The 57671-nt window shown below is 45.0% G+C and carries 54 protein-coding genes; 19 read left to right on the top strand and 35 right to left on the bottom strand.

All coding sequences use genetic code 11. The features are described 5' to 3' along the window. Window positions 1-184 precede the first annotated feature (184 nt). The 15 genes from glmU to mioC all read right to left on the bottom strand — a co-directional run bounded on the left by glmU (window position 185) and on the right by mioC (window position 14373). Complete coding sequence (gene glmU, locus L2744_RS11815) at window positions 185-1567, bottom strand: bifunctional UDP-N-acetylglucosamine diphosphorylase/glucosamine-1-phosphate N-acetyltransferase GlmU (RefSeq protein WP_248992087.1); 1383 nt, start codon at window positions 1565-1567, stop codon at window positions 185-187. A 398-nt stretch (window positions 1568-1965) separates the two neighbouring features. Then, complete coding sequence (locus tag L2744_RS11810; RefSeq protein ID WP_248992086.1) at window positions 1966-2394, bottom strand: F0F1 ATP synthase subunit epsilon; 429 nt, start codon at window positions 2392-2394, stop codon at window positions 1966-1968. Between the two features lie 36 nt (window positions 2395-2430). Further along, window positions 2431-3822 (bottom strand): F0F1 ATP synthase subunit beta, encoded by a 1392-nt coding sequence (atpD, locus tag L2744_RS11805; RefSeq protein WP_248992085.1) that lies wholly within the window; start codon window positions 3820-3822, stop codon window positions 2431-2433. A gap of 35 nt (window positions 3823-3857) precedes the next feature. Continuing rightward, window positions 3858-4718: a F0F1 ATP synthase subunit gamma gene (gene atpG / locus L2744_RS11800; RefSeq protein ID WP_248992084.1), complete on the bottom strand. Its 861-nt coding sequence runs from the start codon at window positions 4716-4718 to the stop codon at window positions 3858-3860. A gap of 50 nt (window positions 4719-4768) precedes the next feature. Continuing rightward, on the bottom strand, window positions 4769-6310 hold the full coding sequence (gene atpA, locus L2744_RS11795; RefSeq protein WP_248992083.1) for a F0F1 ATP synthase subunit alpha: 1542 nt from the start codon (window positions 6308-6310) through the stop codon (window positions 4769-4771). A 14-nt stretch (window positions 6311-6324) separates the two neighbouring features. Beyond that, complete coding sequence (atpH, locus tag L2744_RS11790) at window positions 6325-6858, bottom strand: F0F1 ATP synthase subunit delta (RefSeq protein WP_248992082.1); 534 nt, start codon at window positions 6856-6858, stop codon at window positions 6325-6327. A 15-nt stretch (window positions 6859-6873) separates the two neighbouring features. Further along, window positions 6874-7344 (bottom strand): F0F1 ATP synthase subunit B, encoded by a 471-nt coding sequence (gene atpF, locus L2744_RS11785; protein ID WP_006083841.1) that lies wholly within the window; start codon window positions 7342-7344, stop codon window positions 6874-6876. A gap of 38 nt (window positions 7345-7382) precedes the next feature. Then, a complete protein-coding gene (atpE, locus tag L2744_RS11780; protein ID WP_006083840.1) occupies window positions 7383-7634 on the bottom strand; it encodes a F0F1 ATP synthase subunit C in 252 nt (83 codons plus the stop codon). A gap of 63 nt (window positions 7635-7697) precedes the next feature. Continuing rightward, entirely contained in the window at window positions 7698-8492 is a 795-nt protein-coding gene (gene atpB / locus L2744_RS11775) for a F0F1 ATP synthase subunit A (protein WP_248992081.1), read from the bottom strand. Window positions 8493-8504: 12 nt separating this feature from the next. Beyond that, window positions 8505-8888, bottom strand: coding sequence for an ATP synthase subunit I (locus L2744_RS11770; protein WP_248992080.1), 384 nt, complete (start codon window positions 8886-8888; stop codon window positions 8505-8507). Between the two features lie 225 nt (window positions 8889-9113). Then, the gene (locus tag L2744_RS11765) at window positions 9114-9992 is read right to left on the bottom strand and encodes a ParB/RepB/Spo0J family partition protein (protein ID WP_248992079.1); all 879 of its coding nucleotides are present in this window, start codon (window positions 9990-9992) and stop codon (window positions 9114-9116) included. A 15-nt stretch (window positions 9993-10007) separates the two neighbouring features. Next, window positions 10008-10790, bottom strand: coding sequence for a ParA family protein (locus L2744_RS11760; RefSeq protein ID WP_248992078.1), 783 nt, complete (start codon window positions 10788-10790; stop codon window positions 10008-10010). Window positions 10791-10864: 74 nt separating this feature from the next. After that, window positions 10865-11485 carry a 16S rRNA (guanine(527)-N(7))-methyltransferase RsmG gene (gene rsmG / locus L2744_RS11755; RefSeq protein ID WP_248992077.1) on the bottom strand — a complete coding sequence of 207 codons (621 nt, stop codon included), beginning with the start codon at window positions 11483-11485 and terminating at the stop codon, window positions 10865-10867. A 117-nt stretch (window positions 11486-11602) separates the two neighbouring features. Then, window positions 11603-13492, bottom strand: a complete 1890-nt coding sequence (mnmG, locus tag L2744_RS11750) for a tRNA uridine-5-carboxymethylaminomethyl(34) synthesis enzyme MnmG (RefSeq protein WP_248992076.1) — start codon at window positions 13490-13492, stop codon at window positions 11603-11605. A gap of 440 nt (window positions 13493-13932) precedes the next feature. Then, the gene (gene mioC, locus L2744_RS11745) at window positions 13933-14373 is read right to left on the bottom strand and encodes an FMN-binding protein MioC (RefSeq protein ID WP_248992075.1); all 441 of its coding nucleotides are present in this window, start codon (window positions 14371-14373) and stop codon (window positions 13933-13935) included. Window positions 14374-14552: 179 nt separating this feature from the next. Between mioC and L2744_RS11740 the strand changes: the two genes are divergently transcribed. Then, the gene (locus tag L2744_RS11740) at window positions 14553-16103 is read left to right on the top strand and encodes a POT family MFS transporter (RefSeq protein ID WP_248992074.1); all 1551 of its coding nucleotides are present in this window, start codon (window positions 14553-14555) and stop codon (window positions 16101-16103) included. 92 nt (window positions 16104-16195) lie between these two features. Here L2744_RS11740 and mnmE read toward each other — a convergent pair whose 3' ends face one another. The 5 genes from mnmE to rpmH all read right to left on the bottom strand — a co-directional run bounded on the left by mnmE (window position 16196) and on the right by rpmH (window position 20009). Then, window positions 16196-17557, bottom strand: a complete 1362-nt coding sequence (gene mnmE, locus L2744_RS11735; RefSeq protein WP_248992073.1) for a tRNA uridine-5-carboxymethylaminomethyl(34) synthesis GTPase MnmE — start codon at window positions 17555-17557, stop codon at window positions 16196-16198. 92 nt (window positions 17558-17649) lie between these two features. Then, window positions 17650-19275, bottom strand: a complete 1626-nt coding sequence (yidC, locus tag L2744_RS11730) for a membrane protein insertase YidC (RefSeq protein ID WP_248992072.1) — start codon at window positions 19273-19275, stop codon at window positions 17650-17652. A 3-nt stretch (window positions 19276-19278) separates the two neighbouring features. Beyond that, the gene (yidD, locus tag L2744_RS11725) at window positions 19279-19533 is read right to left on the bottom strand and encodes a membrane protein insertion efficiency factor YidD (protein WP_011070421.1); all 255 of its coding nucleotides are present in this window, start codon (window positions 19531-19533) and stop codon (window positions 19279-19281) included. After that, window positions 19500-19856, bottom strand: coding sequence for a ribonuclease P protein component (gene rnpA / locus L2744_RS11720; protein ID WP_011791314.1), 357 nt, complete (start codon window positions 19854-19856; stop codon window positions 19500-19502). Before rnpA ends, yidD begins: the two co-directional genes overlap by 34 nt. 15 nt (window positions 19857-19871) lie before the next feature. Continuing rightward, entirely contained in the window at window positions 19872-20009 is a 138-nt protein-coding gene (rpmH, locus tag L2744_RS11715; RefSeq protein ID WP_006083827.1) for a 50S ribosomal protein L34, read from the bottom strand. Window positions 20010-20452: 443 nt separating this feature from the next. On the opposite strand from rpmH, the gene dnaA reads away from it, so the two are divergent. From dnaA to gyrB, 4 genes are all read left to right on the top strand, one after another. Next, window positions 20453-21838 (top strand): chromosomal replication initiator protein DnaA, encoded by a 1386-nt coding sequence (gene dnaA, locus L2744_RS11710; protein ID WP_248992071.1) that lies wholly within the window; start codon window positions 20453-20455, stop codon window positions 21836-21838. A 19-nt stretch (window positions 21839-21857) separates the two neighbouring features. Beyond that, window positions 21858-22958 carry a DNA polymerase III subunit beta gene (gene dnaN, locus L2744_RS11705; RefSeq protein ID WP_248992070.1) on the top strand — a complete coding sequence of 367 codons (1101 nt, stop codon included), beginning with the start codon at window positions 21858-21860 and terminating at the stop codon, window positions 22956-22958. A 203-nt stretch (window positions 22959-23161) separates the two neighbouring features. Beyond that, on the top strand, window positions 23162-24244 hold the full coding sequence (gene recF / locus L2744_RS11700) for a DNA replication/repair protein RecF (RefSeq protein ID WP_248992069.1): 1083 nt from the start codon (window positions 23162-23164) through the stop codon (window positions 24242-24244). A gap of 16 nt (window positions 24245-24260) precedes the next feature. After that, window positions 24261-26678: a DNA topoisomerase (ATP-hydrolyzing) subunit B gene (gene gyrB / locus L2744_RS11695; protein WP_248992068.1), complete on the top strand. Its 2418-nt coding sequence runs from the start codon at window positions 24261-24263 to the stop codon at window positions 26676-26678. Between the two features lie 176 nt (window positions 26679-26854). Here the strand turns inward: gyrB and glyS are convergent, their stop codons facing one another. Both glyS and glyQ read right to left on the bottom strand, forming a co-directional pair. Then, window positions 26855-28924, bottom strand: coding sequence for a glycine--tRNA ligase subunit beta (gene glyS / locus L2744_RS11690; protein WP_248992067.1), 2070 nt, complete (start codon window positions 28922-28924; stop codon window positions 26855-26857). Between the two features lie 10 nt (window positions 28925-28934). Further along, entirely contained in the window at window positions 28935-29840 is a 906-nt protein-coding gene (gene glyQ / locus L2744_RS11685) for a glycine--tRNA ligase subunit alpha (protein ID WP_219235734.1), read from the bottom strand. A gap of 116 nt (window positions 29841-29956) precedes the next feature. Between glyQ and L2744_RS11680 the strand changes: the two genes are divergently transcribed. Continuing rightward, window positions 29957-30547, top strand: a complete 591-nt coding sequence (locus L2744_RS11680; RefSeq protein WP_248992066.1) for a DNA-3-methyladenine glycosylase I — start codon at window positions 29957-29959, stop codon at window positions 30545-30547. Window positions 30548-30718: 171 nt separating this feature from the next. On the opposite strand, the gene L2744_RS11675 is transcribed toward L2744_RS11680, so the two are convergent. From L2744_RS11675 to fadB, 5 genes are all read right to left on the bottom strand, one after another. After that, entirely contained in the window at window positions 30719-33907 is a 3189-nt protein-coding gene (locus L2744_RS11675) for an amidohydrolase family protein (protein WP_248992065.1), read from the bottom strand. 241 nt (window positions 33908-34148) lie between these two features. Further along, entirely contained in the window at window positions 34149-34595 is a 447-nt protein-coding gene (locus L2744_RS11670) for an MOSC domain-containing protein (RefSeq protein WP_248992064.1), read from the bottom strand. Window positions 34596-34640: 45 nt separating this feature from the next. Then, window positions 34641-34886, bottom strand: coding sequence for a sulfurtransferase TusA (tusA, locus tag L2744_RS11665; RefSeq protein ID WP_248992063.1), 246 nt, complete (start codon window positions 34884-34886; stop codon window positions 34641-34643). Between the two features lie 234 nt (window positions 34887-35120). Then, complete coding sequence (fadA, locus tag L2744_RS11660) at window positions 35121-36284, bottom strand: acetyl-CoA C-acyltransferase FadA (RefSeq protein ID WP_006083808.1); 1164 nt, start codon at window positions 36282-36284, stop codon at window positions 35121-35123. 2 nt (window positions 36285-36286) lie between these two features. Continuing rightward, complete coding sequence (fadB, locus tag L2744_RS11655) at window positions 36287-38455, bottom strand: fatty acid oxidation complex subunit alpha FadB (RefSeq protein WP_248992062.1); 2169 nt, start codon at window positions 38453-38455, stop codon at window positions 36287-36289. A gap of 282 nt (window positions 38456-38737) precedes the next feature. Here fadB and pepQ point away from each other — a divergent pair, with 282 nt between their 5' ends. From pepQ to hemG (L2744_RS11635), 4 genes are all read left to right on the top strand, one after another. After that, complete coding sequence (pepQ, locus tag L2744_RS11650) at window positions 38738-40060, top strand: Xaa-Pro dipeptidase (RefSeq protein WP_248992061.1); 1323 nt, start codon at window positions 38738-38740, stop codon at window positions 40058-40060. 27 nt (window positions 40061-40087) lie between these two features. Further along, entirely contained in the window at window positions 40088-40702 is a 615-nt protein-coding gene (locus L2744_RS11645) for a YigZ family protein (RefSeq protein WP_248992060.1), read from the top strand. A gap of 77 nt (window positions 40703-40779) precedes the next feature. After that, window positions 40780-42237, top strand: a complete 1458-nt coding sequence (locus tag L2744_RS11640) for a TrkH family potassium uptake protein (RefSeq protein ID WP_248992059.1) — start codon at window positions 40780-40782, stop codon at window positions 42235-42237. A 2-nt stretch (window positions 42238-42239) separates the two neighbouring features. Continuing rightward, a complete protein-coding gene (hemG, locus tag L2744_RS11635) occupies window positions 42240-42764 on the top strand; it encodes a menaquinone-dependent protoporphyrinogen IX dehydrogenase (protein ID WP_248992058.1) in 525 nt (174 codons plus the stop codon). Window positions 42765-42813: 49 nt separating this feature from the next. Here hemG (L2744_RS11635) and L2744_RS11630 read toward each other — a convergent pair whose 3' ends face one another. Continuing rightward, entirely contained in the window at window positions 42814-43122 is a 309-nt protein-coding gene (locus tag L2744_RS11630) for an ArsR/SmtB family transcription factor (RefSeq protein ID WP_248992057.1), read from the bottom strand. A gap of 202 nt (window positions 43123-43324) precedes the next feature. Between L2744_RS11630 and hemG (L2744_RS11625) the strand changes: the two genes are divergently transcribed. Next, complete coding sequence (hemG, locus tag L2744_RS11625) at window positions 43325-43879, top strand: menaquinone-dependent protoporphyrinogen IX dehydrogenase (protein WP_248992056.1); 555 nt, start codon at window positions 43325-43327, stop codon at window positions 43877-43879. A gap of 46 nt (window positions 43880-43925) precedes the next feature. Here the strand turns inward: hemG (L2744_RS11625) and L2744_RS11620 are convergent, their stop codons facing one another. The 5 genes from L2744_RS11620 to def are packed head-to-tail and all read right to left on the bottom strand — an operon-like array spanning window position 43926 to window position 49584. Then, window positions 43926-45368, bottom strand: coding sequence for a TrkH family potassium uptake protein (locus L2744_RS11620; RefSeq protein ID WP_248992055.1), 1443 nt, complete (start codon window positions 45366-45368; stop codon window positions 43926-43928). 20 nt (window positions 45369-45388) lie between these two features. Next, window positions 45389-46798 (bottom strand): Trk system potassium transporter TrkA, encoded by a 1410-nt coding sequence (gene trkA, locus L2744_RS11615; RefSeq protein ID WP_248992054.1) that lies wholly within the window; start codon window positions 46796-46798, stop codon window positions 45389-45391. Window positions 46799-46813: 15 nt separating this feature from the next. Then, window positions 46814-48103 carry a 16S rRNA (cytosine(967)-C(5))-methyltransferase RsmB gene (rsmB, locus tag L2744_RS11610; RefSeq protein WP_248992053.1) on the bottom strand — a complete coding sequence of 430 codons (1290 nt, stop codon included), beginning with the start codon at window positions 48101-48103 and terminating at the stop codon, window positions 46814-46816. Between the two features lie 2 nt (window positions 48104-48105). Then, window positions 48106-49062 (bottom strand): methionyl-tRNA formyltransferase, encoded by a 957-nt coding sequence (gene fmt, locus L2744_RS11605; RefSeq protein WP_248992052.1) that lies wholly within the window; start codon window positions 49060-49062, stop codon window positions 48106-48108. A 9-nt stretch (window positions 49063-49071) separates the two neighbouring features. Continuing rightward, the gene (gene def, locus L2744_RS11600) at window positions 49072-49584 is read right to left on the bottom strand and encodes a peptide deformylase (RefSeq protein ID WP_248992051.1); all 513 of its coding nucleotides are present in this window, start codon (window positions 49582-49584) and stop codon (window positions 49072-49074) included. A 125-nt stretch (window positions 49585-49709) separates the two neighbouring features. Between def and L2744_RS11595 the strand changes: the two genes are divergently transcribed. The 6 genes from L2744_RS11595 to hemF all read left to right on the top strand — a co-directional run bounded on the left by L2744_RS11595 (window position 49710) and on the right by hemF (window position 54741). After that, window positions 49710-50834, top strand: coding sequence for a LysM peptidoglycan-binding domain-containing protein (locus tag L2744_RS11595; protein WP_248992050.1), 1125 nt, complete (start codon window positions 49710-49712; stop codon window positions 50832-50834). Window positions 50835-50845: 11 nt separating this feature from the next. After that, the gene (gene dprA, locus L2744_RS11590) at window positions 50846-51934 is read left to right on the top strand and encodes a DNA-processing protein DprA (RefSeq protein ID WP_446539694.1); all 1089 of its coding nucleotides are present in this window, start codon (window positions 50846-50848) and stop codon (window positions 51932-51934) included. Window positions 51935-51936: 2 nt separating this feature from the next. Then, window positions 51937-52410, top strand: coding sequence for a DUF494 family protein (locus L2744_RS11585; protein WP_248992049.1), 474 nt, complete (start codon window positions 51937-51939; stop codon window positions 52408-52410). Window positions 52411-52529: 119 nt separating this feature from the next. Beyond that, window positions 52530-53093, top strand: a complete 564-nt coding sequence (locus L2744_RS11580; protein WP_248992048.1) for a DNA topoisomerase family protein — start codon at window positions 52530-52532, stop codon at window positions 53091-53093. Between the two features lie 147 nt (window positions 53094-53240). Then, on the top strand, window positions 53241-53807 hold the full coding sequence (gene tsaC / locus L2744_RS11575; RefSeq protein WP_248992047.1) for an L-threonylcarbamoyladenylate synthase type 1 TsaC: 567 nt from the start codon (window positions 53241-53243) through the stop codon (window positions 53805-53807). A 25-nt stretch (window positions 53808-53832) separates the two neighbouring features. Then, complete coding sequence (gene hemF, locus L2744_RS11570) at window positions 53833-54741, top strand: oxygen-dependent coproporphyrinogen oxidase (protein ID WP_248992096.1); 909 nt, start codon at window positions 53833-53835, stop codon at window positions 54739-54741. A gap of 34 nt (window positions 54742-54775) precedes the next feature. On the opposite strand, the gene L2744_RS11565 is transcribed toward hemF, so the two are convergent. Beyond that, window positions 54776-55213, bottom strand: a complete 438-nt coding sequence (locus L2744_RS11565; protein WP_248992046.1) for a group II truncated hemoglobin — start codon at window positions 55211-55213, stop codon at window positions 54776-54778. Window positions 55214-55365: 152 nt separating this feature from the next. Between L2744_RS11565 and aroE the strand changes: the two genes are divergently transcribed. Together aroE and L2744_RS11555 are read left to right on the top strand one after the other, a co-directional pair. Continuing rightward, a complete protein-coding gene (aroE, locus tag L2744_RS11560; protein ID WP_248992095.1) occupies window positions 55366-56214 on the top strand; it encodes a shikimate dehydrogenase in 849 nt (282 codons plus the stop codon). 5 nt (window positions 56215-56219) lie between these two features. Then, window positions 56220-56495: a DUF1488 family protein gene (locus tag L2744_RS11555; protein ID WP_248992045.1), complete on the top strand. Its 276-nt coding sequence runs from the start codon at window positions 56220-56222 to the stop codon at window positions 56493-56495. Window positions 56496-56629: 134 nt separating this feature from the next. Here the strand turns inward: L2744_RS11555 and L2744_RS11550 are convergent, their stop codons facing one another. Beyond that, window positions 56630-57178 (bottom strand): gamma carbonic anhydrase family protein, encoded by a 549-nt coding sequence (locus L2744_RS11550; protein WP_248992044.1) that lies wholly within the window; start codon window positions 57176-57178, stop codon window positions 56630-56632. Between the last annotated feature and the right edge of the window lie 493 nt (window positions 57179-57671).

Here is a 57671-nt window from a genome sequence, read left to right as displayed (position 1 = left end):
TAGTGTGATAGCGATCAAATCAACTTAAAAACTACAATTTGCACTTATCATAAAAACATGAATTAAAACTTAACCATTAACTATTAGATAATAATTACGTTTTTTAGAGCTAAATATTGAATATCAATAAAGACAAAAGCGGCACATGGCCGCTTTTATTTATAAAAAATAGCGCGTTTTAGAGTTACTTTTTTATTTTAACTGGGCGCTGCCAACCTATAACATGTTTTTGCTTTACTCGAGTGATCACTAATTCATCTTCACCCACATCATGGGTAATAGTTGAACCCGCACCTAAGGTCGCCCCTTTACCAATAGTCACAGGAGCCACAAGTTGAGTATCTGAGCCAACAAACACATTATCTTCGATAACAGTAAGATGTTTATTTGCGCCATCATAGTTACAGGTAATAGTGCCAGCGCCAATGTTCACGCCATCACCAATGATGGCATCGCCTAAATAAGCCAAGTGTCCAGCTTTAGAGCCTACACCAATGACCGCTTTTTTAACTTCGACAAAATTACCTATATGCGCATCCTGCTTAAGCTCTGCTCCCGGACGTAAACGGGCAAATGGGCCAGCGCTGGCAGCAACTCCTAACTTAGCCCCTTCAATAATAGAGTAAGGCTTGATTTCGGCATTATCGGCAATCTCACAATCGATTAAAATCGCGCCGGCACCGATAGTAACGTTATTGCCAAGCGTAACTTTGCCTTCGAATATTACGTTGACATCGATCATCACATCCATACCGACTGTGACTTCACCACGGATATCGATACGGCTTGGGTCGCGAAGATTCGCCCCAGCTAGCATCAGTTTTTCAGCCTCTCGGGCTTGGTAGGCACGCTCAAGCTGCGCCAGTTGCACGCGGTTATTGGCACCTTCCACTTCAATGGCCGATTGTGGCTGGGCAGTATCAATTGCCACACCGTCAGCATGTGCCATGGCGATAATATCCGTTAGATAATATTCACCTTGGGCATTGTTATTCGATAAACGACTCAGCCAAGCTTTAAGTTGCTTACCCGGAACAGCCATGATGCCAGTATTGATTTCGTTGATCAGCAACTGCTCTGCTGTGGCATCTTTCTGTTCAATAATACCGACCACTTTCCCCCGTTCTTGACCTTCACAAAGAGTACGGACGATACGACCATAACCCATAGGATTAGCTAAATTCACCGTTAAGATAGCAATGCCATTTTCAGGGCGGGCGGCGAGTAATGCTTCAAGAGTCGATGCTTGGATCAATGGCACATCGCCGTAAAGAATAAGTACTGTATCGCTGTCGTCGATATGTGGGCTCGCCTGTGCCACCGCATGACCTGTGCCTAATTGCTCGGCCTGTAGCACCCAATTAAGCTGCTGCTCACCTAAGCTGGCTTGGAGCTTGTCGGCACCATAACCGTAGACTAACTGAATCCTGTCACTACCCACTTTATGAGCGGTATCGATGACATGTTGCACCATGCTCTTATGGGCGATGGGATGTAATACCTTAGGAAGATCAGAGCGCATCCGTGTTCCCTTGCCAGCCGCTAAGATCACTACATTTAATGCCATTGCCATATCCTTGAACAATTACCCAAAAGGGTTAAAAAAAATTAAGGTCTTATACCAATCACATTTAAATATCTAATCAGTTCAGAGCCTCACAGGCATCCCAAAGGGCGGCCGATGTTAAATACATGGCAACACGCTTTATACTGCGTTTAAGGCTTTCGACAGAGCACCACTATGCCTTCAAGCCTTCGCCTTGTCTAAAGCACGTTGAATTCCCGCTGAATGAACAGATATTTAATACGATTGGTATTAGTGGCGCAATTTTAACGGAAAGCACATAGAAAAGCGAAGCGGATAGCGATACCAATAAATCAAAGACATGCAATAACACACGTTTATCCCCATTTTAGACACAAAAAAGGCGACCCTATGGTCGCCTTTTTTCACAAACAATAACCTTATCTGGCAATGTTTTTCTTGATGGTTTCAACAACACGTAATTGAGCCATAGCCTTAGCTAACTCAACCATAGCCGCGTCATAATTGAAGTCAGCACCAGCATTTGCCATATGGGCTTCTGCACGACGCTTAGCTTCTAATGCCGCTTGCTCATCAATATCTTTGGCACGCATAACCACATCAGCCAATACGGAGACAGAAGAAGGTTGCACTTCCAGAATACCACCTGAAAGGTAAAACACTTCTTCACTGCCGTCTTGGTTAACGATGCGCGCCATGCCAGGTTTGATATAACTTAGCAAAGGAGCATGGCCATGCATTATGCCCAACTCACCTTCAGAACCAGTCACTTGCAGCGAAGCTACACGACCAGAGAAGATTTTGCTCTCTGCGCTTACTATATCAAGATGTACTGTCATGGCTGCCATCCGGTTCTCCTTAAAAAACTAAGTATTACTACCTAGTTATTTCTTTTTGTTCGCTTTCTCGATGACTTCATCGATAGAGCCAACCATGTAGAACGCTTGTTCTGGCAGGTGATCAAACTCACCGTTCAAAATACCCTTAAAGCCACGGATAGTGTCTTTCAGAGAAACGTACTTACCAGGAGATCCAGTAAAGACTTCTGCTACGAAGAAAGGCTGAGATAAGAAACGCTCAATCTTACGAGCACGGAATACGACTGTCTTGTCTTCATCAGACAATTCATCCATACCCAGAATCGCAATAATGTCTTTCAGCTCTTTGTAACGTTGCAGTACAGTTTGCACGCCGTTAGCAACGTCATAATGCTCTTGGCCAACAACCAATGGATCTAATTGACGTGAAGTCGAATCCAATGGGTCAACCGCTGGGTAAATACCCAGAGAAGCAATTTGACGTGACAGTACAACAGTCGCATCTAAGTGAGCGAAGGTTGTTGCTGGTGACGGATCGGTCAAGTCATCCGCAGGTACGTATACCGCTTGTACAGAGGTAATAGAACCAGTCTTAGTTGAAGTGATACGTTCTTGCAGAACGCCCATTTCTTCAGCCAATGTTGGTTGGTAACCTACCGCAGAAGGCATACGACCTAACAGTGCAGATACTTCAGTACCGGCTAAGGTATAACGGTAGATGTTGTCAATGAACAACAGTACGTCACGGCCTTCGTCACGGAATTTCTCTGCCATAGTCAGACCAGACAGTGCAACGCGCAAACGGTTTCCTGGAGGCTCGTTCATCTGACCATAAACCATGGCCACTTTATCGAGAACGCCAGAATCTTTCATCTCGTAGTAGAAGTCGTTACCCTCACGAGTACGTTCACCTACACCAGCGAATACAGAAAGACCCGAGTGGGCTTTGGCGATGTTGTTAATCAGTTCCATCATGTTAACTGTCTTACCAACACCCGCACCACCGAACAGACCTACTTTACCACCCTTAGCGAATGGACAAACAAGGTCGATAACCTTAATGCCAGTCTCTAACAGTTCAGTAGAGCTAGATTGTTCTTCGTATGAAGGAGCTGTACGGTGAATTTCATAACGCTCTTCTTCACCGATTGGACCCGCTTCATCAATAGGCTCACCTAATACGTTCATGATACGGCCAAGAGTGGCGGTACCAACTGGAACAGTAATTGGTGAACCTGAGTTTACTACTTCAAGACCACGACGCAGACCGTCAGAAGAACCCATAGCGATAGTACGAACTACACCACCACCTAGCTGCTGCTGAACTTCCAGCACCAAACCATAACAAGGGCCTTCACCTACGATTTTCAGAGCGTCATATACTTGAGGTACGGCATCTTGTGGAAACTCTACGTCCACAACCGCGCCAATCACTTGGACAACAGTACCTGTGCTCATGATTAATCCTCTAAAACTTGTATTCGTTACCTAACCTAAACCGCAGAGGCACCAGAAACAATTTCCGTCAGTTCCTGCGTAATCGCAGCCTGACGAGCCTTGTTATAGACCAGTTGCAAGTCGTTGATCAGCTCACCAGCGTTGTCGGTTGCCGACTTCATCGCCACCATACGGGCAGCTTGTTCAGAGGCAATGTTTTCAACAACACCTTGGTAAACCTGAGATTCTACATAACGAACCAATAAGGTCTCCAAAAGTGCTTTTGGATCTGGCTCGTAGATATAATCCCAACGACGAGCTGTTTCATCATCTTCTGATTTAGGCAAAGGTAGCAGCTGCTCGATCACAGGAGTCTGCGTCATAGTATTCACAAATTTGTTAAATACCACGTACAGACGATCCAGCTTGCCTTCGTTGTAAGCTTCAAGCATGACACTAACTGTCCCGATCAAGTCAGCGAGCTTTGGAGCATCGCCTAAACCTGAAGCGTGAGCAGATACTTGTCCACCGAAGTTTTTGAAAAACTGCACACTACGTGCGCCGATAGGGCAAAATTCAAATTCTGCACCTTGGGCTTTCCAGCTTTTCACGTCTGCGATAACCTTTTTGAAAAGGTTAACGTTCAGACCACCACAAAGGCCACGGTCGGTTGCTACAACAATGTAACCAACCCGCTTAGCCTCTCTCACCTCCAAATAGGGGTGTTTATACTCGAGAGAACCTTGCGCTACGTGACCGATCACCTTACGCATGCTTTCCGCATATGGACGGCTCGCAGCCATGCGTTCCTGCGCTCTGCGCATTTTGCTGGCTGCCACCATTTCCATGGCGGACGTGATCTTCTGAGTGTTTTTAACACTCGCGATCTTGGTTTTAATATCTTTAGCGCCGGCCATCTCTACTCTCCAATCTGGACCTGAGGTGTCTTAAGACACCTCTATCATTGTTACCAGGTTTGGGTTGCTACGAACTTGTCGAGGCCAGCCTTTAATTCAGCTTCGATATCAGCGCTATAATCGCCAGTTTCGTTGATAAGCTTCATTAAAGGAGCATGCTCGCTGTTCATGAACGAGAGCAGAGCGGCTTCGAAATTACCGACCTTATTTAGCTCAACACTCTTCAGGTAACCTTTTTCAGCTGAGAAAATAGACACAGCTTGAGCGGCTACGCTCATCGGAGCATATTGCTTTTGCTTCATCAGTTCGGTAACACGCACACCATGCTCAAGCTGAGCACGTGTTGCATCGTCAAGATCAGATGCAAATTGCGAGAACGCAGCAAGCTCACGATACTGTGCTAGTGCGGTACGAATACCACCAGACAGTTTCTTGATGATCTTAGTCTGAGCCGCACCACCAACACGAGAAACAGAAATACCTGGGTTAACTGCTGGACGTAAGCCAGAGTTAAACAGATCAGTCTCAAGGAAGATCTGACCATCAGTAATAGAAATTACGTTGGTCGGTACGAATGCAGATACGTCACCCGCTTGTGTTTCAATAATAGGCAGCGCGGTTAAAGAACCCGTTTTACCCGTTACTGCACCTTTAGTGAAATTTTCTACATAAATCGCGTTAACGCGTGATGCACGCTCTAACAAACGTGAATGTAGATAGAATACGTCACCAGGGTAAGCTTCACGGCCTGGTGGACGCTTGAGCAGCAACGAAATTTGACGATAAGCAACTGCTTGCTTAGACAAATCATCGTATACGATCAAAGAATCTTCACCGCGGTCACGGAAGTATTCACCCATAGAACAACCAGAATATGGCGCTAAGTATTGCAGAGCAGCAGCTTCAGAAGCCGTTGCAACTACAACGATAGTGTTAGCTAAAGCACCATGTTCTTCTAGCTTGCGTACCACGTTAGCGATAGTAGAAGCCTTTTGGCCAATCGCAACGTACACACATTTAATGCCAGAGTTTTTCTGGTTGATGATTGCGTCGATCGCCAGTGCTGTTTTACCAGTTTGACGGTCGCCAATGATCAATTCACGTTGACCACGACCGATTGGGATCATGGCATCAACGGCTTTGTAACCCGTTTGTACTGGTTGATCAACTGACTGACGTTCAATAACACCTGGTGCGATAACTTCAATTGGCGAGAAACCATCGTTATCGATAGGTCCTTTACCGTCAATTGGCTCACCTAGAGTGTTAACTACGCGACCTAAAAGGCCACGGCCAACTGGAACTTCCAGAATACGGCCAGTCGTTTTCACTTTCACGCCTTCTGCTAAATCAGCATAAGGACCCATTACTACGGCACCGACAGAATCACGTTCAAGGTTCAACGCGATTGCAAAACGGTTACCAGGCAGTTCGATCATCTCACCTTGCATCACATCGGCTAGGCCGTGGATGCGGATGATGCCGTCACTTACCGCAACGATAGTACCTTCGTTACGAGATTCGCTAACGACTTCGAACTGCTCGATCCGCTGCTTAATCAGATCGCTGATTTCAGTGGAATTCAGTTGCATGCTCAAACTCCCAATTACGACTGCAGCTTATCAGACAGACGCGATAATTTACCGCGTACCGAGCCATCTATGACTAGGTCTCCTGTCTTAATGATTACACCGGCGATGAGCGCGGCGTCAGTGCTACAATTCAGCTTAACTTTGCGTGCGAGACGTTTCTCTAAAGAAATACTAATCTGCTGTTTTTGTTCAGAGCTCAGCTCAGTTGCAGAAACCACATTGGCTTCCACTTCTTTTGCCCACTCATTACGGTATTCAGTAAATAACTGAGATACAGCAGGTAGCACCTTTAAGCGACCGTTTTCAGCCATTACCTTTATCAGGTTCTGACCTTGCACATTGACTTGCTCACCGCACACACTAATAAAGAGTGCTGCGAGCTTAGTGCTGGCTAAAGAGCCAGCTAACAGTGGTTGCATTGTTTCGTTTTCACTCACCAATGCGGCAAACGTGAGCATTTCTGCCCAGGTATCCACTGCATCTTGTTCAATAGCAAAGTCAAAAGCTGCCTTTGCGTAAGGGCGAGCGATGGTGGTTAATTCAGCCATAACTCAACTCCCTTATCAAATTTCAGCGACTAGTTTATTAACTATGTCACTGTGGGCGGCTGGATCAATAGAACGCTCAAGGATCTTCTCAGCACCCATGATGGCAAGAGTAGCAACCTGCTTGCGCAGATCCTCTTTGACGCGATTACGTTCAGCTTCAATTTCTGCTTTACCCTGAGCGATGATTTTAGCACGCTCAGCGTCTGCTTCGGTTTTGGCTTCTTCAACTATTTGAGCTTTACGCTTGTTAGCTTGCTCAATAATTTCATTAGCCGTTACCTTGGCTTCTTTTAGTTGGTCAGTCGCTTTCGCTTGTGCCAACTCCAGGTCTTTTACCGCACGATCAGCATCAGCTAGACCGTCAGCAATCCTTTTTTGGCGCTCTTCGATGGCATTCATCAAAGGGGGCCATACAAACTTCATGCAAAACCACACGAAGATGATAAAGGCGACCGTCTGACCGATTAGGGTAGCGTTGAAATTCACAACAGCCTCCTATTTAGAGTTAAGACAGAAGCGTTTTTTTACAGCATTGCACCCAGTGGGTTGGTAAACAGCATAAATAATGCAATACCAACACCGATCATCGTTACGGCGTCGAGTAGACCCGCTACGATGAACATTTTAACTTGCAGCATAGGAGCCATTTCAGGTTGACGCGCAGCGCCTTCCAAGAATTTGCCACCTAATAAGCCGAAACCGATTGCAGTACCAAGAGCACCCATACCAATCAGCAGAGCAACAGCGATAGCTGTCATGCCTAAAATCGTTTCCATCTGTATCTCCAGTATCTAAATCTAATTAGTTGATGATTTAGTTTAAAATTTCTTCAGCAATCCTTAATGATCTTCATGCGCCATGCTTAAATAAACAATGGTCAACATCATGAAGATAAACGCCTGCAGCGTGATAACCAAAATGTGGAATATTAACCAACCTAACTGCAAAGTCACACCTAGGGTAGATAATAACAAGTTGGTACCATACATCAGCGCAATAAGGATGAAGATCAACTCACCTGCGTACAAGTTACCAAAGAGTCGCAATGCCAATGAAATTGGCTTAGCAATTAAGGTAACAGACTCTAATAGGAGGTTGACGGGTATCATTGCCTTATGGTTAAAGGGCTGTAACGTCAGTTCTTTAACGAATCCAGACACACCTTTGACCTTAATGCTGTAGTAAATAATCAGCACGAACACACCAATAGCTAAGCTAAAGGTAATGTTAACGTCAGTCGTCGGAACCACTTTCATGTATTCAATACCCACTAATTTAGCTGCTTCAGGCAACCAATCAACTGGCAACATATCCATGAAGTTCATCATGAATATCCACACAAAAATAGTCAGAGCTAAAGGTGCAATCACAGGATTACGTCCATGAAAAGTTTCTTTTACGCTGCTATCCACAAATTCAACGATCATCTCGACAAAGCATTGAAGCTTACCGGGAACCCCTGAAGTTGCTTTCTTACCAACGCTACGGAAAATCCACAGGAACAGAACGCCAAGACCAACCGAAAAGAACAACGAATCAATGTGCCATGTCCAAAAGCCTTCACCAACACTTAAGTTGGTAAGGTGATGCTGGATATAGCCCTGCGGTGTTAACGCTTCACCAGTTGCAGCCATGATTCATCCCACTTAACTTTGCTTGAAGTATAAAGGAGCTGTCCAATGCACTATTAACGTCAGTACATAACAAACAAAAAGTGGCATAAATGCGACTTTAAGATTGATAAATACTAGCGAAAACATTGCGATGGTTAACAGCAACTTTACCGCTTCCCCCCAGTAAAAAGTCTTAATAACTTTTGCAGCTGAACTTGCTCCCGTGTGGGAGAAAGCGAGGGTTGCGAATACAAAATTAGGGAGCACAGCGATTGAACCACCTGCTAACGCAGAATAGCCAAACTGAGCTCCCCACACGGCGAAAAAGAGAATTGAAGCACCCCCAGCGACCGCCGCCTGCATCATCACCAATTTATAGGCTGACCACCGGCCACGGCGCGCTAAAACCTTACTCAATTCATCCTCTCCGCATTCATACTTTTTGTTTCGATGACCGGATAACAAATATCCGTATCTTTGTCGATGCACAAAAAGCTTGCGAAAGTATACCTTTTCACGCCTTCATTGCAACTTTGAGATCAGTAAAAACAACACTTTTAACGCGATATAGCATCAAAACAGTCAAAATGTAAAATTAACATCTGTCACAAATTTACATTAAAAACTGTTAATCTATAGACATTAATGAATTTTGCTAAGAATTCCGTCTAATTCAGCCAGATTCTGATAGTTAATTACAATTTTACCAGTTCCCTTACTGCTATGAGCAATAGAAACCTTGGCACCTAATCTTTCAATTAACTGCTGCTCTAAACGACAAACATCTTGATCTTTAGTCGTAGTTTCGGCTGGTTTAGACGGATTTAAGGTTTGGTTAATCAATCGTTCCGTTTCACGGACGGTTAACTCCTTAGCAGCCACTAATCTCGCTAGATTTGTTTGTTCTTCACCCTCGATTGCTAACAAAGCGCGAGCATGACCCATATCAATATCGCCATACTCAAGTAAACGCTTAACTGGCTCATTTAGCCCATTTAATCGTAACAAGTTAGATACACTCACTCTTGATTTTCCCACAACATCAGCAACCTGTTGGTGAGTTAGTTCAAATTCTTGCATTAAACGTTGCAATGCTATGGCTTCTTCCATTGCATTAAGATCTTCACGTTGAATATTTTCAATCAAAGCGATAGCAATTGCTGCTTCATCAGGTACTTGCTTAACAATACAAGGGATTCTATCAATACCGGCGAGTTGTGATGCCCGCCAACGGCGTTCACCCGCAATGATCTCATACTGGGTATCATTTACTTGACGTACAACAATAGGCTGAATAATGCCTTGGTTACGTATGGAATGAGCTAATTCTTCTAATGCCTCAGGGGACATATCCTTACGTGGCTGGTACTTCCCTGGTAGCAATAGATCAAGGTGAAGATAAATAAGCTCTTCTTTTTTATCAACAACAGCCATTTCATCTGTATGTTTTTTACTGGCAGCATGACTGTTACTCAGCAGGGCATCTAACCCTTTGCCTAACCCTCTTTTCTTTAACGTCATGGTTATCCTTTACGCTTACTTAGCCTGAGTTTTCTGTTCTGATCGGCGGATCATCTCGCCCGCGAGCGCAAGATATGCTTTAGCACCCGCGCTGGATTTGTCGTAATACATTGCAGGAGCACCAAAACTTGGCGCCTCGGCCAGCCGCACATTACGGGGGATCACTGTGCGATATACTTTATCGCCAAAATGTTGTTTTAACTGATCGGACACATCATTGGATAATCGATTACGGGGATCGTACATAGTCCGTAAAATCCCTTCTATACCAAGACCCGGATTAACAAAAGCCGCTAACTTGGTTATGGTATCGATAAGTGCAGTTAATCCTTCTAGTGCAAAATATTCACACTGCATTGGCACTAGCACTGAATCTGCGGCTGACATCGCATTGACCGTCAACATATTCAATGAAGGAGGGCAATCGATAAAGATATAATCGTACTGATCTTTTATCGGTGCCAAAGCATTACGTAAACGGATCTCACGGGCAAAAAATTCCATCAATTTGATTTCTGCCGCAGTGACATCGCCATTACTGGCAATAAGATCATATTTACCCACGGTATTTTTTACCACGAGCTCATCAAACGGCTTATCTTCAACCAATAGTTCGTAGGCTGTATTTTCAACCTCGTACTTATCGACACCACTTCCCATAGTGGCATTACCTTGAGGATCGAGATCGATCAATAACACTTTACGTTTAGTGGCTGCTAACGAAGCGGCTAAGTTAACGCAAGTTGTTGTTTTTCCTACGCCACCTTTCTGGTTAGCCACGGCAATTACTTTACCCACAATATCACCCTGTATGTAAATTCTGGTTTATTGCCTACTTAAAAATCCACACAATTGGAGGAGCTTTAAGCCTGTTATTCTTTGATTATCTTTAATAAATGACGCTGCTCATCGAGTTTAGGTACTTTAAGTTCGATGACTTCTTTAACAACAAATCCAGCAGGAATTTGTTGTAACTCTTCATCGTTCAATTGACCCTTTAACGCATAAAACTGCCCATGATCGGCAGGTAAGTGATGACACCAGCTCAACATATCTTGAATCGATGCAAAAGCGCGACTAAGAACACCATCGAATTTTTGCTCAGGTTGATAGGCTTCCACTCGACTTTCAACTGAACTGATATTGCGGATCCCTAGTTCAAAGGCAACTTGTTTTTGAAAACGAATGCGTTTACCTAAACTATCGAGCAACACAAAGGTTTTATTAGGATTCATAATCGCTAAAGGAATACCGGGTAAACCGGGGCCTGTTCCTACATCGATAAAGTGTTCACCCTGCAAATGCTTTGATACCACTAAGCTATCCATGATATGACGGATAAGCATAGCCTCAGGATCTCTGACAGATGTCAGATTGTAGGCTTTATTCCACTTGTTGAGCATTCCAACAAAATCAATTAGTTGTTTTTTCTGTTCCGCAGTAGCGGGCAGATTAATATCGGCTAAATAAGCCTCTAACTGGGCTGATAACACTGAGCAACCTCAACAAATATACGATTATAAACTCGAAGGCTATTATGAAGCCCGATAACGACGAAGGGAAGCCTGAATGCTTCCCTTCTGCGACCAAGCAGTCTATTAAGCTAGCTTTTACGCACTCTTACGTAATAAGCCACGCTTTTTAAGATGCACTAGCAAAATTGAAATTGCCGCTGGGGTAACACCAGAGATCCTTGATGCTTGACCTATAGTTTCAGGCTTATGGTTATTCAATTTAGCGATCACTTCATTTGATAAACCTGGAACCTCTTTGTAATCAAGATGTAATGGTAAGCCAGTGTTTTCATTACGTACGGCTTTGTTGATCTCTTCTTGCTGACGCTGGATATAACCCGAGTATTTAACTTGAATTTGTACTTGCTCAGCGGCTTGTGGATCTTCAAGTCCGGGACCAAAACCTTCGATCTGCATCAACTTGCTGTAATCCATCTCTGGACGACGTAGCAACTCTTCAAATGACGCTTCGCGGGAGATAGGTGTATTTAAATGTGGATTTAACGCATGGATCAAAGGTGAATTTGGATGCACCCATTGAGCTCGTAAGCGTTGTAACTCAAGTTCAATCGATTCTAACTTCTCACTAAATGCCGCCCAGCGAGTGTCGTCCACTAAACCTAATTCACGACCTTTGGTGGTTAAGCGAATATCAGCGTTATCTTCACGGAGTAACAAACGGTATTCCGCACGACTGGTAAACATGCGGTAGGGTTCTTTTGTGCCTAGGGTTGAAAGATCGTCAACCAATACACCCAAGTAGGCTTCATCACGGCGTGGACACCAAGCTTCTTTGCCTTGAACCTGCAGTGAAGCGTTCATCCCTGCGAGCAAACCTTGAGCACCTGCTTCTTCATATCCTGTAGTGCCATTGATTTGCCCGGCGAAAAATAAACCATTGATCGTTTTGGTTTCTAATGAATTTTTAAGATCTCTTGGATCAAAATAATCATATTCGATCGCATAACCTGGACGGACAATTTCCGCATTTTCCATGCCTTTGATTGAGCGAACTAGATTTAACTGCACATCAAAGGGGAGGCTGGTCGAAATTCCGTTAGGGTAGATTTCTGTCGTATTTAGCCCTTCTGGTTCGATAAAGATCTGATGCGAAGATTTATCTGAAAAACGATGGATCTTGTCTTCAATTGAAGGGCAATACCGTGGACCTATGCCTTCAATCACACCTGAATACATAGGACTTCTGTCCAAACCACCACGAATAATGTCATGGGTTTTTTCATTGGTATGGGTGATCCAGCAAGAAATCTGTTTAGGGTGATGGCTTACATCACCCATAAATGACATAACAGGTAATGGAGAATCACCTTTTTGCTCAGCCATTTGTGAAAAATCTATTGTATTAGCGTCAATACGTGGTGGTGTGCCTGTTTTTAAACGACCTACACTAATAGGTAATTCACGTAAACGATTTGCTAATGCAATCGCTGGTGGATCGCCAGCACGACCGCCACTGTAGTTTTCTAAACCTATGTGGATCTTACCGCTTAAAAATGTACCTGTTGTGAGTACGATTGCTGGAGATTCAAAGGCTAAACCCATTTGAGTAACGACACCGACAACACGATCGTTTTCTACGATCAAGTCATCTACAGCTTGTTGAAATATCCGTAAATTAGCTTGATTTTGCAGTATATTTTGGATTTTTTGACGATATAAAGCACGGTCAGCTTGAGCTCGTGTCGCTCTAACGGCAGGGCCTTTGCTTGAGTTTAAGGTACGAAATTGGATCCCCGCATAGTCGGTTGCGATCGCCATTGCACCGCCTAAAGCATCAATTTCTTTTACTAAATGACCTTTACCGATACCACCAATTGCTGGGTTACATGACATTTGTCCTAACGTATCAATATTATGCGTTAGCAATAATGTCTTGGAACCCATTCTTGCTGCTGCCAATGCGGCTTCAGTTCCGGCATGACCACCGCCAACAACAATAACATCAAACCGTTCATGAAAATGCATGACACTACCTTTAATAACTTAAGAGACTAAACACGAGCCGAGTATTTTAGCATTTGCTTTGAGCTAGGTGAATGATCATTTTACCTTTGAAGATCGAATGGATCCGGACTAATAGATCTTAAGATCTTTATATAGATCTTCTTATTATGTTTACTATTAGGATCGCGATTTTCTGTGCATAAACCTAATTATTGATATAAATCATAGTATAACGAGATCGCGATCCTGTGATCTGTCAGCGATCTAACCTCATATAAGTTGGGGATAGATCCGCTACTTATCCACAAGGTGGATCTTTAAGCGGATCGGAGTGTGAATAGTACAGAGGTTGATCAGATCTAAATAATAGCTTATCCACATATTTATACCTGAAAATATTTATTTGTGGATAAATAGGATCTAAGCTGTGGGTTGATCGCTATATTATCAAACTTATGCTCTTAAATTATATCTTGCCATTGGGTTAACCACGCGAGGGCTGGGTCTTCTGGGACTGGATCTTGCTGTACATCGATCTGGATCTTATCCACAATAGCTTTTCCACCGCAGCTTTCTATGGCATGGATCAGCTTTTCTGGGCCTTGGCAGAAGGTGTCATAACTTGAGTCACCAATAGCGCATAAGCCGAATTGTACGTGGCTCAGATCTGGGTTTTTGAGCATTATTTCTGTGCACAATGGTTGGATATTATCGGGTAGATCACCTGCTCCATGGGTAGAACAAACGATAATCCAAAGATGTTGTGTGTCTAATTCGCTCAATTTTGGGGCGAGATAAAGGCTCACTTCATGCCCCAATACTTCCAATTGAGACATCATTTCATCGGCAATATATTCACTACCACCTAATGTTGTGCCTACTAATATTGCTATTTTTGTCATTGTTACAGCTCTCTTGATCATTAAATATCTGTTATTTGATATTGTACTTGTTTAGGATTTTCAGGTTATTTTATAAATTTGGTACAGTTAACATACTGTCTGTTAGTATTCTTGGCTGCATATTCTCGCTTTAACACCATGACCTGAAAGTTTTTATAACAATTATAATAGGATAATCGATGACAACTCCTGTTCATGCGCCCCAGTGGCCACGTCAAATCCCTTACATTATTGCCAGTGAAGCTTGCGAGCGTTTTAGCTTTTACGGTATGCGAAATATTCTAACACCATTCTTGATGACCGCGCTTTTGCTGTCTATCCCAGAAGATCTTCGTGGGGCAGCGGCTAAAGATGTGTTCCATTCATTTGTTATCGGGGTTTATTTTTTCCCATTACTGGGTGGTTGGATTGCGGATCGTTTTTTTGGTAAGTACAACACTATCCTGTGGTTAAGCTTACTTTATTGTGTTGGTCATGCTTTTTTAGCCTTCTTTGAACACAGTATTCAAGGGTTTTATACGGGCTTGTTTTTGATCGCATTAGGTTCGGGTGGTATTAAGCCCTTAGTTTCCTCCTTTATGGGCGATCAGTTTGATCAAACCAATAAATCATTAGCGCAAAAAGCGTTTGATATGTTTTATTTTACGATTAATTTTGGTTCCTTCTTTGCGTCATTATCTATGCCGCTGTTACTGAAAAACTATGGCGCTGCAGTCGCATTTGGGATCCCTGGTATATTAATGTTTATTGCAACCGTGTTTTTTTGGTTAGGTCGCAAACGCTATGTGCATATGCCACCTGAACCCAAAAATCCCCATGGTTTCTTACCTGTTATTCGTACTGCATTACTCACTAAAGTGACAGGCCAAGCAAATGTGGGGCTAGTGTTAGCGTTAATAGGGGGTATTTCTGCTGCTTATGCCTTAGTGAATATTCCAACGCTTGGGATAGTTGCTGGTTTATGTAGTGCGCTTGTACTGCTGATGGGATTTACAGGTGTTGGTGCTTCGTTGCAACTTGAGCGTGCGAGAGGGATACATCCAGATATTGCGGTTGATGGTGTGCGTTCAGTATTGCGTATTTTAGTGCTATTTGCTTTAGTTACGCCGTTTTGGTCTTTGTTCGATCAAAAGGCCTCAACTTGGATTCTGCAGGCCAATGATATGTCTAAACCTGAATGGTTTGAACCTGCGATGATGCAGGCACTTAATCCATTATTAGTCATGTTACTGATCCCATTTAATAATTTTGTGTTATACCCAGCAATTGAGCGCATGGGGATAAAGTTAACTGCACTGCGCAAAATGGGGGCGGGTATTGCTATCACAGGCTTGAGCTGGATAGTGGTGGGTAGTATTCAATTAGTCATGGATGGTGGTTCAGTGCTATCGATTTTTTGGCAAATTTTACCTTATGCCCTGCTGACATTTGGTGAGGTATTAGTTTCTGCAACCGGATTAGAATTTGCCTATAGCCAAGCACCTAAAGCCATGAAGGGGACTATTATGAGTTTTTGGACCTTATCAGTAACTGTAGGTAACTTATGGGTGTTATTGGCAAACGTCAGCGTAAAAAGCCCTGCTGTGACCGAGCAAATAGCACAGACTGGGATCAGTATTACTGCTTTTCAGATGTTTTTCTTCGCAGGGTTTGCCATCTTGGCCGCACTGATATTCGCACTCTATGCAAGATCCTATCAAATGCAGGATCATTATCGGCAGGTAGAATAAAACGATAGTTGATAAATATTATGTCCGGTTTTAAATAAAAAAGTAGCCCATTTTAAATGGGCTACTTCTTATATAAAAGCATGTAAAATTTGTTATTTTCCGATACAGAACGAGCTAAATATTTTGCCTAAAAGGTCATCAGAGGTGAATTTACCCGTAATTTCGGATAATGCTAATTGCGCCATTCTCAGCTCTTCCGCTAACAGTTCTCCGGCGAGATAGATTTCTAACTGTTCTTTACCTAATTGCAAATGATTTGCTGCTAGATCTAGGGCTTCTAAGTGACGGCGGCGGGCGATAAAGCCACCTTCTAAGTTACTTTGGTAGCCCATAAGTGATTTTAAGTGCTGTTTTAACTCTTCAACACCCAAGCCTGTTTTAGCCGAGATCCGGTAGACACTAAAGCCCTGTTCATCGGTCATCGCTAAGTTTTCACCCGTAAGATCGGCTTTATTGCGGATAACGGTTACACCTAAATTTGCAGGTAAGCGATCGATAAAATCCGGCCAAATTTCGTGTGGATCAACGGCATCTGTTGTGGTGCCATCTACCATGAAGAGTACGCGATCAGCGGTATTTATCTCGTTCCAAGCGCGTTCTATCCCAATTTGTTCGACTGTATCTGTAGTATCACGCAGGCCTGCGGTATCGATAATGTGCAGTGGCATACCATCTAAGTGGATATGTTCGCGTAATACATCCCGTGTAGTACCAGCAATTTCGGTAACGATAGCCGACTCTTTACCGGCTAATGCGTTTAATAAACTGGATTTTCCGGCGTTAGGGCGGCCAGCAATAACGACTTTCATCCCTTCGCGGATGATAGAACCTTGTTTCGCACTGGCTTGTACTAGCCCAAGTTTGTCGATGATCTTATAGAGTGCATTGGCAATCTTACCATCACTTAAAAAGTCGACTTCTTCATCGGGGAAATCAATCGCGGCTTCGACATATAAACGTAGGTTAGTGACTTGATCCACCAGCTCGTAAACTTCCTTTGAAAATTCACCTTGTAGTGATTGCAAGGCGCTTTTTGCAGCTTGTTCACTGGTGGCATCAATAAGGTCGGCAATGGCTTCGGCTTGCGTTAAATCTAATTTGTCGTTCATAAAGGCTTGTTCGCTGAACTCACCGGGTTTTGCAATCCGAATACCTTCAACTTCCAATACGCGTTTGATCAGCATATCGAGTACGATTTGCCCACCATGACCTTGAAGTTCCAGCACATCTTCGCCAGTGAAGGAATTTGGGCCTTTAAAAAACAGTGCTATGCCTTGGTCTATTACTTTGCCAGAGGCACTTTTAAAGTCGCAATAATCCGCATAGCGGATTTTAGGTAAATGACCTAAAACAGCCATGGCAACATCTGTTGCCTTGTCACCTGAAATACGAATGATACCAACGCCGCCACGTCCTGGCGCAGTCGCTTGTGCCACAATAGTGTCATTTGTCACGGTAATATCCACCAAACTTTATAAAGGAAAAGGCGGCTAATTAAGCCGCCTTTAGTGTTATTTCACACTTTAATGCATTGCTAAACTAAGGCTTATTTTAAGCCTTTTTTCTCAAGACCTGCATAAATAATCTTCTGCTGGATAATGGCAACTATGTTACCTACTAACCAGTACAGTACTAGACCCGATGGGAACCACAGGAAGAATACGGTAAAGATCACTGGCATCCACTGCATCATTTTCACTTGCATTGGATCCATCGTGGGTGCGATAGGTTGCATTTTCTGCATGATGAACATAGATACACCCATTAGCAACGGCAGAATGTAGTAAGGATCTTGTACCGATAAATCGTGGATCCATAACATAAATGGCGCATGACGTAGTTCGAAGCTTTCTAACAACACCCAGTACAAGGCGATGAAGATTGGCATCTGCAATACGATAGGCAAACAGCCACCCATAGGGTTAACTTTTTCTTTCTTATACAGTTCCATCATGGCTTGACCCATCTTTTGACGGTCATCACCAAAACGTTCTTTCAAGTCAGCAAGTTTAGGTTGCAGATTGCGCATCTTAGCCATTGAGGTGTACTGCGCTTTGGTTAGCGGGAACAGTAAACCACGAACGGTTAGAGTGATTAGGATAATTGCCATCCCCCAGTTACCGACGAATGACTGATAGAACATCAATAGCCAGTGGATTGGCACTGCTAACCACCATAGGAAACCATAATCAACCACAAGGTTTAAGGTTTCTGAAATGGCGGATAATGCCGCTTGATCCTTAGGACCAACATAGAATTGAGAGCTAATTTCTTGAGTGGTACCAGGAGCAATATCATATACCGCACCGCGGAAACCAATATTAGCTAAGCCACCTGCGCTAACACTTGAAAAAATGGTATTACTGTCAGTTGCGGGTGGAACCCAAGCTGAAACAAAGTAATGTTGAAGCATAGCCGCCCAACCACCTAGTGTAGGTTGGTTCAGGTTGCTCTTGCTCATATCTTCGAAGCTGTACTTTTCGTAACGAACATCTTGAGTTGAGAATGCACTACCACGGTAGGTTGGCATCATCATGCTGCTTTCAGATGGTTTAATTGTCTGCTTAATCTGACCATACATCTGAACTTGTAGTGATGCTTCAGAAGTGTTGATTATTTTGTAATCTACATCCACATTGAACTTACCACGATGGAAAACAAACACTTTAGTGTAAGTTACGCCATTATCGGCCACGTAGGTTAATGGCACTTCTAAGGTGTCTTGGCCTTCAGCTAATGTGAATTCAGTTGCAGAAGCCGTGAATGCTGCACGACCTTTTGCACTGCTATCTATACCATCACGGCCAATCAGACCACTTTGGGCGATGTAAGTGTAATCCTTTGTCTGCTCAAGCAATACGAAGGGTTGCTCTTTATTCAGTTCCATTTTGTGTGAAACTAGCGCAGCAAAAACGATGTCACCACCCACAGGGTTAATTTGCACGTCCAACTGGTCAGTTTTTACAGTGATAATATTGTTAGTTGCAGCCACTGCTGCTGGAACACCTGTATCAGCTTCTGGAACATCGGCACTTTGAGTGCTAGCCACATTCGCCACTAAGGACGATTCTGTTGCAACGGGTTTAGGAGCTTTGTCTGCTTGCCACTGTTGCCACAGCAAAAAGCTGACAAACAGTAGTCCTATGAGCAATATATTGCGTTGAGATTCCATAGCCTATTTATTACACCTGTCATTTTTAGGGGGGACGGGATCGCTACCGCCGGGATGTAAAGGGTGACATTTTAATATGCGTTTCAATGCAAACCAACAACCTTTCGCTGTTCCGTGCACTTTTATTGCTTCTATGGCGTAATGAGAGCAAGTGGGATTGAAACGACATCGAGGCCCCAGTATCGGGCTGATGAATATTTGATAGCCACGGATTAACGTGGTCGCTAGCCATTGTAGCGGCGACTGAGTTTGCGCCATAGCTTTTCTATCAATTTGTTGATCTCTGCGTTTTCCATTTCCATCACGCCATTTCTGACAAGCACGACAATATCAAGATGAGGAATATCGTGCTGATTTAAACGAAAACTATCTCTGATGATACGCTTAATGCGATTACGTTGATTAGCACGCTTTACGTAGCGTTTAGCCACAGTAAGGCCCAAACGCGGATGTTGTTCCGAGTTAGGAATAGCGAGCAAGGTAATTTCAGCAGAAGATGCTTTGATGGGATTGGAGAATACAGATTTAAATTGCGCGGGAGTTAGCAAACGTAACTCCCGCGTAAAGGTATAGCTAGTCAACTAGTTATCCACTTATTAAGCAGATAAACGAGCGCGACCTTTCGCACGACGACGTGCAAGCACCTTACGGCCGCCTACAGTAGCCATACGAGCGCGGAAGCCGTGAGAACGCTTGCGCTTCAGGTTGCTAGGTTGAAAAGTACGTTTACTCATGATGGCAATCCGTCTTTGTTATTAGTGAACATTCCTTATCTCTGGTATAGAGGTAAGGGCAAAAAAGAGGCCGAATTGTAATCACTTTACTTGGTCCCGTCAACAACGAAAGTCGGTAAGTGGGTTATTTCTGCCAGCGTATCCTTAGATCCATCCCCACGATACACCATAAGATGTGGATAACTCTGTGTATGGACACTACATATAGTAGTGTAGGGGATCTTCAACGAGATCAAAGGGGCGCCATTATAGATCAATGTGGATCGCTTAATAAAGCAGGATTTGCGTGAAATGTTGAATAAAAGGATCGTTTTTGATCTTAGGTGATCGGGGATATCCACATAGAATGATCTTGCTGGGGATAAATATTTTTTAAGGATAGCGATCCTTGAGATCTCGCTATAGAATACACCTCTTTTTGATGATCTTTTGGGGATAACTAAGTGGCGGTTTCACTTTGGCAACAATGTATCGGACGACTGCAAGATGAGCTTCCTGCTCAGCAGTTCAGTATGTGGATCAGACCGTTACAAGCTGAAATGGATGGTGATACTTTGGTGCTTTATGCGCCCAACCGCTTCGTGCTCGATTGGGTCAGAGAAAAGTACATTAATATCATTAATCAGTTTTTTACTGAGCAAATGGGTAGCGATGCGCCTAAATTACGCTTCGATATTGGTAGTCGTCCATCTGCTAAAAAGTTTGAACCCGCCCCTGTAGCGACTGTGCGTGCACCTAATCCTCAAACTAAAGCGACTGTCGGTACATATTTTAATACCCAAGCTGAGCCTATTGCTAATGCTAATCATCGCAGCAATATCAATCCGACTTACCAGTTTGATAACTTTGTTGAAGGTAAATCAAACCAATTAGGTAAGGCGGCTGCATTACAAGTGGCTGAAAATCCAGGTGGTGCCTATAACCCACTATTTTTATATGGCGGAACAGGTTTGGGTAAGACTCACTTGTTGCATGCTGTAGGTAACGGGATCATCAAAAATAATCCCAATGCTAAAGTGGTTTACATGCATTCCGAGCGTTTTGTCCAAGATATGGTTAAAGCGCTGCAAAACAATGCGATCGAAGAATTCAAACGTTACTACCGTAGCGTCGATGCCTTGTTTATCGATGACATTCAATTTTTTGCCAATAAAGACAGATCTCAAGAAGAATTCTTCCATACCTTCAATGCCTTGCTTGAGGGAAATCACCAAATTATTTTGACTTCAGATCGCTATCCAAAAGAGATAGACGGTGTTGAAGACAGATTGAAATCGCGTTTTGGTTGGGGTTTAACCGTGGCGATTGAGCCACCCGAGTTAGAAACCCGTGTGGCGATTTTGATGCGTAAAGCGCAGGAAAGCGGCATAAACCTGCCAGATGAAGTGGCCTTCTTTATTGCTAAACGTTTACGTTCTAACGTACGTGAGTTAGAAGGGGCGTTAAACCGTGTTATTGCTAACGCCAACTTTACCGGTCGGCCAATTACCATTGATTTTGTTCGCGAAGCCTTACGTGACCTCTTGGCACTTCAAGAAAAATTAGTCACTATAGACAACATTCAGAAAACCGTAGCTGAATATTATAAAATCAAGATGGCTGATATGTTGTCCAAGCGTCGTTCGCGAAGCGTTGCACGCCCAAGACAAGTGGCCATGGCGTTATCTAAAGAATTAACTAACCAGAGCTTGCCGGAAATTGGTGATGCCTTTGGTGGTCGAGATCACACCACAGTGTTGCACGCCTGTCGTAAGATTGCTCAGCTACGGGAAGAGAGTCACGACATTAAAGAAGATTATGCTAACTTGATTAGAACCTTATCTTCTTAAAATCAAGGAATTGGACACTATGAAATTTTCAATTGATAGGGATGCCCTATTAAAGCCGCTTCAATTAGTCTGTGGTGCGGTAGAAAGACGCCATAATTTGCCGATCTTGGCGAACCTCCTTGTAGAAGTTAGTGGTCATTCACTCAAGTTGACTGGTACAGATTTAGAAGTCGAACTGGTGGGTCAGGCAACGGTTCATGGTGATATCGAAGAAGGCCGCACTACGGTTCCGGCTAAGAAGTTATTGGATATTGTTAAATCGTTACCCGAGCAAAGTGAACTTAAAGTAGAACAACAAGATAATAAGTGGTTGCTGCGTTCTGGCCGTAGCCGTTTTTCACTAGCGACCTTGCCCGCCGAAGAATATCCTAATGTTGAAGCCTTCCAAGCGGAAATTGAATTTAGCCTAAAGCAGGGCGTACTTAAGTCGATAATCGACTCGACGCAGTTTTCTATGGCTAACCAAGATGTGCGTTATTACCTCAATGGGTTACTCTTTGAAACCGAAGGTAATATGCTGCGTGCGATTGCAACCGACGGCCATCGTTTAGCCTTGAGTCACCGTGTTATCGATGCTCAATTACCTGAAAAACAAGTCATTGTTCCACGTAAGGGTGTTATGGAAATGGCGCGTTTATTGGAGTCTGACGATTTAGATATTGCGATTGCGATCGGTGATAATGCGATTCGTGCAACCACCGCTAACACCGTCTTTACCAGTAAATTAGTCGATGGACGCTTCCCCGATTACCGCCGTGTATTGCCAAAGGGCGGTGATAAAATCGTGATTGCTAGCCGTAATCATTTGAAACAGGCGCTGACTCGGGCGTCTATTTTATCCAATGAAAAATTCCGTGGCGTGCGTATTCAGCTCGAGAATGGTCTGCTAAAGATCACCGCTAACAATCCTGAACAGGAAGAAGCGGAAGAGATAATCGATGTCGATTATAACAATCAACCACTTGAAATTGGTTTTAACGTCAGTTATTTGCTGGACGTACTTAACAACCTTAAGTCTGATGATGTGCGTATCACGCTCATTGATGGTAACTCCAGCGCCCTAATCGAAAACCATTTGGAAGAAGATTCCATGTATGTGGTTATGCCGATGCGTTTATAGTTCACGCCACATACTTGTCCATGTTCACCCGTTCATCTTTATTATCTACGCCGCTTTTTAGCGGCGTAGATGTCCCCAAAGTGCTCCTGTTTCGCTTTCCTTCATTGACTTGGGAGCTTTACGGCTTAATACGGGTAAGTTGCGGTATGATGGGTATTATGAATTTTTGGCCTGCGCCGATTGCTCGGCTTGATGAGTAATGCATGAGTTTAACCCGTCTTAATATTGAAGCTTTTCGCAATATTCAACTGGCACAATTGAGTCCCAGCCCTGGCATTAATCTCATTTATGGCCAGAATGGCAGCGGTAAAACCAGTATTCTCGAAGCGATTTATTTCCTAGGAATGGGGCGCTCGTTTCGCAGTCATCTATCCCAGCGGGTGATCAATAACGAAGAAGATAAACTGACCCTGTTTGCTACTTTGAAGTTACCCCGCGGCGACAGTAAAATCGGTTTACGGCGATTTCGCAGTGGTGAGACTGAAGTTAAAATAGACGGCGAAAAGGTGAAACGTTTATCGACATTAGCTGAGACCTTGCCTATTCAAGTGATCACGCCTGAAAGCTTTTCTTTACTATTTGAAGGTCCTAAATCCCGTCGACAATTTATCGATTGGGGTGCATTTCATGCCGATCCTCAGTTTTATGCCGCTTGGGTGAATGTTCGTCGGGTTCTTAAGCAAAGAAATCAATTACTTAGGAATGGCTCATCCTACGGTCATATTCAATTTTGGGACCAAGAGTTCGTGCGTTACGCCGAGCAGGTCACCGAAATACGAAACCATTATGTAGACTCGTTAAATGAGCTACTTAAGGGTATAATCGGGGAGTTTTTACCGAGCGTAGATGTGAAGGTTTCATTTACCCGCGGCTGGGATAGTAAGACGGATTTTGCAGAACTACTCGAAAACCAATATTCCAGAGATTTGGCCACAGGTCATACCGTCAGCGGTCCCCATAAGGCTGACCTTAGACTTCGTGTAGGCAATTTGCCGGCGCAGGATGCCCTGTCCCGTGGTCAATTGAAATTATTAGTCTGTGCACTGCGTATTGCACAGGGAAAGTTGCTCAAACAACAAATAGATAAACACAGTATTTATCTTGTGGATGATCTTCCGTCCGAGTTGGATGCACAGCATAGGCAGCTATTGCTTAAGCAGTTAACGGATACCGGAGCACAAGTGTTTGTGACCGCCATAGATCCTGCTGCAATAGTCGATTCGTTACACACTCCCCCCAGTAGGATGTTTCATGTGGAACAGGGACGTGTAACGGTAGTTGAATAACCATTGAGAGAATAATATGTCAGAGAATAGTTACGATTCTTCGAGTATTAAGGTCCTTAAGGGCCTTGATGCAGTACGTAAGAGACCTGGGATGTATATTGGTGACACCGACGACGGTACGGGTCTACATCATATGGTGTTCGAAGTAGTCGATAACTCTATCGATGAAGCGTTAGCCGGTCACTGTAGCGATATTACTATTACTATCCATGTGGATGGTTCGGTTTCCGTTAAGGATGACGGCCGTGGTATTCCGGTCTCTATCCATGAGGAAGAAGGCGTATCGGCGGCAGAAGTTATCATGACGGTATTGCATGCCGGCGGTAAGTTCGACGATAACTCCTATAAAGTGTCTGGCGGCCTCCATGGCGTGGGTGTATCGGTTGTAAACGCTTTATCTAAAAAGCTGCAGATGACCATTCGCCGTGCTGGCAAAGTGTATGAGCAGTTTTATACCCATGGTGTGCCAGATGCGCCAATTAAAGAGATTGGTGATGCGACTAAAACCGGTACCGAAATCCGTTTTTGGCCCAGTGAAGATACCTTTAGCGATGTCGAGTTTCACTTCGAAATTCTGGCAAAGCGCGTGCGCGAACTGTCATTCCTTAACTCAGGCGTGGGTATTCGTCTGATTGATGAACGCGATAACAAGAATGAATTCTTCAAATACGAAGGCGGCATTAGCGCATTCGTCGATTATTTGAACCGCAATAAAACGCCAGTCAATAAAGATGTATTCCACTTTATGCAAGAGCGTGAAGATGGCATTACCGTTGAAGTGGCTATGCAGTGGAACGATGGTTATCAGGAAAATATTTTCTGTTTTACCAACAACATTCCCCAGCGTGATGGTGGTACTCATTTAGTTGGTTTCCGTAGTGCGTTAACTCGTAACCTGAATAGTTACATGGAAAACGAAGGCTATAACAAGAAAGGCAAAACCAGTGCCACCGGCGACGATGCCCGTGAAGGTTTGACTGCGGTTATCTCTGTTAAAGTGCCGGATCCTAAGTTCAGCTCACAGACCAAAGACAAACTGGTTTCTAGTGAAGTGAAAACCGCGGTTGAACAAACCATGGGTGAGAAGCTGAACGATTATCTACTGGAAAATCCCGCCGATGCTAAGTTAATTGTCGGTAAGATTGTTGATGCGGCCCGTGCCCGTGAAGCGGCGCGTAAAGCCCGTGAAATGACTCGCCGTAAAGGCGCGCTCGATTTAGGTGGTTTGCCAGGTAAGCTGGCCGATTGCCAAGAGAAAGATCCTGGTCTTTCAGAAATTTACATAGTGGAAGGGGACTCTGCTGGCGGTAGCGCCAAGCAGGGACGTAACCGTAAGAACCAAGCGATTCTGCCACTGAAAGGTAAAATTCTAAACGTTGAGAAAGCACGCTTTGATAAGATGTTGTCTTCTCAAGAAGTAGCGACGCTGATCACGGCGCTTGGCTGTGGTATTGGTCGCGACGAATATAATCCAGATAAGACACGTTATCACAACATCATCATCATGACGGATGCTGACGTCGACGGCTCGCACATTCGTACCTTGCTGTTGACCTTCTTCTTCCGTCAAATGCCTGAATTGATTGAACGTGGTTACGTGTATATTGCTCAACCGCCTTTATTTAAAGTGAAAAAGGGCAAGCAAGAACAGTATTTGAAAGATGAGCCAGCTTTGACTCAATACCTAACGACTCAAGCATTGGATGGCACTGTTGTGTACCCAACGCAAGGTGCGATTGGTATGTCAGGTGAGCCGTTAGAGCGTTTAGTGACTCAGTATCGTGAAGTGGAAGCCATTGTTGCCCGTTTAGAGCAGCGCTATCCAACGCACATTACTAACCGTATGCTTTACCACCCAATGATCACCAACGAGATGTTGGCCGATGAAGGCAAGATGAAAGAGTGGATCGATGCCTTTATCCATGAGCTGGTGGAAATGGAAAACAGCGGCGTACTGTATTCTGCTGAGCCGATTCTCGATCCTGAGCGTAAAGTGTATCTGCCTAAGATCACCATTCGTAAACACGGTATCGATACTAACTATCTGTTTACTTATGATTTCTTCCAATCAAGCGACTATCAACGTATCGGCAAGTTAGGTGCGGCGTTAGATGGCATGATTGAAGAAGGCGGCTATGTACAACGTGGTGATCGGGTTAAAGAAGTCGGCAGCTTCCTCGAAGCGCTAGATTGGACGATTTCTGAAGCCAAACGCGGCTTATATATTCAACGTTATAAAGGATTGGGTGAGATGAACCCTGAGCAATTGTGGGAAACTACAATGGATCCTGAATCACGCCGTATGTTGCAAGTCACGATTGATGATGCCGTGGGTGCCGATCAGTTGTTCACTTGTTTGATGGGTGATCAAGTTGAACCTCGTCGTGAGTTTATCGAGGCCAACGCCTTAAACGTGGCTAACTTAGACGTCTAGTCCACTTTCGCGAATGATATACATAAAAGGGAAAGCTTAGGCTTTCCCTTTTTGTTTGTATATTTAACTCTCTGTTTTATTAGATTTTAATTCAGCATTTTTAATGAGGGTAATAAAAAACGCGCTATTCAGCGCGTTTCATTATTCAAAGCAAGGTTTTTAAGGCGATGACCTTGTTACTGCAGTAGTGATATATCTGCTACGTGCAGGAACTGCTCGCGTAGATTATTCAGTAAAGCTAACCGATTGTTTTTCAATGCTTCATCATCTGCCATTACCATCACATCTTCGAAGAACTGATCGACGCTTTCACGCAGGCCAGCTAACAGCGTTAAGGCTTGTTGGTAATCGGCATTGGCAAACAAAGGTGCCAACTGTGGTTGTAGCTCGTTCAACTTGGCCGCTAATGCTTGCTCTGCGGCTTCGGTCAACAAACTAGCATCGATAGTGGTTGGTAAAGCGCCTTCAACCTTAGCCAGAATGTTGGATACCCGTTTGTTCGCTGCTGCAAGTGCGCCAGAAGCTTCTAGGCTTCTAAAGTGTGAAACCGCATTGATACGGCTATCAAAATCAGCTGGGCGTGTTGGGCGACGTGCTAGCACGGCTAAGATCACATCAACACCAATACCTTTATCTTGATACCAAGCGCGGAAGCGAGCCATTAAGAACTCTAACACTTCGTCGCTTGCATTGGCGTTGCTTAAGTTGGTGCTATGTAGTGCTTGTGCTTTAGCAATAAGATCAACTAAATCAAGCGGTAGTTTGTTTTCCACTATGATACGTAGCACGCCAATTGCTGCGCGGCGTAGGGCAAAGGGATCGGCAGCGCCTTTTGGTGCTTGGCCAATACCAAAGATACCGACTAAGGTGTCGAGCTTGTCTGCTAATGCGACAGCGCAAGATACGCCAGCACTTGGCACTGTATCGCCAGAGAACTTAGGCTTGTATTGCTCTTCCATCGCAACCGCAACGGCTTCGGTTTCACCATCGAGGCGGGCGTAGTGCATGCCCATAGTGCCCTGAGTGTCGGTAAACTCCATCACCATATTGGTCATCAAATCGGTTTTAGATAACAGACCTGCACGGGCTGCATCGACCGCATTCGCGCCAGTTTGCTCGGCAATAAAGGCGGCTAGGGCAGAAATACGATTCACTTTGTCTTTTAAGGTACCGAGCTGCTGTTGGAACAATACTGTTTCTAAGCTAGGTAAACGCGATTCCAGCGTGTGTTTTTTATCGGTATTAAAAAAGAACTCGGCGTCGGCAAGACGTGGGCGAACGACTTTCTCGTTACCAGAGATAATTTGCGCGGGATCTTTAGATTCGATATTGGCCACAAAGATAAAGTTTGGCAGTAACTTGCCTGCATCATCAAAGACTGGGAAGTATTTTTGGTCGCCTTTCATGGTATAGACCAAAGCTTCAGACGGTACACTTAAGAATTTTTCTTCGAAGCTGGCGGTCAATACCACAGGCCATTCAACCAAAGAGGCGACTTCTTCAAGCAGACTATCTTCGATATCGGCTGTGCCACCAATCTTAGCTGCGGCTTTTTCGGCATCGGCTTTGATTAACGCTTTACGGCTTTCGTAATCGGCGATGACTTTGCCTTTTTCTTTTAGGTCGGCAAGGTAGTGATCAGCATGGGCTAATTCAAACTGCTTGAGGCCCATAAAGCGGTGACCACGAACAGTGCGTGCCGATTTGATACCCAGCAATTCACCTTCAATCAACTCACTACCTAACAAGATAGTGGCAGTATGAACGGGGCGAATAAATTGGGTTTTATTATTACCCCAACGCATTGGCTTAGGAATGGGCAATTTATCGAGTGCACGTTGAGCCATAGCAGCGATCAAACTTTTTGTTTCGACGCCTTCAACTTTGGCGTTATGGACTAACCATTCGCCTTTATCTGTAACTAAACGTTCGGCTTGTTCAACAGTAATACCATTACCACGTGCCCAACCTTCGGCGGCTTTAGTCGGTTTGCCTTCAGCATCGAAGGCTGAACTTACAGCTGGGCCGCGTTTTTCAACGACTTTGTCGGCTTGCGCAAGGGCCAGTTCAGTGACGTTAATTGCTAGACGACGTGGCGCTACGTACCAAACTGCTGAGTTGAACGCTAAATCGGCTTTGGTGAGTTCTTCAGTAAAGTTAGCTAAAAAGGATTCAGCCAGTTTACGCAGTGACTTAGGTGGTAATTCTTCCGTGCCTAACTCTATGAGTAAGTTTTCAAAATTCATGTTTTTACCTCTACTTACACATTGGGAAGCCAAGCGCTTCGCGTGCCTGATAATAAGATTCCGCGACCGCTTTCGCCATAGTACGAACGCGTAAGATGTAGCGTTGGCGCTCGGTCACTGAAATGGCATGGCGGGCATCGAGCAGGTTGAAGGCGTGCGAGGCTTTCATCACTTGCTCGTAGGCGGGCAGAGGTAAAGGTTTTTCCAGTGACAATAAATGCTGACACATTTTTTCGCACTGATCGAACAGGGTGAACATAAAATCCACATCGGCGTGTTCGAAGTTATAGGTCGATTGCTCGACTTCGTTTTGATGGAACACATCGCCATAGGTGATGCGGCCCAGTGGACCATCGGTCCATACGAGATCATAAACGCTATCAACGCCTTGGATATACATGGCCAGACGCTCTAGGCCATAGGTGATTTCACCTGTGACTGGGCTGCATTCGATGCCGCCGACCTGTTGGAAGTAAGTAAACTGAGTTACTTCCATACCGTTAAGCCAGACTTCCCAGCCTAAGCCCCAAGCACCTAATGTTGGTGATTCCCAGTTATCTTCCACAAAGCGGATATCGTGGATTTGAGTATCAATACCCAGTGCTTGCAGTGAGCCTAAATACAGCTCCTGAATATTGTCAGGCGAAGGTTTTAACACGACTTGGAACTGGTAGTAGTGCTGCAGACGGTTAGGGTTTTCACCGTAACGACCGTCCGTAGGGCGGCGCGATGGCTGCACGTAGGCACTGCTCATAGGTTCTGGCCCTAAAGAACGTAGGAAAGTTTGTGGGTGGAATGTACCCGCACCGACTTCCATATCTAGAGGTTGAACAATTGCACAGCCTTGCTGTGCCCAATATTCCTGCAGGGTGAGAATGAAACCCTGAAATGTTTTTACGTCGTGTTTTGTCGTCATGTCTACTTGTCTACTGCCGTCAGCCTGAATAGAAAATGGTTTCGATTATACCTTGTAGATATCTGCTTATGTAGGTTATTTTTTACCGTATTAACTAAAACTCACTAGGAAGTGATATGGAAATTGTTCGTTGTGGCTGGGTAAGTGATGATCCCTTGTATCGTGAGTACCACGACAAAGTGTGGGGGCGGCCAGTTTATGATCCAAAGGAGCTATTTGCTAAGTTGTGTTTAGATGGTCAGCAGGCCGGATTATCTTGGATTACGATCCTGAAGAAGCAACAAAACTATGAACAGGCCTTTGCTAATTTTGAACCTGAGATAATTGCGACTTTCGATGAGGCGAAAGTAGAGGAGCTCATGCTGGATCCCGGTATAGTGCGCAATCGCTTGAAGGTGAACTCTATCATCAAGAATGCCAAAGGGTATTTAGCCTATACTGCCGATGGGAAGGATTTCTCTGCATTTTTATGGAGTTTTGTGGGCGGTAAACCCATAGTTAATCAGATTACGGCAATGTCGCAGGTTCCGGCACAAACGCCAGAATCTGAAGCCATGTCAAAAGCGTTGAAGAAACTCGGATTCAATTTTGTGGGTCCAACCATTTGTTATGCCTTTATGCAGGCGGTGGGTATGGTGAACGATCACCTTGTCGAGTGTATTGCTTATCAGGCCTGTGTCGATTCTTGTGCTGAGCATAGCCACTAGAATCATTAATCGTTGAGTTGACTGATATTAAAGAAAACTCTTATAGAGTATCCAAATACAAAAAAGCATGTTCCACGTGGAACATGCTTTTTGAGCTTCGTTGGAACTCATCTTGTTAAACTTAAACGGTTTCAACAGGAAAGCTATTTTCCCTAGACTTGAAAGTAGCCCTTAGAGTTTCTCAAAGAAAAACGGCTTACGCTGTGCTTTATCCCCATTAAGTTCATTCATAGTCTCTGCATTAAATAGCTTACCATTCACCATAGTATGAGTGACTCTATCTGTGACGCGAATGTCGGCTAATGGATCACCATCAATAACGATCAAGTCTGCGAGCTTACCTTCTTTGATAGAACCGAGTTGCTGCTCCATGCCAAAGGTCGTCGCTGGATTAATGGTGGCCGTTTTCAACACTTCCATATTGCTCATGCCGCCTTGGGCAAACATCCACATTTCCCAATGTGCCGCTAAACCTTCACGCTGACCGTGGGCGCCAATATTTGGGTGAACCCCTAACTTATTGAGCTCGTTAGCAACCTTAGCGACATTGAAATGATTGTAGTGGCTATCTGGGGCATGGGGGCGTCGCATCGATCTTGCTTGTAAAATATCGGCTGGCACATACATGGATAGGCGTGGATGGGCCCACACATCGGTTTTATCGTACCAGTAGTTTTCGCCTGAAATACCACCATAAGCGACCACTAAGGTTGGGGTGTAACCGACTTTAGTCTGGCTCCAGAACTGTTTGATATCGTTATAAATAGAACCAACGGGGAGCGAGTGCTCAATCGTAGTATGGCCATCGGCGACCATGCTTAAATTATGTTGCAGCAAACTGCCACCTTCTGGGACAACCATCATCTCAAGTTCACGTGCGGCAGCGATGACTTGCTGCCTCTGATTACGACGAGGTTGGTTGTAGCTTTTTACGCTAAACGCACCAACTTTTTTCAGGCGTTCAAGATGGAATTTGGCATCATCGAGCGAGTCGATATGTGACGTGTAACCCGGTGCATTCGCGCCATAGAGTATGGTGCCGGTGGAGAATATACGTGGACCGACAATATTGCCCGCTTTTTGTTGCTCGGACGCGGCAAAGATTTCTGTGGTGTCATTCGATGGATCGTGAATCGTAGTCACGCCTAAAGATAATCCAGAGTAGAGCGCCCAGTTCTGTTGTGGCACGATTTCATCATCCGCTTGCGGTCCATGTGCATGGGCATCGAATAGTCCTGGCATAATGGATTTGCCTTTGATGTCGATGATCTGCGCATTCTTAGGAATCGCAACATTGGCATCGCCTACGGCGACAATATGATTGTCTTTGACTATGACCACACCATTATCAATCACTTGGTCATTTTCCATGGTAATCACTTTACCACCGACAAACGCGATTGTTCCACGTGGAACATCGGCCTTTTCGGTAAAGCGTAAATCGATAATGCTTGGTTGTGTCTTTTCATCTTTGTCGCGATATTGAGTGTCAACCTTGGCTTGGTACAGCTCGGGGCCAAGAGTCCAATAGAGTTGGTCGCTTTTACTGTTCCAACTGATACTTTCGCCCGCACGGGCACTCAATTGGCTTACGGGTAGATTGCTGGCATTGGGGCCTATCTCAACTGTTTCCCCATGTTTAGCAAAAGGTGTTACCCAAACCTTAAAGCGTTCAGCAAAGGCGAGTTGCTCACCATCGGGTGAAACCCTAAATTCAGTTGCATGTTTGCTGCTGTAATGAACCCGTTTATCGAAGCCGTCTAAGTTGATGGATGATAACTGCGGCGTTTCATCTTCGCTGCTATTCATAAAAAAGACGCGATCGGCATTGGCACCGAATTGAGCTTGATAGCCATCGGCACTGATCTTGCTATTTTGTTTACCTTTAATATCGACTTTATATAGCCCGGGTTCCTGCGACCAAGTTCTTGGGGTGAGGTTACCGCCTTGAGTTTTACGATACACCACGAGTTCACCATTGGGTGAAAAGGTGGGTTCGACATATTTTCCTGGCTCAGATGTTAGCTGCTTAGGTTTGCCACCTTTGGCGCTAATCACTTGTACTGCGCCTTGGTCTTGGTCATTCCAAGTGGTGAAAACAATATTCTTACCATCGCGCGACCATTGGGGATAAAGCTCCGCGATATTGTTATCGAACTCAGTTAAGCGTGACATTCTGCCATCGGGTAAGGATTTTAACCAAATTTTACCCAGTGCTTCGAATACGACTTTGTTGCCATCCGGTGAGACTTGCGCCATACGTAGCATTTTTACATCGAAAACGTCTTTATCGATATCTTGCTTAAAGCGCACTGAGGGCTGTACGGCTAACTCGGTTTTTACACTAAAAGGAATGTCGGTGAGCATTTTATTGGCAACATTCAGGCGGTTAATCTTTCCTTTGGCCCAGAAGAAAATATCCTTGTTATCTTGAGTCCATGCCATTGTTGGGTAGACGCCATGAATGGCCCAAGTCTCTTGCATATCACGGTCAAGTTCGCCAAACAGCTTAGTTGTTTCTCCCGACTTAAGGTCGAGTAGATAGAGTGATGACTGAAAATCATCGCGCTTAATATAGGCGAGCTTAGTGCCGTCTGGGCTCGGCGTTGGCCGAATCGCACCACCAGTGCCTTCGATTAAAACTTCAATCTCACCAGTTTGAGTATCGTAGCGTTTGATTTTATAGATACCGTTGACCGAATCCTTTGAGTAATGGAAGGTTTTACCCGGCGTGTCATCCTGACTAAAGTAGATATAGCGACCATCGGGAGAATACGCGGGTTCACCTAAATCTTTCTCATCATTCGGGCGTTCGGTCAATTTGACGCCTTCACCACCCGCTACGTGATATAGCCACACTTCACCCGCGCCTAAGCTGCGGCTGGCAGTAAAGTGCTTACGGGCAACCAGATACTGGGAGTCTGGGCTCCAAGCTGGACTGTTTAGCAGCCTGAAGGTTTCTTGGGTAACTGTTCTTGGGTTTTTACCATCGGCATCCATAATCCAAATGTTATCACCACCATCGCCATCGGACGTAAAAGCAATGTGCTTGCCATCTGGGCTATAGACGGGCTGCATCTGCCAAGCTATGCCTTGGGCTAATGGCTTAGCTTCACCGCCTGTTACTGGAATTTGGTAGATGTCACCGAGTAAGTCGAAGACGATATGGTTACCATCTGGACTGACACTCAAGTTCATCCAAGTGCCTTCATTAACGTCAACTTTGACTTGTTCTAAGGGAGCATTGGTTGGCGCATTAACATTCCAAATGGGTTTATCGGTTTCAGCGGCATTGACTGTGAGTGTATGCATGCCCAGCATTAGACCAATATAAAGCGGGGTAAGTTTAGAGTTCAGCATGTTACATCCTGTTATCGTTCTTTTGGGTAGGCTTAAGTTGTAAAAATGAAAGGAACTTTGTTATTACATTTGGGTAGTTATCTCACGATTTAGTAACAAGCAAAACCTAAATACTGTTTCAATTAGTGACCGAAGATAATTAAAGCTTATAGAAGGTAGGATTAGCTAGATGGGTAAGCCAAGTTAGAGGCTTGGCAGTAACCTTGATGATTTTTGGGCAGAAGATTTAGATTGATGGAATTTATTCAGCCACTAATAACGTGACAGTATCACCTTGATGGATCATCGCCCCGTTGAGTACACGACAAGTTACACCACCGCGCCAGTCAGGTGTAAGCGCCGCTTCTAAACCTGCATAGGCGGTTTCCATTTTCTTGCAGGGATCGGTTTCACCTGTTATCTCAAGCAGTAAATCGCCAACTTTTAGGTGTTTACCCACATCGGTTTGGCTAAATATGATGCCATCAACGAATAGATTTGCTCTGCGGGTCGTCCAAGGTAAGTCAACATTGATGCTTTGACATGCCACCAGCCATTGCTGCTTTGATAGCACTGTGACTTGGCGTTTACCTAGGTGACCAAACACATCTTTTTCGACACCACTGAGTTGGGTGACATTGGCGTACAGAACTTCATTCATTAAGCCACTCTTTACGGTTTTATAGGCAATCCCTAGCAGCTTTGGCATGGCATCATATCCTCTGTTTACTGTTTTAGTGATTGGTTATACGACCTAGAGTCCTTTTTTGATCAAATATTGATAGGGTGTTTTCTGTGTTTCACTGGCTATAAGTGTATGGTCCATAAACTCGCAAAAGCTGGGAATATCTCGAGTTGTTGCTGGATCATCTGCAATAACCAATAGTGTTTCACCTTCGGCCATTTGTCTTACTGTCTTACGCACCATCATTACAGGTTCTGGGCAGCGTAAACCTAGAGCATCGAGTTTATGCTGTGCGGTTGAGAAAGCGTCGTTCATATTACCTCTACAGAACGGTCAAACAGAATTGACTAATATTACTCTAGCGACTGCGATAAACCAAATTAGCAAATTGAATTTGTGATAGGTATTAAGGTGTTCGTATTCCTATGTCATTTGATTGATGTTTCACGTGGAACATATAATTAACGATAATATAGGTTCGAGCCATCGATATAAAAATGCCGGAAATGAGTTCCGGCATCCTAACATCCCATTATTCAAACTGAGGGATTAAACGCGTTCGAATACGGTCGCGATACCTTGGCCTAAACCAATACACATGGTTGCTAAACCTAAGGTCGCGTCTTTGTCTTCCATTAGGTTGATAAGCGTCGTAGATATACGCGCACCTGAGCAACCCAGAGGATGACCTAGTGCAATCGCGCCGCCGTTGAGGTTGATTTTGTCGTCAACCACATCCGCTAGCCCTAAATCTTTCACACAAGGTAAAGACTGAGCCGCAAACGCTTCGTTAAGTTCAATCACATCTAAATCGGCAACGGTAATACCTGCGCGAGCCAGCGCTTTTTGAGTCGCAGGCACTGGGCCGTAACCCATGATCGCCGCATCACAACCCGCAACAGCCATAGAGCGAATGCGTGCACGGATAGGCAAACCAAGTGCGCGCGCTTTAGATTCTTCCATGATCAACATGGCTGAAGCGCCATCAGACAGTGCAGAAGAAGTACCAGCAGTCACAGTGCCGTTTACTGGATCAAATACTGGACGCAGTGCAGCTAGAGATTCCATGGTGGTTTCTGGGCGAATGACTTCGTCTTGCAGTACTTTAATTAAGGCACCGTTAGCATCGTGACCTTCAATGCCATAGATTTCCTTGGCAAAGCGGCCTTCAACTGTCGCAGCATAAGCACGTTGATGTGAACGTACCGCAAAAGCATCTTGCTGCTCACGGGTAATACCGTGAAGTTTACCCAGCATTTCAGCCGTTAACCCCATCATGCCAGAGGCTTTTGCCACGTTATTCGCAAGACCTGGGTGGAAGTCGACACCATGGCTCATAGGCACATGGCCCATGTGTTCTACGCCACCGATAATAAAGGTATCGCCCATGCCGGTCATAATGGCACGCGCCGCTTGATGGATGGCATCCATTGACGAACCACATAGGCGGTTAACAGTTACAGCGCCAGCTGTCTTTGGAATGCCGGCTAATAGCGAAGCATTACGGGCGATGTTGAAGCCTTGCTCTAGGGTTTGTTGTACACAACCCCAAATCACGTCTTCAATTAGGTTTGGGTCGAGTTGCGGATTACGCAGCAACAGACCTTTCATCAATTCGGCAGACAGAGTTTCTGCACGCACATTACGAAATACGCCAGCCTTAGAGCGGCCCATCGGAGTACGAATACAGTCTACGATAACAGCTTGTTTCATGATTAAATTCCTTTCCCGCTAATTAGGCTTGAGTAGCTACCGTTATTGGCTGCTAATGTGCGCATAGCATCTGTGACTTGATACAGGCCGCCCAAGTGAGCGTATTTATCTGCTAAGGCCACAAAGTTTGCGACACCCATGGTATCCAAGTAACGGAACACGCCGCCTCTGAATGGCGGGAAACCTAAGCCATAAACTAGGCCCATATCCGCTTCGGCAGGCGATGCGACAATACCTTCTTCTAAACAGCGCACTGTTTCGATGATCATAGGGATCATAGTACGGGCAATAATGTCATCGGCTTCAAAGGTTTTTAAGTCGCCAAAGGCATCTTTCAATAGGCCGTAGCTCGTAGGATCGACATCTTTCTTCGGTTTGCCACGGCTATCGACTGAATAGACATAGAAACCTTTGCCATTTTTCTGGCCAAGGCGCTTGTTCTCAAACATCACATCAATTGCGTCGGTGCCAGATTTACCCATGCGATCAGGGAAACCTTCAGCCATAACGGCTTGGGCATGGTGACCTGTGTCTAAACCCACTACGTCGAGCAGGTAAGCAGGACCCATTGGCCAACCGAATTGTTTTTCCATCACTTTATCTATAGCGGCAAAGTCGCCACCTTCGGCAAGTAAACCGTTAAAGCCGGCAAAGTAAGGGAAGAGTACGCGGTTAACGAAGAAACCCGGGCAATCGTTAACAACGATTGGCGTTTTGCCCATCTTGCTGGCGTAAGCCACAACAGAGGCGATGGTTTCTTCCGAGCTGTGCTCACCACGGATCACTTCGACCAATGGCATTTTGTGCACTGGGTTGAAGAAGTGCATACCGCAGAAACGCTCAGGTTTCTTCATGCTCTTAGCGAGCAGGTTGATTGAAATAGTTGAAGTGTTTGACGCGATAATTGCATCATCACTCACGTATTGCTCAACTTCGGCTAATACTTGTGCTTTGATTTTTGGATGTTCAACAACGGCTTCAACGACGACATCACTGTGTTTGAGCGCAGCATAATCTAATGAAGGCGTGATGTTGTTCAGCACCTTCGCCATTTTCTCTGGCGTTGAACGGCCACGGGCAACTTGCGCCGACAGCAGTTTAGCGGCTTCATTGAGGCCTAAATCTAATGCTGGTTGGGCAATGTCTTTCATGACAATCGGCGTGCCTTTACTTGCACTTTGGTAGGCTATGCCACCGCCCATAATGCCTGCGCCTAATACGGCAGCGTTTTTCACTTCTTTGGCTAACTTACCCGCTTTCTTCGCTTTGCCTTTAACGAATTGATCATTAAGGAAGATACCGATAAGCGCTTTAGCAACGTCAGTTTTAGCCAGTTTGATAAAGGCTTGATGCTCGATTTGCAGTGCTTCGGCGCGGCCTTTAGTTGATGCTTGCTCAACTACGCTTACTGCGGCCATTGGTGCTGGGTAGTGTTTACCCGCAACCGCAAATACCATGCCTTTAGCTGTGGTAAATGACATCATGGCTTCAAGTTTTGGCAGTGTGAGCGCAGACAGCTTGCGGTTACGACGCGCTTGCCAATCGAGCTTTTCAGCAACGGCATCTTTGAGCATTTGAATCGCAGCAGCTTCTAACGCTTCTGGCGCAACCACGGCATCAACAGCACCGACTTTCAGTGCATCTTCAGCGCGTTGGTCTTTACCTGTGGTGATCCACTCGAGTGCGTTATCTGCACCAATCACACGAGGCAGACGAACTGTGCCGCCAAAGCCTGGGATGATGCCAAGTTTAGTTTCAGGTAAACCGATTTTGGCCGTGGTATCTGCGATACGAAAATCCGTTGCCAGAATGGTTTCACAGCCGCCACCTAAGGCAAAGCCTTTGATTGCTGATGCGGTTGGGAAAGGTAAGTCTTCGAGTTTGTTGAAGACAGCGTTGGCTTGTTCAACCCAAGAGAGCAGAATGGCATCATCCTGTGCGAACAGGCCTAAAAATTCGGTAATGTCGGCACCCACAATAAAGGTATCTTTATTTGAGGTCAGCACTAACGCTTTGATATTAGAATTTTGCTTGATGCTATCTAATGCGGCATCGAGCGAGGCTAGGGTTTCTCGGTCGAATTTGTTTACCGAGCCGGGTGCGTTAAAGCACAGCTTGGCAATATTATCCTCGAGTAACTCAACCTGAATTGTAGGACTTTGGTAGATCATTGCTTGCTTCCTTTTTGCTTAAAAGTGATACCCACCATTATGTGTTGGTGCTAGTACGACTCTCTATCTCACAGCAGCTTCGGCCATCATTTGACCAGTTGTGTGCCAGTGTGCTTCGAAATTTGATAAATTACAACACCCAATTTAAACGACTGTTTAATTTCTTGTCGGCTAGAGTGATTTTTCACCTTTGTGATACACTGCACAGAGTGTAGACATTCGGATTCCTTTAAGGATTTTTCTTTGGAAATTCGCACTTTTATTCATTGCAGGAGATGACAAATGGATCAGTTGGCTCATCACTATCGTGCCCATATTGCCGAGTTAAATCGTCGAGTCGCAGATATTTTGTCTCGAGAAGCCTTGTCTGGTTTAGTGATCCATTCGGGTCAGCCGCATCGGATGTTTTTAGATGATATTAATTATCCCTTTAAAGCAAACCCGCACTTCAAGGCATGGTTGCCAGTGTTGGATAATCCGAATTGTTGGTTAGTCGTCAATGGCCGTGATAAGCCGCAGCTGATTTTTTATCGCCCTGTGGATTTTTGGCACAAAGTATCCGATGTGCCGGATATGTTCTGGACCGAGCATTTCGATATTAAATTGTTAACTAAGGCCGATAAGGTCGCTGAGTTGTTACCTAAGGACACTGTTAATTGGGCTTATTTGGGCGAACACTTAGATGTCGCCGAGGTGTTAGGTTTTACCAGCCGTAACCCTGACGCAGTAATGAGTTATCTGCATTACCATAGAAGTACCAAGACAGAATATGAACTGACCTGTATGCGCCGCGCTAACCAAATTGCGGTGCAGGGGCATTTGGCGGCCAAAAATGCCTTTTACAATGGTGCCAGTGAGTTTGAGATCCAGCAGCATTATTTATCTGCCGTGGGCCAGAGTGAAAATGAAGTACCCTATGGCAATATCATTGCTCTCAACCAAAATGCGGCGATTTTGCATTACACTGCGCTCGAGCATCAAAGTCCTGCGAAACGTTTGTCATTCTTGATCGATGCGGGCGCGAGTTACTTTGGTTATGCCTCCGATATCACCAGAACCTATGCTTTCGAGAAGAATCGTTTCGATGAGCTGATCGCTGCGATGAATCAGGCGCAGTTTGAGCTTATCGATATGATGCGTCCGGGCGTGCGTTATCCCGATTTACACTTGGCCACCCATGCTAAAGTCGCCCAGATGCTGTTGGATTTTGATTTAGCCACGGGTGATGCCCAAGGTTTAGTCGATCAAGGCATTACCAGCGCCTTCTTCCCCCATGGCTTAGGTCATATGTTAGGCCTGCAAGTACATGATGTTGGTGGTTTCTCCCATGATGAACGGGGTACCCATATCGCGGCACCCGAGGCACATCCATTCCTGCGTTGTACGCGGATTTTAGCGCCAAACCAAGTGTTGACCATGGAGCCGGGGTTATACATCATTGATACTTTGCTTAATGAGCTTAAACAAGATGGCCGTGGTCAGCAGATCAACTGGCAGACCGTTGATGAGTTAAGGCCTTTTGGTGGTATTCGCATAGAAGATAACGTCATCGTGCATCAAGACCGCAACGAGAATATGACCCGAGAGCTTGGCTTGGCCGATTGATGTTTGAAAATAGATTAGGGCAGCTTAGTGCTCGAAAGTTATAACGTTCCCTGCGATGACGTCGTGATCGAAGAAGAGGTAAAGCACAGTCGCTTTATCTCTTTTCTATTTCATTGCGACAGTTTAGATAAACTAAAGTTAGTACTTACTGACATCAAGCGTGATTACCCCGGTGCGAGTCACTATTGCTACGCCTTTGTTGCGGGCGCGCCCAATGATAGCGTCTCGATTGGTTCGAGTGATGACGGCGAGCCTGCAGGTAGTGCAGGTCGCCCCATGTTAGCTGTGTTGCAAGGGGCAAATATTGGCGAAGTGGCCGCCGTTGTTGTGCGTTATTATGGGGGTACTAAACTCGGTGTCGGAGGTTTAGTTCGAGCCTATACTTCTGGTTTAAGGCAAGGACTAACCAAGCTAGCAACGCGAATAAAGCAACTACGTTATCCTGCGAGGCTGCAGTGTGACTACTCGCAACTAAGGGATGTTGAACATCTACTACAGCAAGTGGATGCGGTCATCACCAATAAGCAGTTTGCTGAAGCTATTGATATTGAGTTTGAAATTGGAAAATATCAGCAAGTAATATTTAGCGAATTATTGACGGCTTTGAGTCAAGGCCGTTTAAGCGCCGAGTTTGAACTGTGATGCTTGCGTAAATTATGCCAAAATACTCGGAATGCTGAAAATACCTTTGCAGCCAATGGAATGATTGAATTCGCTTAATGCAATATAAAACCATAATAAGAATCATAGGTCTGTTAATCGGCTTATTTTCCATCACTATGCTGCCACCAGCACTGATCGCTATTTGGTATAACGATGGTGGAGGTACGGCATTTATTCAAGCATTCTTTGTTAGTTTATTTATTGGTTTTTGGCTTTGGTACCCTAATCGCGGCTGTAAAGAAGAACTACGTACCCGAGAGGGTTTTTTGATCGTTGTTCTATTTTGGACTGTACTTGGTTCTATCGGGGCCCTGCCATTTATTTTCTCTAATCAGCCAGATCTTAGTTGGACTGACAGTTTCTTTGAATCTTTTTCGGCGCTCACCACTACAGGGGCTACGGTCATTGTTGGGCTTGATTCTTTGCCCAAAGCCATTTTATTTTATCGGCATATGCTGCAATGGCTTGGCGGTATGGGGATCATTGTGCTCGCTGTTGCAATTTTACCCGTGCTTGGTGTTGGTGGGATGCAGCTTTATCGTGCTGAAATCCCTGGACCCGTCAAAGACAGTAAGATGACACCTAGGATAGCCGAAACGGCTAAGGCTTTGTGGTATATCTATTTACTGTTAACTATTTCCTGCGCAGGGGCCTATTGGTTGGCGGGAATGAGTATTTTTGATGCGGTATGCCACTCTTTCTCAACCATAGCTATTGGTGGGTTTTCGACTCACGATGCCAGCATGGGCTATTTTGATAGCCCAGTGATCAATCTGATTTGTGTGTTCTTTTTAATTATCTCTGCGGTTAACTTCAGTGTGCATTTTGCGGCATTCTCGCGACGAGGCATTAACGTTAGAGTCTATTTTAAAGATGCCGAATTTAAGATGCTGGTGGCGATTCAACTTATTCTTACCGCGATTTGTTTTCTCACGCTTTATCATTCCGGTATTTATGATTCGCCGGAAGAAACCTTCGACCATGCCTTATTTCAGGCGGTTTCAGTTGCCACCACTGCTGGATTCGGCACGGATAGCTTTCATATGTGGCCGCTATTTTTACCCATGTTATTAATATTTTCGAGCTTTATTGGCGGTTGTGGCGGCTCAACTGCGGGTGGTATAAAAGTTATTCGCGTGATTCTATTGCTACTGCAGGGCTCCCGTGAACTTAAGCGATTGGTGCACCCTAAGGCGATGTTTTCGATAAGGATTGGCTCTAAAGCCTTACCCGACCGTGTAGTCGATGCTGTATGGGGGTTTTTCTCCGCCTATGCTCTCGTGTTTGTGGTTTGTATGCTTGCGCTTATGGCCATGGGATTAGACGATATTACCGCCTTTAGCGCCACGGCTGCTTGCTTAAACAATCTAGGCCCTGGTTTAGGTGAGGTAGCGAGTAATTATGCCAGCATTGGCGATGGCGCAAAGTGGGTGCTTGTGGTGGCTATGCTGTTTGGACGCCTCGAAGTCTTTACCTTACTGATTTTGTTTACGCCAACCTTTTGGAAACATTAAAGATGCAGACGTTAATAATTTACTCGACAATTGATGGTCAAACATTGGCAATCTGCCAAAGAATGAAACTGTTTGCAGAGCAGGCGGGAGAAAAAGTTTCGCTGGTCACGTTAGAGCAGGCAGAAGCACTGAGTCTGGTTGATTTTGATAAAGTGTTGATCGGTGCCAGCATTCGTTATGGAAAATATAGGGCTGAGTTATATCAGTTTGTTAATCGTCACCATGCGGTATTAGATACTAAAATTAACGGTTTTTTTTCCGTGAATGTAGTGGCTCGTAAGCCCTTAAAAAATACACCAGAAACCAATCCTTATATGCAAAAGTTTTTAAAACTCTCCCTATGGCAACCCCAGCAGTTGGCGGTATTTGCCGGTAAGATTGATTACCCAAAGTACGGTTTTTTCGATCGTACCATGATACGTTTCATCATGTGGATGACCAAAGGGCCAACCGATATCAAGGGGACTTTTGAGTTTACCGATTGGGCTAAGGTAGATGCTTTTGGTAATGACTTTAGTCAACGTTAGAAAGATTGAAGCCCCAAATCTTGAATAGATAGGGGCTTTAATTTAGCCATTACACCGCGCAGTAGCGATTGTGCAAAATAGAAATCACTTGGGTAACTTGTTCATTCTTCAGTTTATAGTAAACAATTTGCGAGCTCTTACGGGTATCCACTAAATCTTCGGCCCGTAACACAGCTAGATGTTGGGATAGAGCCGATTGACTTAAGGGTACTGTGGCATTGAGTTCTGTTACGCTCAATTCTTTATCTAGCAATAGGCACAAAATCATTAGGCGATAAGGATTCGCTATGGCTTTAAGCCATTTAGCTGCACTTTCCGCATTAGTTACCATTGCATCTACATCTATATCATTTTGCATAAGGTCACTCACTTTATCGCTTATTTTATTAGATAACTCTAATTGGACATATCAGTAAACGCAATCATACTGCTCGACAATGCAGATCTCAATTTTTGAATAACAGAATATGAGATACCGCTGATTTGTGATCCTATCAGAGGATTATTTAACGGAATATCGCCACAATGGTGGCATTACTTCAGTGGATTGAGAACTTCCTATGATACGCGTCCTCGTACTTTATTTTACCCGTGGTGGTCATACTGCCAAGATTGCCAGTGCGATTGCTGATCAATTAAAAGCTCGTGGTGCGCAGGTTGACTTAGTTGATATCAACAGTGCCGCTGCGACTCGGATTAACTGGCCCGATTATGATGTCGTTGCCTTAGGTGCCTGTGTGCTCTATGGCACCTATGATAAGAGCGTGTTCCAATTTATAGAACAGCATGCACAGGCTCTGGGCGCATTACCGAACAGCTTCTTCTGCGTGAACGTGGTTGCAAGAAATCCTGAAAAACGGATCCCAGAAAATAATAAATATCTGCAAAAGTTTATTGCGCTATCGCCATGGACTCCCGCAGATCTGAAGATTATTGCTGGTAAAGTGGATTATCCATCTTGGCCTTGGTATGACAGATTGATGATCCAGTTGATTATGAAAATAACCAAAGGTCCAACGGATCCTAAGGCGGTTATTGATTATACAGATTGGGAAGATGTGAAAGTTTATGCCGATCATCTACTGGAGTTAGCTGAAGTCAACGAAGCCGTCTAGCAAAAAATGCGCTTACAGGTTTAAGCGCATTTTTATTTCGACTCAATTAATATTTCCAGAAACTCGGATGGAAGAGTACCGCGACAGTGAGGATCTCTAGTCGTCCCAATAACATACCGAGTGATAATACCCATTTAGCGAGATCGGGTAAGCTTGAGAAATTACCAGCAGGGCCAATGATAGGGCCTAAACCTGGTCCTACGTTGGTCACAGCGGTGATAGCGCCAGTGAAACTGGTCATAGGATCGAGCCCAGTAAGCACTAAAGTTACTGATAATCCAACAATCACCAGCACAAACAATAAGACGAAGGTAATGAGTGATCGCACAATATCTTCACTAATAATGCGATTATTATAGCGCTCTCTAAAGAGACCATTTGGATGGCACTGTTGCTTCAATTGCTCGCGCATAATGGCGCCTGCAATTTGAAAGCGGAAGATCTTAATCCCCCCCGATGTCGAGCCTGAGCAACCGCCCACAAACATTAAAAACAAAAAGACGATATTGGCAAAAGCGCCCCAAGCACCATAATCAGTTAGGCCATACCCTGTTGTTGTGACAACGGAAACCACGTTAAAGCTGGATAAGCGTAGTGCATCCAGTAGTGCAATATCACGGGTTTGCCAAAGCCAAAATCCAACGGAGCAGGAGACAAAGGTTAGGAAGAATAAAAATCCCCTAACTTGTGCATCATTCCAAATATTTAGATCCCGCTGTTGAATCGTGTGCACAAACATCAATAGTGGCAAACCACCTGCCGCCATAAACACGATACTAACCCAGTGTGCTGAGTTTGAAAAAGCCCCCATTGAGTTATCAGAAGTGGAATAACCACCTGTAGATATCGTTGTCATGGCATGGTTGATGGCTTGAAACCAAGTCATACCAGCCAAGTGGTAGGCAATACAACAAATAATGGTGAGTAAAATATAGATAAAAAATAAGTGCTTAGCCATATTTTGTGTGCGAGGGACTGCCTTGTCACTCCAATCAGAAGATTCAGTACGAAATAACCGCATTCCTCCGACGTTTAAGAAGGGCAGAATTGCAACGGCCATTACAATAAAGCCAATTCCTCCTAGCCATTGTAGTAACGATCGCCAGATCAGGATGCTATGGTCCATGGTATCTAAGCCTGAAAGTACCGTTGAACCAGTAGTAGTAATGCCTGACATAGTTTCAAAAAATGCATCCGTATAGCCAATACCGTGATAGAGGGTAAAGGGCATGGCCGCAAATAGGCTTACGATTAACCAAGTTAGGCTGGTCAGCAAAAACATATCGCGGATATTGAGGTGGATAGTTTTACTTTGACCATTATGCAAACAAAGGCTGGCGCAGATCCCTGTTGCCAATGCGGATATCATAAAAGAACCCACAGTTTCTTCGCCACTGAAAGCGGCAAGGAGCAGGGGGATAAACATAAAGGCTGTTAACATGGAAAGAAACAGCCCTAAAATAAACAATAGTGGTCTGAAATTCAGCATAAAGTAGTGACTTTAATGACCTAAAAAAAGAAAGCACTAGGTTGGAAAAGTTTTTCGACTTCACCGACAAACTTTTTATTCACCAAGAATAAGATGACATGATCTCCCTGTTCTATCACTGTTTTATCATGGGCCATCAGTACTTCATCATTGCGGACAATAGCACCTATGGTCGTTCCTGGTGGTAACTTGATATCACCAATGGCTTTGCCAACCACCTTAGAGGTGCTGGAGTCGCCATGGGCAATGGCTTCAATAGCCTCGGCGGCGCCGCGGCGTAAGGAGTAGACGTTACAAATATCACCCTGACGAATATGGGTGAGTAGGGCTGAAATTGTTGCCTGCTGCGGGGAAATAGCGATATCGATATTGGCTTCTTGTACAATATCGACATAGGCCTCACGCTGGATTAGCACCATCACTTTTTTTGCGCCCATACGCTTTGCTAAAAGAGCCGACATAATGTTGGCTTCATCATCATTAGTGACGGCAATAAACACATCGGTTTGGTCAATATGTTCTTCGAGTAGTAATTCTTGATCCGAAGCATCACCACAAAATACAGTTGTATTTTCGAGTTGTTCCGAAAGCGATTCTGCTCGCTCAAATTTGTGTTCGATAAGTTTTACCGAGTGGGTACGTTCTAGGCGTTTTGCTAACCCTAATCCTATGTTACCGCCGCCAGCGATCATAATATTACGGTAGGTATTATCGAGCTTTTGCATTTCGCTCATAACGGCGCGAATATGGCGACTGTCGGCGACGAAAAATACCTCATCATCGGCTTCAATAATTGTCGTTCCGCGCGGCATAATGGGCCTACCCTGGCGGAAAATTGCTGCGACTCGGGTATCTATATTGGGCATATGTTCGCGTAGCGCCGCTAGTGCATTACCCACTAATGGACCACCGTAATAGGCGCGCACTGCGACTAAGCTTAACTTGCCTTCGGCAAACTCGAGCACTTGCAATGCACCTGGATATTCAACAAGGCGCTGGATGTAAGCGGTCACTAACTGTTCTGGGGCGATTAATTCGTCGATCACGAAGCCACCACGGGGACGGCCGTCACTATTCTTGGTTTCGCTATCAATAAAGAGTTTATCGCGCATTGCCAGATAGGGCTCTGAGCGGATGCGTGCAATTTTAGTGGGAGTACCAAATAAGCTGTAGGCAATTTGGCAGGCGGCCATATTACATTCATCGCTATTAGTGACCGCAATTAACATGTCTGCATCTTCGGCACCAGCTTCTTTTAGCACATCTGGATGGGCTCCATGGCCTGCCACAACGCGAAGGTCATATTTATCCTGTAGGGCACGTAATTTTGATCTGTCGCTATCGACTATGGTGATGTCATTGTTTTCGCCCACCAAATTTTCGGCCAAAGTTCCCCCAACCTGACCCGCACCTAATATGATAATTTTCATGGCCTTGCTTACTTCCTACTTATGGGTCGCTTTCAATAAACGGGCGTAATAAAACCCATCCATATTGTCTTGTCCTGGCGTGATTTGCCAACCTATATCCTGTGGCGAATTTTGCTGGGCGAGTATGTCTAGCTTAGCATCTGCCGTTCTATCTAAAAATGCACTGATCTGGTCGCGGTTTTCCTGCGGTAAAATTGAGCAAGTGGCATAAAGTAGCGTGCCACCGGGCTTCAGCCACTTCCAGCAATGATCGAGAATTTGCAGTTGTAACTGTGCCAGCTCTTCGATGTCATGGTTTTTACGCAACCATTTGATATCGGGATGACGGCGGATCACCCCTGTGGCTGAACAGGGGGCATCCAGTAAGATACGATCAAATAGTCCACCTTGCCACCATGAGCCAATATTGGCCGCATCGCCATGGATAAGCTCCGCTTTTAATGATAGGCGATCAAGATTCTGTTGCACTCGCTCAAGGCGTTTGGCATCAAAATCAACAGCGACTAATTTGATGCTCGGTTCAAGTTCGAGTAAATGGCTACTTTTTCCACCTGGCGCCGCGCAGGCATCGAGTATTAACTCATTGGCTTGCGGGGCGAGTAAGGTCGCCGCCCATTGCGCTGCGCCATCTTGTACTGATGCCGCGCCTTCATGGAAGCGTGGCAGTGTGGCGACATCCTTTGGATGGGCTAAGAGAATGGCATCAGCACTACTGCCTTCGCTCGCTTCAATGTCGAGTTCGGCTAAGGCTGCAAGGTATTCGGTACGGCTCTGGGATAAGCGATTGTTACGCAGCCACATCGGTGGGCGTTCATGGCTTTGTTGAATGATGTCTTGCCACTGCTCGGGATAGGCTTCTTTTAAGCGCTTAATCAACCAAGCAGGTGTGTTGTAGCTTAAGGTGTCTGATTCAGTGCTCAGTGGCGAAAGCTGGCGCTGAATGTTGCGCAGTACACCGTTAACTACCTTGACCATGCCTTCAAATTTTAATTGGCGACAGGCTTCGGCGGTTTCTGAAATCGCGGCGTGGCTCGGAATGCGCGTGAAGTAAAGCTGATAGCAACCTATGATCAGCAGCTGGTGGATAATCCTTTGCTTGCCTTTGAGGGGTTTCGCTAGGCATTCACTGATGCGTTTCTCTATTTGCGGCAGAGTGCGCATCACGCCGTAGCAGAGCTCGGCGAGTAGGGCTTTATCTTTGCCGCTGGCAAGGTGCTTTTGCTGTTCGGGCAGTGCCACTGACAGTGACACGCCTTTCTCTAATACTTCGAAGATGGCTTTCGCAGCTAGCGCGCGCAAGTTCATGATTATTGTGCCTCGTTTGCGAGGCGAGTGTTCGGGCTAAACCATTCACCTCGAGCATTGAGAATATCGGCAACATTGAGTGGCTTTTTCCCCGGTAGCTGCATACTTAGTAGGGTTAATACACCGTCGCCAGTTGCGACTTCTATGCCTTTCTTGCTGGCACTGATGATAGTGCCGGGAGCGGCTGTGCTGGTAGTTTCGCTGACTTGGGTTTGCCACACTTTAATAGTGTTTCCTTGGTGCTCAAAGTAACTCACTGGCCAAGGATTAAAGGCGCGGACTTCTTGCCATAACTGTTTAGCAGATTTATTCCAGTCGAGCCGGGCTTCTTCTTTACTGAGTTTTTCAGCGTAGTTAGCTAAGGCTTCATCTTGTTTTTCAGCGGCTAAGGTGCCGTTTGCTAAACCTTTAAGGGCTTGCAATAGGGCAACGGGACCTTGTTCAGCCAGTTTCTCGTAAAGGCTTGCTGAAGTGTCGCTATCTTCAATCGGCAAATAAGTTTTAAGCAGCATGTCGCCCGTATCTAGACCGACATCCATTTGCATGACGGTCACCCCCGTTTCTTTGTCGCCCGCCCATAGGGCACGCTGAATGGGTGCGGCACCGCGCCAGCGAGGTAAAATAGAACCATGAACATTAATACAACCTAAGCGCGGCGTATCTAGTACAACCTTGGGTAAAATCAGGCCATAGGCAACCACCACCATAATATCGGCGTTGATAGCGGCAAGTTCTTGTTGTGCAGGTTCTTTACGTAATGATCCCGGTTGATATACAGGAATATTGTTGGCGACAGCTAGTTCTTTTACTGGGCTAGCGGTGAGTTTTTTGCCGCGCCCTGCGGGTCTATCGGGTTGAGTGTAAACACCAATCACATTGTGTTGTGAGTCGATCAAAGCCTGCAGATGGCGAGCGGCAAAATCCGGTGTTCCGGCAAAAATGATGTTGAGTTGTTTCAAATCCGAATCCTATGCTTCTTTGGCGTCCAATCGGGCCGCTTTTTCAAGTTTTTGTTTGATCCGCTGACGTTTTAGCGGCGACAAATAATCGACAAACAATTTGCCCTTTAGGTGATCCATTTCATGTTGAATGCAGATGGCAAATAACTCATCGGCTTCAACAATAAATTCGCTACCATTCCTGTCCAATGCTTTTACTGTGACAAATTCAGCTCGATCAACTTTGGCATAGATACCAGGAACAGACAGACAACCCTCTTCATTACAAAAATCACCACTACTGGCGATAATTTCAGGATTGATGAACACCTTTGGGCGCTCGACTTCGTCTTGTAAGTCCATGATGATAAGTTGTTTGTGGTAATCGACTTGCGTTGCGGCAAGTCCAATACCCTTTTCTTGGTACATTGTTTCAAACATGTTATCAATTTGAGTTTGCAACTCAGCATCAAACTCAGTGATGGGTTTGGCTTGGAGCCTTAGTCTTTCATCGGGAAAGCGTAAAACGTTTAATAGTGCCATACTTAAACTCTTAACAAGTCTGTCAAATTTCGGTCAGTTAGTTATACTGACTAATGCTAATGGGCTAATTTTAATCTTTAGTGCCTATCAATAATAGTAAAAGCTCTATTTAGGGCCCAAACAACATGGACCACACCATGAAACGGTTAATTTTACTCGTGTTAATGACATTTAGTTGCACGTTTGTTTCCGCTGATACTCTTACGCTTAAAGCGGGGTATCCAGAGTCATATGTGGTAAAAAAGGGCGATACCCTATGGGATATTTCCGCAACTTTTTTAAATGATCCGTGGAAATGGCCCCGCCTATGGGATGTTAACCCACAGATTGCAAACCCTCATCTAATTTATCCTGGCGATCAACTGACATTAATCTTTATTGATGGCCAACCTAGGCTTGTGCGTAATAGTTCGAGTGCAGGAAAACCCTTTGTAAGAAAGAGTCCAGAAGGGCGCATTATTGCTAAGAGCAACGCTGTTCCAGCGGTAGACCTTGCTCTTATTGAGAATTATCTAGTTCAGAATCGTGTTGTCGATTCTAACTGGCTTGCCGAGCAGCCAATGGTATTAGCGGGTGAAAGTCCTTCACGTCACCATATTATTGGTGACGTGGTTTATATCAACAGCATATTACCTCTACACCAAAAGTATGGTGTTTACGAACGTGGTAGAGCATTTTTTAATAAAGAGTCGGGTGAAGCGTTGGGACAAGAGGCTATCTTGGCATCCACTGGGCAAGTCATTGAATCTGGGAAAGTGTCAAAAATTAAATTACTGAGTAGTTTTCGAGAGACAAAAGCGGGTTTTAAGGTGCTACCAATGGAGGACGACTCCCTGATGTCAGCATACTTTACCCCCAAGCCTGCTCAGTTAAAAAGCCCTGCCTCAGTTTTAGCGACCGAATCTGCAATGCGTGAAGCGGGTAAGCTGAATGTAGTCTATTTAGATAAAGGAGCCCAAGACGGTGTCGAGCCTGGCAATGTGTTCTCAATTTACCGTGATGGTGAAGAAATAGTCATTAACCATGACGGCTCACCTGTTCCAGCGCTTGAACGTACCGCCTATGACAACATAGTGGCATCGGTCTCATCGGATCGCGCGATTAAAATGCCGGACGTTTACCATGGCAAGCTATTGGTATTTAAAGTATTCGATAAAGCGAGTTTAGGGTTAATTATCTCTACTGAACGCCCTGTTCGAGTTGATGACAAGCTAATTTCGCCTGATTCTTTAGCATTTAGAGGTCAATAATTACTGAAAATTTGGTCGATTGGTTAGTTGTTAGTGCTGTATCTGGGCTCGGACCCGCTCGGATCCAACAATTATTAATGCACATGGATGTGGACGATCTTAGACAGAGGTTAGAGCACGAAAGACAAGCACTACCTCTATCCGATCAACTACTCCATAGCCTTAGTATTGATTATCAAAAAGTGGATCTGGCCCTCGAATGGCAGCAATACTCCTCTGAGAATTACTTGATTTGCTTCTCCGATCCGCTTTATCCACCGTTATTAAAGCAATTGTCCGATCCACCCATGGTACTCTTTGTTAAAGGTTGCTTGGAGGCATTAGCTCTTCCTTACCTTGCGATTGTCGGGAGCCGTAATGCTTCACCTGGAGGCTTACAGGTCGCTTATCAACTGGCTACTGAGATGTCATCCCTTGGTTTTGGTATCTGTAGTGGTATGGCAATGGGCATTGATGGTGCGGCGCATAAAGCCTGTGTTGACCACAATAAGAGGACGATTGCTGTACTGGGAACAGGTATTGATACCGTCTACCCCCGCAGACATCGACAGCTTTATGAGAATATTCAGCAGCAAGGCTGTATACTCAGCGAGTTTTGGCCGGATATTGGACCATTTGCGGGCAATTTCCCAAAACGAAATCGTATTATAAGCGGTCTTTCTCTTGGTACGCTGGTGGTTGAGGCATGCCGTAAGAGTGGTTCATTAATCACCGCTAGGTTGGCTATGGAACAAGGGCGCGAAGTGTTTGCAGTTCCTGGGTCCATTTTGGGTGGTTACCACCAAGGTTGTCATGATTTATTACGCGATGGGGCAAAACTTGTGGAAACCGCGGCCGATATAGTGGAAGAGTTGGGAAGTTTAACGGCTTTTCACCTTGAAGAATTGAAGTTATGCCACCATATACAGCAGAGTGATATTTGTCATTTGCCATTTTCTTCACTGTTAGCTAGTGTAGGTTATGAAACTACAACAATTGATGCTGTGGTCGAACATAGTGGAAAAACGATAGATCTGGTGTTAGAACAAATGCTTGAACTTGAGTTGCAAGGTTGGGTTATCGCAGTACCCGGTGGTTACGTCAGAGTAAAGAGGAGCTAGCCATGTTTGATATCCTCATGTATCTATTTGAAAACTATGTTCACAGTGAAGTTGAACTACTAGTGGATGAAGACGAGTTAACCAAGGAACTCACTCGTGCCGGATTTCATCAATCCGAGATTTTAAAAGCATTAACTTGGTTGGAGCGTCTAGCTGAGTTGCAGGAAGGTGATAAGCCGTACCTATGCAACCATGACCAGCATTCATTTCGTATCTACACTAAGGACGAAATGGAAAAATTGGATGTGGAATCTCGAGGTTTCTTGCTGTTTTTAGAGCAAGTCAAAGTGCTGAATGTCGAAACCCGTGAAATGGTTATTGACAGAGTGATGGAGCTCGATGAACCCTCTTTGATCCTTGAAGATCTGAAATGGGTTATCTTGATGGTGCTATTTAATGCCCCTGGTCATGAATCAGCCTATGAGCAAATGGAAGATTTAATCTTCGAACAGCCCGAAGGCCGACTGCATTCTTAATTGTTGTGAAAGATGAATTATGAGAGAAAGGAGGCTAAGACCTCCTTTTTTGATGCCATAAATTCCTTGATGGCACTGCGCTTGATATCCTAATGCGCTACGACAGGTGGTGAATGATTATGTCTAAGATTGATGAACAATTATTTAGTGCCCACGAACACGCACTGGAAAAAGAATACGAACTTTGCCCTGAATGTGGCAGCGAGTTGTCGGTAAAACACAGTAAGCACGGCGGTTTTATTGGCTGTAATAATTACCCTAACTGTAATTACACTCGACCTTTAGTGCAGCACGAATCGATTGAGACTCAGGTAATTGAAGGTTCGGTTTGTCCTGAATGCGGCCACGAATTGGCGGTCAAATCTGGGCGCTTTGGGATCTTTATCGGTTGTACTCAATATCCTAGCTGCACGCATATTGAAAAACAGGATCAAGCGAGTGATAAGCCTGAAATTCCTTGCCCTGAATGCAAAGCGGGTAAGCTTGAGCACAGAACGAGTCGCTTCGGAAAGAGTTTTTATGCCTGTAGCGCTTACCCTAAGTGCAAGTTTATTGTGAATTATCCACCGGTTGCTGAAGATTGCCCAAGCTGTGGTTTTGGGATCTTAGTCGAGCGTAAAGGAGCCGCTGGGATGCGTTTAGAATGTCCGCAAAAAAGCTGTAAATACAAAAGAGCACTTTAGTTTATTGTGTGATCTGCATCTTAATATTTGGCCGATGAAAGTGGCTTGAGTATAATCCTCGGCTGACCGCAGATGGGGCGGTCAGTATTCGAATTTATCCAATAATTTGATTGTTGAAATCGACAATACTCAAAAGGTGATCCTAAGATGCTGCAGCTGCACCCATCTGACATAAAAGATATTGTGCTTAACGGTGGCGTTATCGCTTATCCAACCGAGGCGGTTTATGGCCTAGGTTGCGATCCTGATAACGACACAGCTATCCAAAAGTTATTGGCAGTTAAACAGCGTCCATGGCAAAAGGGACTGATCTTAGTCGCCAGTGATTTTCAGCAGTTGTTACCCTATGTTGATGAATCACAATTGACCGCAGAGCAGCTCGAATTAGCATTCTCCAAGTGGCCAGGGCCATTTACCTTTGTGATGCCAATCAAAGCGCAGGTTTCAAAATACCTCTGTGGCGAATTTGACTCTATCGCAGTGCGAGTATCGGCCCATGCTGGAGTACAAGCTTTGTGCCGCGCGCTCAATAAACCTTTAGTGTCGACCAGTGCTAACCTTGCGGGTGAAGATCCAGCATTAACTGCCGATGAAATCCTCGCAGATTTTACAGGTAAAATTGATGCACTCGTATTAGGTGAACTCGGTGAGCAACGTCAGCCCTCGACCATTATCGATGCGCGAAGCGGTAAGATTTTACGAAATGGACAATGAGCAAACCAATAATAAGGATAACAAGATGAGTGTGCCTGATGCTTCTGTGGTAAAAGCGTTTTTACTCGATCTACAAAACCGAATTTGTGCTGGTTTACAGACACTGGATGGCCAAGCAACGTTTGCCGCCGATTCATGGATTCGCGCCGAAGGTGGTGGTGGCACTAGCCGAGTATTAACTCAAGGTGCAGTGTTCGAGCAAGCTGGGGTGAACTTTTCCCATGTGACTGGCGCGGCTATGCCGGCGTCGGCAACGGCGCATCGCCCAGAGCTGGCGGGTCGCAGTTTTGAAGCTATGGGCGTTTCTTTAGTTATTCATCCTAATAATCCTTATATCCCAACGACTCACGCTAATGTGCGTTTCTTTATCGCCCAAAAAGAGGGCGCCGATCCCGTGTGGTGGTTTGGTGGTGGCTTTGACTTAACGCCTTATTATCCCTTTGAGGAAGATGTGCGCGAGTGGCACCAAACGTCTAAGGATATTTGTGCGCCTTTTGGGGATGAGGTTTATCCCAAGTATAAGAAATGGTGCGATGAGTATTTCTTCCTGCCGCATCGTAATGAAACTCGCGGTGTGGGTGGACTGTTTTTCGATGACTTGAATCAAGACGGATTCGAGCAAAGCTTTAGCTTTATGCAAGCTGTGGGCAATGGCTTCTTAACCGCCTACGCGCCGATTGTTGAACGTCGTAAAACAACTGAATTTGGTGAGCGTGAGCGTCAGTTCCAACTCTATCGTCGTGGCCGTTATGTTGAGTTCAACTTAGTCTACGACAGGGGCACTTTGTTTGGCCTGCAGACAGGCGGGCGTACCGAGTCTATCTTAATGTCGATGCCGCCATTAGTGCGTTGGCAATATGCTTATATGCCAGAGGCGGGAAGCCCAGAGGCGGACTTGTACGATAACTACCTCAAACCCCGCGACTGGGTTTAGTCGTTAATCTTATAAAGTGGATACTGCATCCACTTTATTGATTACGCATATGATCGGCCAGAGTTGAAATCGCCTTATAAATGGCGGCTCGATGCTCTGGCTTTTTAATATTCTCTTCAATTGCAAACTTCATACAAAACAGCCATTGATCACGCATCGCCTCATCGACGGCGAAATGCATGTGCCGTGCTCGCAATGCGGGATGACCATACTTTTGCTGATAAAGTTGCGGCCCGCCGAGCCAACCACTTAAAAATTCAAACAACTTCTGCTCTGACTCCGCGATTGGCGCCCTGTGAATGGCAAATAGTGTTGTCGTTTCTGCCGAGCTTGCCATCTTCTGATAAAAGCATTTTGTGATAGCGCGGATCACTTTTTCACCGCCGATTAAGTCGTAGGCGTTAGATTGGCTAGGATCGCGATCATCCTGCGGCGGAGTGTGTTTACTAAAAATCTTTTTAAGCCAGTTCATTGGAATAGTCGTTCACTAAAATAGAAACTCTGAGTCGATGGCGCATTATAGCGTGAAACCTAGCGTGAAATTTAGTTGAGCATAATTCGACTTGCGTGGGCTCAAAAGCGCGCTAGACTGCAAAGCCATTGAACCTAAAATTTAATATCGCTATGACAGACAGATACGCAGTGTTTGGCAATCCAATTAGCCACAGTAAATCGCCGTTCATCCATGGACAATTTGCCGCGCCTACCCAAGAGTCATTAACCTATGAAGCCATTCTCGCTCCGGTCGATGGTTTTGAAGCCTCATTGACGGCGTTTTTCAATGCGGGCGGCAAGGGTGCCAATGTCACTGTGCCTTTTAAGGAGCAAGCTTTTGCGCTGTGTAACAGTCTCAGCCCCGAAGCCAAACTCGCTGGCGCGGTAAACACCTTAAGTTTATTGGCCGATGGCACAATTCGCGGTGATAACACCGACGGCTTAGGGCTGGTGGCCGATCTCATCGCTAACTTAGGCAGCCTGCAAGATAAACGAATCTTACTCATTGGCGCTGGCGGCGCGGCGCGCGGTTGTATTCTGCCGTTATTAAATGCGGGAATTGCACAATTGACAATCAGCAATCGCACTCACACTAAGGCGCAACTTCTGGTCGATATTTTTACCTCGGTGGATGAAGGTGTCTACGCGAGTAAAGTCAACGCCGTAGAAATGAATGAGCTTGCGGGCGAGTTCAATATCGTCATTAATTCAACCTCGGCTAGCCTTGCGGGCGAGTTGCCACCCGTGCCAGCGCATATCATCACCACGCAAACTGTTTGCTATGACATGATGTATGGCGCCTCAGTTACCGCTTTTAACCAATGGGCACTCTCCCAAGGTGCTGCGAAGGTTATTGATGGGCTCGGCATGTTAGTCGGACAAGCGGCTAAGAGTTTTACCCTATGGCGAGGTATCGAGCCCGACACTCAAGTGGTATTAAATCTTTTGAGAGATAAGCTAATGGCTGAGCCTAAGTAGGAAGCATGAATCAAAGTATTCTTTTCCCCGAACTGCAATATTGGGACGACGCCCACAAGCGAGTCTGCTTTATAGCGCAGTCACAGGGGATGAACATCAAGTGCTATATCAGTGTGAATAAGTTAGCCGAGCTGAATGATTTCTCCAAGCAGCCGAATGCCGATGAAGCCGCCGCTATGCTGGCATTGTTTGATGCGGTGAGATTTGATGCCGAAGAAATGGCGGAAGACTTAATCGAAGCCGAAGAGTTTGATGAGTTTGGCGCAGTACACTTAGGCTAAACTTATCGAGCTTAGATAGTTTTCTGAATCAGCGAATAGCAAAAGGCGGCAGAGACTGAATGAGTCTTTGCCGCCTTTCTTATATAGCTATAGTGACGCTAAGCGATTAACAGTAAGCGACTAACTAAAAGTGACTAGAGGTTTTGTAGCTCAACTAAGTATTCGTTTTTCAGTCTGACATAGTTGTCGGCAGATTCTGGCAAAAAGGCTATCTCGGCAGCCGTTAGTGGGCGAGCCTGCTTAACTGGGCTCCCCACATATAAATAGCCACTCTGTAATACCTTGCCCGGCGGCACTAAAGAGCCCGCACCTAAGATCACATCATCTTCTAATATCGCACCGTCGAGAATAATCGCACCCATGCCCACTAATACTCGGTTACCGACTTTGCAACCGTGAAGCATAGCCTTGTGACCAATAGTCACATCATCACCAATAATCAGTGGATGACCATCGGGACGAGAAGCTGACTTACGGGTCACATGTAATATGCTACCGTCTTGGACGTTCGAGCGCTTACCAATACGAATATGGTTAACATCACCACGCGCCGCCACCATAGGCCAAATACTGGCATCAGTATCTAACGCAATATCGCCAACAAGCACCGAAGCTTCATCTACATACACGTTATTGCCTAATTGAGGATGAATACCTTGGTAAGTTCTGAGTGGCCCTGACATAGAAAAGTCCCTAATTGAGTGATTTTTAGCATTATAAAGGTTAAAAACTAGCGGGTCAGGTCAAATATCCAACGAACAGTGAGAAAATGACAATTATCTTAAAAATAGGGGTTGCGCAAAATCTCCTGCTGCCTATAATGCGCATCCACTGACACGGCAGACAGCGCAAGCAAGCTGACGAGTTAGGTTGAATTGAGCAGCTTACTCTCTGTTGAGAATGGCACTTAATTCAATCGCAGCAAGAAGTTGTTAAAAACTCCTTGACGCGAAACGGGAAATGCGTAGAATACGCAGCCCTGAGTTGACGAGAAGTCAGCCCTAGCCAACTGGAAGCGTTCGACGCTCAGTGTGGTACTCAAGTTCTCTTACGAGGTTGAGTTGTTCTTTAACAAGATAAAACAAGAAATCTGTGTGGACACTCACAGGTGTTGAGTTAATCGAAACTGCTTAGCCTTCGGGTTGGCAGTCAAAGAATTAAATCAATGATGAAGAG

Source organism: Shewanella profunda, assembly GCF_023283765.1.
Classification (GTDB): Bacteria; Pseudomonadota; Gammaproteobacteria; order Enterobacterales; family Shewanellaceae; genus Shewanella; species Shewanella profunda.
This window is presented reverse-complemented; position numbering and strand designations above follow the sequence as displayed.

Excerpts from the sequence above, each read along its gene's own strand:
- glmU (WP_248992087.1), bottom strand. The coding sequence starts at position 1,567 with ATGGCATTAAATGTAGTGATCTTAGCGGCTGGCAAGGGAACACGGATG.
- L2744_RS11810 (WP_248992086.1), bottom strand. The coding sequence starts at position 2,394 with ATGGCAGCCATGACAGTACATCTTGATATAGTAAGCGCAGAGAGCAAA.
- atpD (WP_248992085.1), bottom strand. The coding sequence starts at position 3,822 with ATGAGCACAGGTACTGTTGTCCAAGTGATTGGCGCGGTTGTGGACGTA.
- atpG (WP_248992084.1), bottom strand. The coding sequence starts at position 4,718 with ATGGCCGGCGCTAAAGATATTAAAACCAAGATCGCGAGTGTTAAAAAC.
- atpA (WP_248992083.1), bottom strand. The coding sequence starts at position 6,310 with ATGCAACTGAATTCCACTGAAATCAGCGATCTGATTAAGCAGCGGATC.
- atpH (WP_248992082.1), bottom strand. The coding sequence starts at position 6,858 with ATGGCTGAATTAACCACCATCGCTCGCCCTTACGCAAAGGCAGCTTTT.
- atpE (WP_006083840.1), bottom strand. The coding sequence starts at position 7,634 with ATGGAAACGATTTTAGGCATGACAGCTATCGCTGTTGCTCTGCTGATT.
- atpB (WP_248992081.1), bottom strand. The coding sequence starts at position 8,492 with ATGGCTGCAACTGGTGAAGCGTTAACACCGCAGGGCTATATCCAGCAT.
- L2744_RS11765 (WP_248992079.1), bottom strand. The coding sequence starts at position 9,992 with ATGACGTTAAAGAAAAGAGGGTTAGGCAAAGGGTTAGATGCCCTGCTG.
- mnmG (WP_248992076.1), bottom strand. The coding sequence starts at position 13,492 with ATGCATTTTCATGAACGGTTTGATGTTATTGTTGTTGGCGGTGGTCAT.
- mioC (WP_248992075.1), bottom strand. The coding sequence starts at position 14,373 with ATGACAAAAATAGCAATATTAGTAGGCACAACATTAGGTGGTAGTGAA.
- L2744_RS11740 (WP_248992074.1), top strand. The coding sequence starts at position 14,553 with ATGACAACTCCTGTTCATGCGCCCCAGTGGCCACGTCAAATCCCTTAC.
- yidC (WP_248992072.1), bottom strand. The coding sequence starts at position 19,275 with ATGGAATCTCAACGCAATATATTGCTCATAGGACTACTGTTTGTCAGC.
- yidD (WP_011070421.1), bottom strand. The coding sequence starts at position 19,533 with ATGGCGCAAACTCAGTCGCCGCTACAATGGCTAGCGACCACGTTAATC.
- rpmH (WP_006083827.1), bottom strand. The coding sequence starts at position 20,009 with ATGAGTAAACGTACTTTTCAACCTAGCAACCTGAAGCGCAAGCGTTCT.
- dnaN (WP_248992070.1), top strand. The coding sequence starts at position 21,858 with ATGAAATTTTCAATTGATAGGGATGCCCTATTAAAGCCGCTTCAATTA.
- recF (WP_248992069.1), top strand. The coding sequence starts at position 23,162 with ATGAGTTTAACCCGTCTTAATATTGAAGCTTTTCGCAATATTCAACTG.
- gyrB (WP_248992068.1), top strand. The coding sequence starts at position 24,261 with ATGTCAGAGAATAGTTACGATTCTTCGAGTATTAAGGTCCTTAAGGGC.
- glyS (WP_248992067.1), bottom strand. The coding sequence starts at position 28,924 with ATGAATTTTGAAAACTTACTCATAGAGTTAGGCACGGAAGAATTACCA.
- glyQ (WP_219235734.1), bottom strand. The coding sequence starts at position 29,840 with ATGACGACAAAACACGACGTAAAAACATTTCAGGGTTTCATTCTCACC.
- L2744_RS11680 (WP_248992066.1), top strand. The coding sequence starts at position 29,957 with ATGGAAATTGTTCGTTGTGGCTGGGTAAGTGATGATCCCTTGTATCGT.
- L2744_RS11675 (WP_248992065.1), bottom strand. The coding sequence starts at position 33,907 with ATGCTGAACTCTAAACTTACCCCGCTTTATATTGGTCTAATGCTGGGC.
- L2744_RS11670 (WP_248992064.1), bottom strand. The coding sequence starts at position 34,595 with ATGCCAAAGCTGCTAGGGATTGCCTATAAAACCGTAAAGAGTGGCTTA.
- tusA (WP_248992063.1), bottom strand. The coding sequence starts at position 34,886 with ATGAACGACGCTTTCTCAACCGCACAGCATAAACTCGATGCTCTAGGT.
- fadA (WP_006083808.1), bottom strand. The coding sequence starts at position 36,284 with ATGAAACAAGCTGTTATCGTAGACTGTATTCGTACTCCGATGGGCCGC.
- fadB (WP_248992062.1), bottom strand. The coding sequence starts at position 38,455 with ATGATCTACCAAAGTCCTACAATTCAGGTTGAGTTACTCGAGGATAAT.
- pepQ (WP_248992061.1), top strand. The coding sequence starts at position 38,738 with ATGGATCAGTTGGCTCATCACTATCGTGCCCATATTGCCGAGTTAAAT.
- L2744_RS11640 (WP_248992059.1), top strand. The coding sequence starts at position 40,780 with ATGCAATATAAAACCATAATAAGAATCATAGGTCTGTTAATCGGCTTA.
- hemG (WP_248992058.1), top strand. The coding sequence starts at position 42,240 with ATGCAGACGTTAATAATTTACTCGACAATTGATGGTCAAACATTGGCA.
- L2744_RS11630 (WP_248992057.1), bottom strand. The coding sequence starts at position 43,122 with ATGCAAAATGATATAGATGTAGATGCAATGGTAACTAATGCGGAAAGT.
- hemG (WP_248992056.1), top strand. The coding sequence starts at position 43,325 with ATGATACGCGTCCTCGTACTTTATTTTACCCGTGGTGGTCATACTGCC.
- L2744_RS11620 (WP_248992055.1), bottom strand. The coding sequence starts at position 45,368 with ATGCTGAATTTCAGACCACTATTGTTTATTTTAGGGCTGTTTCTTTCC.
- trkA (WP_248992054.1), bottom strand. The coding sequence starts at position 46,798 with ATGAAAATTATCATATTAGGTGCGGGTCAGGTTGGGGGAACTTTGGCC.
- rsmB (WP_248992053.1), bottom strand. The coding sequence starts at position 48,103 with ATGAACTTGCGCGCGCTAGCTGCGAAAGCCATCTTCGAAGTATTAGAG.
- def (WP_248992051.1), bottom strand. The coding sequence starts at position 49,584 with ATGGCACTATTAAACGTTTTACGCTTTCCCGATGAAAGACTAAGGCTC.
- L2744_RS11595 (WP_248992050.1), top strand. The coding sequence starts at position 49,710 with ATGGACCACACCATGAAACGGTTAATTTTACTCGTGTTAATGACATTT.
- L2744_RS11585 (WP_248992049.1), top strand. The coding sequence starts at position 51,937 with ATGTTTGATATCCTCATGTATCTATTTGAAAACTATGTTCACAGTGAA.
- L2744_RS11580 (WP_248992048.1), top strand. The coding sequence starts at position 52,530 with ATGTCTAAGATTGATGAACAATTATTTAGTGCCCACGAACACGCACTG.
- tsaC (WP_248992047.1), top strand. The coding sequence starts at position 53,241 with ATGCTGCAGCTGCACCCATCTGACATAAAAGATATTGTGCTTAACGGT.
- hemF (WP_248992096.1), top strand. The coding sequence starts at position 53,833 with ATGAGTGTGCCTGATGCTTCTGTGGTAAAAGCGTTTTTACTCGATCTA.
- L2744_RS11565 (WP_248992046.1), bottom strand. The coding sequence starts at position 55,213 with ATGAACTGGCTTAAAAAGATTTTTAGTAAACACACTCCGCCGCAGGAT.
- aroE (WP_248992095.1), top strand. The coding sequence starts at position 55,366 with ATGACAGACAGATACGCAGTGTTTGGCAATCCAATTAGCCACAGTAAA.
- L2744_RS11555 (WP_248992045.1), top strand. The coding sequence starts at position 56,220 with ATGAATCAAAGTATTCTTTTCCCCGAACTGCAATATTGGGACGACGCC.
- L2744_RS11550 (WP_248992044.1), bottom strand. The coding sequence starts at position 57,178 with ATGTCAGGGCCACTCAGAACTTACCAAGGTATTCATCCTCAATTAGGC.